Origin of the sequence: Clostridium sp. AM25-23AC, assembly GCF_003435125.1 — a bacterium.
Classification (GTDB): Bacteria; Bacillota; Clostridia; order Lachnospirales; family Lachnospiraceae; genus Pilosibacter; species Pilosibacter fragilis.
This window is the reverse complement of the sequence record NZ_QWGI01000007.1, coordinates 1-57,671: the sequence shown is the minus strand read 5'-3', so window position 1 is coordinate 57,671 and position 57,671 is coordinate 1. Positions and strand designations below refer to the sequence as shown.

46 protein-coding genes and 6 tRNA genes (1 of these 52 running past the window's edge) are annotated in these 57,671 nt (G+C 50.5%); 3 read left to right on the top strand and 49 right to left on the bottom strand.

What is annotated here, in order from left to right; translation table 11 throughout:
- The 25 genes from DW677_RS05985 to DW677_RS05865 all read right to left on the bottom strand — a co-directional run.
- Positions 1-9,306 carry the 5' portion of a SpaA isopeptide-forming pilin-related protein gene (locus tag DW677_RS05985; RefSeq protein ID WP_117566665.1) on the bottom strand. The gene continues 867 nt to the left of window position 1, outside the view, so the window shows 9,306 of its 10,173 coding nt (coding positions 1-9,306); the start codon lies at positions 9,304-9,306; the stop codon falls past the left edge of the window.
- Positions 9,307-9,321: 15 nt separating this feature from the next.
- Positions 9,322-13,017, bottom strand: a complete 3,696-nt coding sequence (locus DW677_RS05980) for a peptidase A26 (RefSeq protein ID WP_165859996.1) — start codon at positions 13,015-13,017, stop codon at positions 9,322-9,324.
- 14 nt (positions 13,018-13,031) lie between these two features.
- Positions 13,032-14,096: a hypothetical protein gene (locus DW677_RS05975; protein WP_117566663.1), complete on the bottom strand. Its 1,065-nt coding sequence runs from the start codon at positions 14,094-14,096 to the stop codon at positions 13,032-13,034.
- A gap of 355 nt (positions 14,097-14,451) precedes the next feature.
- Positions 14,452-15,681: a GspE/PulE family protein gene (locus tag DW677_RS05970; protein WP_117483887.1), complete on the bottom strand. Its 1,230-nt coding sequence runs from the start codon at positions 15,679-15,681 to the stop codon at positions 14,452-14,454.
- A 25-nt stretch (positions 15,682-15,706) separates the two neighbouring features.
- Positions 15,707-16,162: a prepilin-type N-terminal cleavage/methylation domain-containing protein gene (locus DW677_RS05965; RefSeq protein ID WP_117469952.1), complete on the bottom strand. Its 456-nt coding sequence runs from the start codon at positions 16,160-16,162 to the stop codon at positions 15,707-15,709.
- A gap of 2 nt (positions 16,163-16,164) precedes the next feature.
- Complete coding sequence (locus DW677_RS05960) at positions 16,165-16,512, bottom strand: type II secretion system protein (RefSeq protein WP_117503760.1); 348 nt, start codon at positions 16,510-16,512, stop codon at positions 16,165-16,167.
- Complete coding sequence (locus tag DW677_RS05955; protein WP_147324936.1) at positions 16,509-16,976, bottom strand: hypothetical protein; 468 nt, start codon at positions 16,974-16,976, stop codon at positions 16,509-16,511. Before DW677_RS05955 ends, DW677_RS05960 begins: the two co-directional genes overlap by 4 nt.
- A gap of 13 nt (positions 16,977-16,989) precedes the next feature.
- Positions 16,990-18,030 carry a type II secretion system F family protein gene (locus DW677_RS05950; protein ID WP_117566661.1) on the bottom strand — a complete coding sequence of 347 codons (1,041 nt, stop codon included), beginning with the start codon at positions 18,028-18,030 and terminating at the stop codon, positions 16,990-16,992.
- A 247-nt stretch (positions 18,031-18,277) separates the two neighbouring features.
- A complete protein-coding gene (locus tag DW677_RS05945) occupies positions 18,278-18,895 on the bottom strand; it encodes an ATP-binding cassette domain-containing protein (protein ID WP_117469948.1) in 618 nt (205 codons plus the stop codon).
- The gene (locus DW677_RS05940; RefSeq protein WP_117566660.1) at positions 18,892-19,731 is read right to left on the bottom strand and encodes an ABC transporter ATP-binding protein; all 840 of its coding nucleotides are present in this window, start codon (positions 19,729-19,731) and stop codon (positions 18,892-18,894) included. The genes DW677_RS05945 and DW677_RS05940 overlap by 4 nt, the downstream gene beginning before the upstream one ends.
- Before the next feature lie 13 nt (positions 19,732-19,744).
- Positions 19,745-20,566, bottom strand: a complete 822-nt coding sequence (locus DW677_RS05935; protein WP_117483882.1) for an ABC transporter permease — start codon at positions 20,564-20,566, stop codon at positions 19,745-19,747.
- Entirely contained in the window at positions 20,566-21,561 is a 996-nt protein-coding gene (locus DW677_RS05930) for an ABC transporter permease (RefSeq protein WP_117483947.1), read from the bottom strand. The genes DW677_RS05935 and DW677_RS05930 overlap by 1 nt, the downstream gene beginning before the upstream one ends.
- A complete protein-coding gene (locus tag DW677_RS05925) occupies positions 21,552-23,225 on the bottom strand; it encodes an ABC transporter substrate-binding protein (protein ID WP_117566659.1) in 1,674 nt (557 codons plus the stop codon). The genes DW677_RS05930 and DW677_RS05925 overlap by 10 nt, the downstream gene beginning before the upstream one ends.
- 256 nt (positions 23,226-23,481) lie before the next feature.
- The gene (locus DW677_RS05920; RefSeq protein ID WP_117566693.1) at positions 23,482-24,132 is read right to left on the bottom strand and encodes a nucleoside recognition protein; all 651 of its coding nucleotides are present in this window, start codon (positions 24,130-24,132) and stop codon (positions 23,482-23,484) included.
- A 196-nt stretch (positions 24,133-24,328) separates the two neighbouring features.
- Complete coding sequence (locus tag DW677_RS05915; RefSeq protein ID WP_117483880.1) at positions 24,329-25,468, bottom strand: nitronate monooxygenase family protein; 1,140 nt, start codon at positions 25,466-25,468, stop codon at positions 24,329-24,331.
- Positions 25,469-25,551: 83 nt separating this feature from the next.
- Positions 25,552-27,336 (bottom strand): acetyl-CoA carboxylase carboxyltransferase subunit alpha, encoded by a 1,785-nt coding sequence (locus DW677_RS05910; protein ID WP_117472180.1) that lies wholly within the window; start codon positions 27,334-27,336, stop codon positions 25,552-25,554.
- A gap of 190 nt (positions 27,337-27,526) precedes the next feature.
- Positions 27,527-28,882 (bottom strand): acetyl-CoA carboxylase biotin carboxylase subunit, encoded by a 1,356-nt coding sequence (locus DW677_RS05905; protein WP_117503752.1) that lies wholly within the window; start codon positions 28,880-28,882, stop codon positions 27,527-27,529.
- A gap of 13 nt (positions 28,883-28,895) precedes the next feature.
- Positions 28,896-29,318 carry a 3-hydroxyacyl-ACP dehydratase FabZ gene (gene fabZ / locus DW677_RS05900; protein WP_015553938.1) on the bottom strand — a complete coding sequence of 141 codons (423 nt, stop codon included), beginning with the start codon at positions 29,316-29,318 and terminating at the stop codon, positions 28,896-28,898.
- Between the two features lie 73 nt (positions 29,319-29,391).
- Complete coding sequence (gene accB, locus DW677_RS05895; protein ID WP_015553937.1) at positions 29,392-29,868, bottom strand: acetyl-CoA carboxylase biotin carboxyl carrier protein; 477 nt, start codon at positions 29,866-29,868, stop codon at positions 29,392-29,394.
- Between the two features lie 11 nt (positions 29,869-29,879).
- Positions 29,880-31,115, bottom strand: a complete 1,236-nt coding sequence (gene fabF, locus DW677_RS05890; RefSeq protein WP_117472176.1) for a beta-ketoacyl-ACP synthase II — start codon at positions 31,113-31,115, stop codon at positions 29,880-29,882.
- A 113-nt stretch (positions 31,116-31,228) separates the two neighbouring features.
- Positions 31,229-31,972, bottom strand: a complete 744-nt coding sequence (fabG, locus tag DW677_RS05885) for a 3-oxoacyl-[acyl-carrier-protein] reductase (protein ID WP_117483945.1) — start codon at positions 31,970-31,972, stop codon at positions 31,229-31,231.
- A gap of 80 nt (positions 31,973-32,052) precedes the next feature.
- Entirely contained in the window at positions 32,053-32,961 is a 909-nt protein-coding gene (gene fabD / locus DW677_RS05880) for an ACP S-malonyltransferase (RefSeq protein ID WP_117503751.1), read from the bottom strand.
- Positions 32,962-32,969: 8 nt separating this feature from the next.
- Positions 32,970-33,908 (bottom strand): enoyl-[acyl-carrier-protein] reductase FabK, encoded by a 939-nt coding sequence (gene fabK / locus DW677_RS05875; protein WP_278286476.1) that lies wholly within the window; start codon positions 33,906-33,908, stop codon positions 32,970-32,972.
- A 104-nt stretch (positions 33,909-34,012) separates the two neighbouring features.
- Complete coding sequence (gene acpP / locus DW677_RS05870) at positions 34,013-34,246, bottom strand: acyl carrier protein (protein ID WP_117469940.1); 234 nt, start codon at positions 34,244-34,246, stop codon at positions 34,013-34,015.
- Between the two features lie 122 nt (positions 34,247-34,368).
- Positions 34,369-35,331: a beta-ketoacyl-ACP synthase III gene (locus tag DW677_RS05865; protein WP_117566692.1), complete on the bottom strand. Its 963-nt coding sequence runs from the start codon at positions 35,329-35,331 to the stop codon at positions 34,369-34,371.
- A gap of 423 nt (positions 35,332-35,754) precedes the next feature.
- On the opposite strand from DW677_RS05865, the gene DW677_RS05860 reads away from it, so the two are divergent.
- Together DW677_RS05860 and DW677_RS05855 are read left to right on the top strand one after the other, a co-directional pair.
- Complete coding sequence (locus DW677_RS05860) at positions 35,755-36,513, top strand: amidohydrolase family protein (protein WP_117483877.1); 759 nt, start codon at positions 35,755-35,757, stop codon at positions 36,511-36,513.
- Positions 36,514-36,725: 212 nt separating this feature from the next.
- On the top strand, positions 36,726-37,253 hold the full coding sequence (locus tag DW677_RS05855; protein WP_117469939.1) for an ECF transporter S component: 528 nt from the start codon (positions 36,726-36,728) through the stop codon (positions 37,251-37,253).
- A gap of 67 nt (positions 37,254-37,320) precedes the next feature.
- Here DW677_RS05855 and DW677_RS05850 read toward each other — a convergent pair whose 3' ends face one another.
- From DW677_RS05850 to DW677_RS05770, 18 genes are all read right to left on the bottom strand, one after another.
- Entirely contained in the window at positions 37,321-38,448 is a 1,128-nt protein-coding gene (locus tag DW677_RS05850; RefSeq protein ID WP_181968309.1) for a succinylglutamate desuccinylase, read from the bottom strand.
- A 15-nt stretch (positions 38,449-38,463) separates the two neighbouring features.
- Complete coding sequence (locus DW677_RS18260; RefSeq protein WP_015553926.1) at positions 38,464-38,619, bottom strand: hypothetical protein; 156 nt, start codon at positions 38,617-38,619, stop codon at positions 38,464-38,466.
- A 15-nt stretch (positions 38,620-38,634) separates the two neighbouring features.
- On the bottom strand, positions 38,635-39,921 hold the full coding sequence (locus tag DW677_RS05845; protein WP_015553925.1) for a TRAP transporter large permease subunit: 1,287 nt from the start codon (positions 39,919-39,921) through the stop codon (positions 38,635-38,637).
- An 83-nt stretch (positions 39,922-40,004) separates the two neighbouring features.
- Positions 40,005-40,664, bottom strand: a complete 660-nt coding sequence (locus DW677_RS05840) for a DUF6305 family protein (protein WP_015553924.1) — start codon at positions 40,662-40,664, stop codon at positions 40,005-40,007.
- Positions 40,665-40,757: 93 nt separating this feature from the next.
- On the bottom strand, positions 40,758-42,620 hold the full coding sequence (ggt, locus tag DW677_RS05835; RefSeq protein WP_181968308.1) for a gamma-glutamyltransferase: 1,863 nt from the start codon (positions 42,618-42,620) through the stop codon (positions 40,758-40,760).
- 340 nt (positions 42,621-42,960) lie between these two features.
- The gene (locus DW677_RS05830; protein WP_015553922.1) at positions 42,961-43,584 is read right to left on the bottom strand and encodes a response regulator; all 624 of its coding nucleotides are present in this window, start codon (positions 43,582-43,584) and stop codon (positions 42,961-42,963) included.
- On the bottom strand, positions 43,553-44,992 hold the full coding sequence (locus DW677_RS05825; protein ID WP_117566657.1) for a HAMP domain-containing sensor histidine kinase: 1,440 nt from the start codon (positions 44,990-44,992) through the stop codon (positions 43,553-43,555). The genes DW677_RS05830 and DW677_RS05825 overlap by 32 nt, the downstream gene beginning before the upstream one ends.
- Positions 44,982-46,055, bottom strand: a complete 1,074-nt coding sequence (gene pgsW / locus DW677_RS05820; protein ID WP_117566656.1) for a poly-gamma-glutamate system protein — start codon at positions 46,053-46,055, stop codon at positions 44,982-44,984. Before pgsW ends, DW677_RS05825 begins: the two co-directional genes overlap by 11 nt.
- 16 nt (positions 46,056-46,071) lie before the next feature.
- Positions 46,072-46,497, bottom strand: coding sequence for a poly-gamma-glutamate biosynthesis protein PgsC (pgsC, locus tag DW677_RS05815; RefSeq protein ID WP_117472162.1), 426 nt, complete (start codon positions 46,495-46,497; stop codon positions 46,072-46,074).
- Complete coding sequence (pgsB, locus tag DW677_RS05810) at positions 46,490-47,617, bottom strand: poly-gamma-glutamate synthase PgsB (protein ID WP_117566655.1); 1,128 nt, start codon at positions 47,615-47,617, stop codon at positions 46,490-46,492. Before pgsB ends, pgsC begins: the two co-directional genes overlap by 8 nt.
- Positions 47,618-47,792: 175 nt before the next feature.
- Positions 47,793-48,059 carry a hypothetical protein gene (locus DW677_RS05805; protein ID WP_117503745.1) on the bottom strand — a complete coding sequence of 89 codons (267 nt, stop codon included), beginning with the start codon at positions 48,057-48,059 and terminating at the stop codon, positions 47,793-47,795.
- Positions 48,060-48,272: 213 nt separating this feature from the next.
- On the bottom strand, positions 48,273-49,121 hold the full coding sequence (gene rsmI, locus DW677_RS05800; RefSeq protein ID WP_117503744.1) for a 16S rRNA (cytidine(1402)-2'-O)-methyltransferase: 849 nt from the start codon (positions 49,119-49,121) through the stop codon (positions 48,273-48,275).
- Positions 49,122-49,317: 196 nt separating this feature from the next.
- Complete coding sequence (locus DW677_RS05795) at positions 49,318-50,055, bottom strand: tRNA1(Val) (adenine(37)-N6)-methyltransferase (RefSeq protein WP_117552811.1); 738 nt, start codon at positions 50,053-50,055, stop codon at positions 49,318-49,320.
- Positions 50,045-50,956, bottom strand: a complete 912-nt coding sequence (locus tag DW677_RS05790; protein WP_015553914.1) for a stage 0 sporulation family protein — start codon at positions 50,954-50,956, stop codon at positions 50,045-50,047. Before DW677_RS05790 ends, DW677_RS05795 begins: the two co-directional genes overlap by 11 nt.
- Before the next feature lie 10 nt (positions 50,957-50,966).
- Positions 50,967-51,959 carry a DNA polymerase III subunit delta' gene (gene holB, locus DW677_RS05785; protein WP_117470019.1) on the bottom strand — a complete coding sequence of 331 codons (993 nt, stop codon included), beginning with the start codon at positions 51,957-51,959 and terminating at the stop codon, positions 50,967-50,969.
- A 151-nt stretch (positions 51,960-52,110) separates the two neighbouring features.
- Positions 52,111-52,692 carry a guanylate kinase gene (locus DW677_RS05780; RefSeq protein WP_117566654.1) on the bottom strand — a complete coding sequence of 194 codons (582 nt, stop codon included), beginning with the start codon at positions 52,690-52,692 and terminating at the stop codon, positions 52,111-52,113.
- Between the two features lie 94 nt (positions 52,693-52,786).
- Positions 52,787-54,400: an aminotransferase class I/II-fold pyridoxal phosphate-dependent enzyme gene (locus tag DW677_RS05775; RefSeq protein WP_278286991.1), complete on the bottom strand. Its 1,614-nt coding sequence runs from the start codon at positions 54,398-54,400 to the stop codon at positions 52,787-52,789.
- A 222-nt stretch (positions 54,401-54,622) separates the two neighbouring features.
- Positions 54,623-55,894, bottom strand: a complete 1,272-nt coding sequence (locus DW677_RS05770; RefSeq protein WP_133304049.1) for a hypothetical protein — start codon at positions 55,892-55,894, stop codon at positions 54,623-54,625.
- 307 nt (positions 55,895-56,201) lie between these two features.
- On the opposite strand from DW677_RS05770, the gene DW677_RS05765 reads away from it, so the two are divergent.
- The gene (locus DW677_RS05765; protein ID WP_015553911.1) at positions 56,202-56,888 is read left to right on the top strand and encodes a TIGR00266 family protein; all 687 of its coding nucleotides are present in this window, start codon (positions 56,202-56,204) and stop codon (positions 56,886-56,888) included.
- A 125-nt stretch (positions 56,889-57,013) separates the two neighbouring features.
- Here the strand turns inward: DW677_RS05765 and DW677_RS05760 are convergent.
- The 6 genes from DW677_RS05760 to DW677_RS05735 form a co-directional block, all read right to left on the bottom strand.
- Positions 57,014-57,086 (bottom strand) — tRNA-Lys (locus DW677_RS05760).
- A 20-nt stretch (positions 57,087-57,106) separates the two neighbouring features.
- Positions 57,107-57,179 (bottom strand) — tRNA-Phe (locus tag DW677_RS05755).
- 4 nt (positions 57,180-57,183) lie between these two features.
- Positions 57,184-57,257, bottom strand: a tRNA-Met gene (locus DW677_RS05750).
- A 53-nt stretch (positions 57,258-57,310) separates the two neighbouring features.
- Positions 57,311-57,392, bottom strand: a tRNA-Tyr gene (locus tag DW677_RS05745).
- 28 nt (positions 57,393-57,420) lie between these two features.
- A tRNA-Thr gene (locus DW677_RS05740) sits at positions 57,421-57,493 on the bottom strand.
- Positions 57,494-57,509: 16 nt separating this feature from the next.
- A tRNA-Val gene (locus tag DW677_RS05735) sits at positions 57,510-57,582 on the bottom strand.
- Between the last annotated feature and the right edge of the window lie 89 nt (positions 57,583-57,671).

Below are 57,671 nucleotides of genomic sequence, written 5' to 3'. Positions count from 1 at the left end.
GTACATGACCCAGGCACCATTTTTCAGATAACCGATCGGTAGCTCCGGTGACAGCGCAATTCCGTCCGCACCTGTCATAAATACCGTCTTTTCTCCCGTCTGTACGCAGACCGCCTCAAACCATGCCCCGGAAAGTTTCAATTCTTTATCTTCCGCATCTGTCTTTCGGATTCTGATCCTGCCACATGCTATCTTTTCTTCCGGTTCCCGTCTGTTTTCCACCTCATAACGGACGATATTCTCCGTCTGGTCTACCGTGATAAGGATCGGTTCCGCTCCCTGATAACCGTCCGGAACTCTCGTCTCAAGAAGTACATATTTTCCTTCCGGAATCCGGTCAATTCGGTGCAGACCGGCTCTCATATCATAACTGGTCATTCCCGGATACCTCTCGGATGATCTGTCATGATAGCGGAACTGGTATTCAAACCGCGGTGACAGCTGACCGTCGGATGTTAATCTTTTCGGATCTCCATCAACTGTGACTGAGACCCGCATTCTGCTTCCATCCGATAATTCCCAGATCTGTGTGATGATTTTTCTGTTTTCCGTCGCCATATCCTCCAGAAGTCTGGCATCTCCTGAAGTGACTCTTCCCTGAGATTCCTTTTTCCACGAGAACTGCCGGAATTCATTTCCATACTGTCCAAACATCTTTTCATACGCCTCTGGAATCGCCGGAACATATTCCGACAGATCATCCGCCTTCCAACTGTCCACGATTCGGTCTTTCCGGTACAGATAAGCGCCGTTTTCCGTCTTTGCTCCCCCATTCTCATCCAGAACTGCCTCACAGAGGACAAACTCTGCTGCGGCAGGCCAGGATAACGGCTCTTTCTCCCCGGATGCATTTCTCTCAAGCTTAAAGACCTCCAGCTTCGTATGATCGTCTTTCAACACAAAGCTCTGCAGATTTCCTGTTTCCTCCACTGTAATCTCCATGGATGCAGGAAGGTAACCATCCGGCGTTTCCAGTTCCTCCAGAATATAATCACCCACAGGAATTCCTTCGAAATATTTCGGTTTTCCATCCGTTATCCACATTGCAGTGACTGAAACTTTATGATTATCCACAGGATCTTCCGAGTTCCACACAGCCGGTGTCTCCTCTGTCTTCACGAAATAATATCCTTTAGGATATTTATCCTGATCGGCAGTATTTACCCGCTTTACCTTAAACAGCGCAAGCTTCGCCCCTGTTACAAAGGTCTGGCTGTATGTGCCCCGGATCTCTGTGCTTGTTTCACTTGTCTCCATATCTGTGCGGTTTTCTACCTTCTGACGGTAATCTTCTGTTCCGTCGATTTTTGCGATCTCCACCTTTGTTTTTTCATCCGACAGGAGTACTCTCTGGACCTCATTCGTCTCCTTCACTTCCACTGCTGACGGAAATGTGCGGACATAGCCATCCGGCGCTTCCAGTTCTTCCAGGATATAGCTGCCCGGGATCACCCGCCTTAAAAGGTCCGGCTGTCCGTCCGTACTTTCATCCATCCGTCCATCCTGAATCGTTTTTTCGCCGCTGATCCACACATTTGGAATCAGATAGGACTCTCCTTTCCTGTGCTTTAGCGGCACGTCATCCGCCTCATTCTCCGGATCTCCCACATCAAGCAGCTTTTCTCTCTCATTTAAATGATACGCAGCCCGGTTTTCCATCTCCAGAAGCTCCTCATACCGGTATGTCACATAGTCCCCATCCCGGTCATAGACCGGCTCACCCTTTTTATACAGAGCTCCGCTCTCCGGATAATATTTCACCAGGCCAAACTCATCGAGAACCGGTTCCATCCATTTTTCAAAAACCCCTGTTTCCGTGTTCCATGTTCCCGTAATATAGGCATTCTCACTTCCTTCCATGATCTCCGCCGGTCTTCCCGTCAGTATTTTTCTTCTTCCAGTCAGATTTCCCGCGGTGTCTGTTTCCTTTACCACGGGCCATACATAGAATACCTGCTGTTCTCTTCCATTCGATCCGATTTCTGTCTTCTTCACATATGCCAGGCCTGTGTAGGCATCAACCTCCGCATCCCTGCACAAAGATCCATCGAGATGAAACAGTGTGGTCTCCGGATCCGTTGCAGTAAATACCTTCGATTTCCGGTCATACACAAGTTTTGTAAAATCGCCTCCCGATATTTCAAATACCGGCTGTCCGTTTTTCAACGCATAGATCGATTCTGTATCAAAGGTGATCTTCTGTTGCCGTCCTTCCCGGTCATAGCCGTAGAAAGTCCCGTCTTTTCCCTTTTTTATCACATCAAGATTTCCAAGATCATAGAATAAGACCGGTGTATCCCTTCGCTTCACTGTCTTGATTTCCCAGGTATCTTCTCCCCGCATCTCATCTACTGACGCTCTGTCCCAGGAAAATTCCAGCTTTTCTCCGGCATATCCCTCTTTTACAACAATATCTGTCACATTTCCATTTCTGTCCCTTGTGACCTCAACACCTTCAAATGCATGATCCTGTGAATCCCCGGTCTGATTGACCCGGATCGCATCGTAAAGTGCAAGCTTGGCTCCTGTTACATACGGATTCTGATGATCTGCCGCCTCCAGTTTTCTCGTCACATAACCATAACCCTGAAAGATTCCATTCTCATAGACAATCTCCACCCGTTCTCCGCCGCGTTTCCTCTGCTCCAGCATCTCCAGAGTCCCCTTTTTCCAGCCAAATCCCTGGTATGTACCTGCATGATTGTAGGCAAGATCTAGATTCTCAAGCCCGTACTGTGCACGAAGTTCCGATATCGTTCCTTCCACTCGCCCTGATACTTTCATTCCACGAATTGAGTCTATTGCCTTTGTTTTTGAAATTTCCAGAATTGTTGCGGTATTTTCCGCATATATTCTGGCAGTATCCGTGACATTTTCCGGGTGGATTCCATCTGGATCCTGCTCGTACCCGTAAACTGCTGCCGCCGTTTTTCCTTCTGTCCAGCCGCCGGAATACAGGATCCGGTCACTGTAAATCTCTATTGCCACAGGCCCTGAACGCACATATCCGGACGGCGGCTTCACCTCCGCCAGCACATAAACCCCCGCAGGAAGCGGATTCGGTGTTTTTGCGTATCCCACTGCCTGGAGAATCCCCTTTTCCTCGATATCCCGGATCGTCGGGATCGCCATGAGTGTTCCTGTCTGTAGCCCATTTTTATCCGTAAAACTTACCAGGTCACTCTCCTGACAGATCGGTGTTCCGGCAGGAACCGTTCCATAGAAAAGCTCTCCGGCCCCGGCTGCCTTTCTCGCAAATGGCCGGATTCCCTTTGCCCCCATTGCCTCAAGAAAATACCGGCTTCCGAGGATCATCGTATCCGCCGTATAGCATCGCACGGCACCATCCCCGTCGTCCGCCTCATTTCTTTCCGCCCGATAGACTCCAAATACCGCGTCATCATGAAGGATCGGCTCTCCAGTTTCTGCGTCAAGCTTCTCAATTCTCAGATTTGAGAAATACTTTCGGTTCAAAAATGTCTTTTCCCCATAACCGGTCCAGAGCGTACCCTCTTTTTCCTGATTCGGATCCACAATACTCCATGGAATAAGCATCGGCGCATATTCCCCGTCATAGGCAGTCTTTACACCTGTCATCGTCTCCTTTCCCTCTCTCTTCGCTCCATTTTCACTGTCCGACCGATAATGATAGTACTGCTTTACCGTCTCATTCCCGTAAGGTTCGTAATGACCTGCTCTCTTTTTCTCAGAAAGTCCATACGGATAGACTTCAAAATCCCCATCATTGCTGTGGGCACATATCACATACTCCCGAAGTTCCTGTTTCTGATTTTCCGCCCACTCCTCGTTAAAACGTATCAGATATTTTTTTGCAAGATCCCACGCAGAATCTGCAGCCCTGTATACATACTTCTCCTTCCAGTCATCTCCAGCCTCAATCTGTCCGCCTGCCACCGGAAGAAATATCTCCTTCGGCGCATCGATCTCATAATGCCTATTCTTAAAGTCAAACAGCTCCGGTGCATGGGGCTGCTCCTCCACGATTACATATTCGCCGTAAGGAAGATACTTCGACACCGCTGACGCTGCCTCTTCCTGTGCCTGTCCGTTTTCCTTCCGGACCGCCAGAGTTGTCCTATCCCCGTCAAGCCCGCCCTTTTCCTCGCTGTCCCAGGCGATCGCATAGATTTTTCCCAGATCATACTTGAAAAACGGCTGCAGATAGTCCTCCGCTTTCTGGATCGCAAGATAGAGCGCATGATCATACTGTTCATCCGAATATGAGTTTTCTCCCTGTTTCATCTGTTCCTGCTCCGCTTTCAGATACCAGTCAATGGCAAACTGCCGGACTGCGTCCGAGCGCTTTGCATTCTCCTTCGCGTATTCCGAGGTATTGATCTCATTTTGCTTTCCGGTAATGAGGCTGGCCACAAACGGTTTAAATGATGTATTCCACAGGAATCCCCTTCTCTTCCAGCAATCCGTGTCTGCCGTCCGGATAGCTGCAAAGAATTTCTCATAGTTATACCCTTTAACTGTCCCGGCTTCCCCATGATCCGGATCTATTTTCTGCTCCACTGTCTCCAGTACGTGGCGATCCGCCTTTTTCGTATAGATCTTCTGGACCAGCTCCGGGAAATTTTTCTGGTATTCTTCGATCTGTACCGTTTTCCCGTTTTTATCCACCCAGGAAATCTCTCCGTCTTTTGTGCAGAAGATCCGTTCCAGATTAGACTTCAGATAGATTTTAAACCGGAAATTCCCGATGTTTTTCCCGTCATCCGTCTTTTTCTCTACCTGCACCTTCTGCTTTACAGGCCTCTCCAGTACAAGAGCGGGCGAGAGCCCCGTATCTCCATCCTCGCTGATCTTATCCTGACCGCGGTATACCAACCGCTTCGCAATGATGTAAGTGTCTGAAACGTCTTGATTTTTTGAGACTGACACAGCAAGCGCTGCCCCCGAGAATTTCACAAGATATTCCGCATACCCGATCCGGTCTCCTGCCTGGTATCCCCAGACATTCGCGTTTCCGATCCTCTGGATCTCCTTTTCCGTCAGAGCATGACTTTTTTCCGGAAGTTTTACGATAAAGTTTAAGGTGAGGCTCGTCTTTCCATCGGTAAATTCCTTTCCGAACGAATCTTTTCCGGAAGTCCGAACCTGAATTCTGTATACACCATTCTTCTCCCTCACCACACTTTGAATCTCCACATCTTTTTCCACGAGTTCTTTTTCTGTTGTGATTTCGATCTTATCTTCCGTTCTCGTCAGCGGAACACGGTATCCATGTGCCGGATCTCCCGACAGGTAATCAAGCACCTCCTCTCCCTCTTTATGATAAACCATGACTTGATGCATGATCTCTGTCAGCTTTCCATCTGTTCCCGGCATCAGAACCGGTGTCAGCGTCGCATCGAGATAATATCTTCTGTTTCCAGCGGGCCCAATCACATACTGTCTGTCGGTCTGGAACCGGAATTTTCCGCTATTTTTATATTCCTGATACACCCAGCGAAGATTTACCGGATCCTCGTACACAGCATAGACACTGTCCGGCGTCCTTTTCCCATTTTCCACCTTTGATGTAAAAAATCTGCGGTTTCCAATAGAAGATGCCCCTGCGTACAGCGTTACCTGGTAACCGGCATCCTCTTTTCTGATCCCATCGATTCCGCAAAAGTTCCACTGGGGATGTTCTTGATACCAGGTGAAAATGCTTCTCATAAGATCCAGAACACAGGAATTCTTTTCGACAGGCACTGTAATTTCCTGCACCGCCGCACCATACACGGTCTTTTTTGCCGGCTCTCCCGGATCTGTTGTCATTCCCCAGAGATCTTTCTGGCCCTTTTTTACTCCCCGGCTATAGACCGGCACATCCTCCAGCGAGCGGATACCTCCGGCCGTAACCGGAACTTCATACCCGTTTCTTCCAAGGATCTCCTCTGTCTGAGCCTTCAAGAAGAGAAAGCTCTCCGACGTTTCGTCTGAAAGGTCACAGTCCTCCAGTTTCACCTGAAACCGCTCATCTTCCTCATTGACAGACAGATTTGAAAGGCTCATCGGTATCTTTTCCGGAATCTGTTCTGCCTTTAAGATCTGCGGTTCTATCCGGCTCACCGGTTCCTGTCCGGTAATATTTCCCGCCGCATCCCGCTCCGGCTGATAGAGAAGATCACTGGTATCGCTCTCCGCCCGTTTCCATACGGTTCTCCCGGCCCCATCTTTTACAATCACCTCTTCTGTTCCCGTCACATGAGGTCCTGTCACCAGCTCCTCCCCTGTATCAACGCGGTAGAATTTCGTTCCTTCCGAAAAACCATAGGCAAAGATCTCATAACCTCCATCTCCATTTTCCCCTGCCGCCCCCGCTGATGTGACCGAAAATGGAAGTTCATCATATCCTTTTCCTCTTCCGTCATCGCCTTCCATTGCCGCTGCGAGTTCCGGCATCGTGACCACAGCCGTTCCATTTGCATCCGTCACAGATCCTGGAGTTTCAAAGCCTGCTCCCCGGTTGGTGATCTCCTGATCCATTCCATTTACTGAAAGCTCGTATCCCTCACTTCTGGAAAGTTCTTTTATATAATATTTTCCCAGAATCAGCGGTCTCCCGATCCACCAGTTTCCGTTCTTCTCCATGTTCTCCTGATACAGGTTTCCTGGCCCGTTCCAGGAGATATCCGTCCTTTTTCTGATCTTTCCGGCCGTATAATCGTACTCCACTCCCGGTGCTTCCGTATAACACAGGAAATCCGCATTTCCATCCCGATCTGTTGCTGCCGCTGCCACAAGATCATTTTTCTTATAGACAACGCCAGTATTGGTCAGAATTCCGTTTCCTGTCACCTCCGCATCCGGATGAACGATATCTTCCGCCGCAAAAAGGCCATACACGGCCCCTTCAAGTGTTCCATCTCCTTCCGCATCCCCGTAGGACGAATAATCATCCGATTCTCCCCGAAAGAGATCTCTGTCTTTTTTCGTGATATGGATCCGCCCCTCAGTTCGATGGTCATACACATGCCAGGCATCCCCACAGTCCTCAGCGCCATTACAGTGCGAATACCTCTCGGAATCCCCGAGATCCAGATGCCGGATTCCGTCCTCCTCTGCATCCGCCAGAATATCCTCAAAGTCCCCGACGCCTTCAAACTCTCCCCAGTCATCAGATTCTTCACCATCATCAGCTTCATCCCGGCTTCTTCCCATAAACCAGCCATAAAACCGATCAAAAATACTTTTCTTTTCTGCATTGGACGCCGTTGCTTTAACCGCAGCTTCTTTCGTATCCGCTTCCGCGTTAGACGCCGTTCTCTTCATAATTGTTCCCGCGCGGCTTTTTACCACCGGTATTTTTCTCTCCGAAACAGTACTCCCGCCTGTCATTCCATTTCCCGAATACCAGATGTTTTCCGTGATCTCACGGCTGCTTCCGGATCGCTTTTCCGCGTCTGCTCCCGCCTGGGAAGAATCCGTCGTGATCATCTCCACAGGGATATCATCCAGGTGCAGATCATGGAGGATATACCCGTTTCTTGCCTGGATCTCCCTCCATGTATAGGTAAACCGCAGTCCGATAAACTTCCGGTATGTCTCCTCACAGTCCGCCTTGCAGCCGGATTCCTCAAATGCGGCTTCGGATGCAGCCCGGAGCTTTCGCTCATTTCCAGCATTTTTTCGGCTTCTCCCATCCGGTTCTCCGCTTTCCAATACTTCCTGTACCTCATCGTAGACACTCTCATCCGCCAGCCAGTGAAAATGGCAGCCTCCTTCCGCCTCTGCCTCACAGGCCTCTACCAGTTCCATCCACTGCTTTGCCGCAGCCCTGTTATTATCCCTGGTCTGTTCTGCGGCCTCCTCATAGGCATCGCTCTTTTTCCCGTCCTCATTGCCGGAATCCCCATCTTCCTGGTCCTCCGGCATATTTGCCCATGACGGCGCGGCATGTCCGTCACAGTATGTCTTTTCATACGCATACTTTCTGGTATCTTTGTAGATTATCTCCCCTTTTCCGTTCGTGGTTCCTTCCGAAAACACCTGAAAGCCGCTCCATGGACGAAAGCTCAGGTTCTTTTCCGCAAGTTTTCCCTCGCCGTCCGTCTTTGAGATCTTTCCTCCGTCCTCAAACCTTTCATACAGATAGAACTGGCTTCCCTTGAGCGGCATTCCGGTCTCACCGTCATGTTTTACAAGCCTGACATTGTAATCCGCTGAAAATGTCTCCTTATGGCGATAGATCTGAAATTCAAGCGTCGGCGTCTCCACACCATATTCCGGTATTTCCCCGTCACCCGAAGTGCCTGATCCGCCGCCTTCCCCATCCTGGCTGATCACCAGATAGAACACCATATCAGACGGAATGATCCTCATATCCGCTTTGTAGAGTCTCTGATGTTCCGGCGCGTTGATGCAGACCTTAAAGTCCATCCACTCCCTGAGATATTCCGGATTCCAGCTGCCTTCCGTATACCAGCCTGAATTGCCTCTCATGGTGATCTTATACCGCACTGTCGTCTTATTGTACTTCTCTTCATCTGTCATATTGCTTCCGACAGCATTCTCATTTGCGGTCACCGAACCATTATTGTGGATCCGGATCGCATCCCCGCTCCAGGTCACCTCATACAGATTTTGTCCCATCACCGATTTCGCGATATTTTTATCCTGGGATGCGTCAAGCCATCCCACGTTTCCCCCTGTGGATCCATTGTCCCACACACTCTGGGGCTCGATCTTCGCGATATCCCGGATAAACTCTTTTCCGAGAACAAACTCCGTATCCAGGGCGCCAGGTCCGTCAGAAAAAGGCAGTACCTGAAATGGCACTGCCGTATCTTCCGAAGTTGCTCCCCTGATCGCATCCGGAGCTTCTTTTCCCGCCGCCAGCCCGACGGAGGACGCCTGCTCCATAACAGCGATCGCGCGGTCTTCAATTTCCGGATTGTCAGCCACCCAGGCAAATTTTGTCCCTGCATCGTCTTTCACATACTTTACGATATTGGCACTGGACGTCGTAGACGCGATCTCCGCATAAAGACCCGGATCAAACTTTTTTGCCGCGTCCTTCAGTGCCGACCAGTTGTCCGGATATGCCCAGAATAACCGTTTCGCCTGCGTTTCCGTAAGCGGAGACGGCATCGTATCAAACTTATACATATCATACCGGTCGACCTTCTTCCAGCCTTTTCCCCCATCGAGGCAGTAATACGGGGCCGTCGATTTCTGCGGCCACACATCCGATGCCTCGGACGGGAACGGGAGTGGAATCCCCACTCCCGTGATCGTCATAATGACTGCCAGAAATCCAGCCAACCATCGCCTTCTTTTTTTCTCTTCCATACTGATCCCCCGCCATCATTTCTTTCCAATCGTCTGTACCGCACCTCTGACACACCATGCGCCTGTCTCATCCACAGTGTAGCCGTCCGGCGTCACACAGTCCGCCAGCATATGTCCGTTTTTCTGGTCCATATAGTAGCATTTTCCATTGATCCAGTTCCAGCCTTTCGTCATCCGCCCGGTCGGTCCCAGGTAATACCACGCTTCTCCTTCTTTTATCCAACCAGTCTGCATTTTCCCCTGGCTTCCGTCATTTGTCTTCTGGAGATAATACCAGCTTCCATCTTTTTCATCGAGAAACCACCCTGTCTGCATCCTGCCGTCAGCCGCAAAATGGAACCAGGAAGTCTTTTCCTGTCCTTCTTTCGCATATGGGTTGTAGATCCAGGCCCACTCATTGGCATACGTTCTTCCGCCGGAAACAAATTTCCAGCTTCCATCCTCCTGCTTTCTCCACTCACCGGTGACACTGCCCTTTGGCTGTTCCCCTGTGTTCTGGTCCTTTTTCAGCACACTTCCCGTTCTTCCGCCGCCGGAAGAACGTCCTCCTGAGCTGCCGGACCAGGTCTTATCCACAAGCTTAAACTTTAATTTCACAGGAATCTTTTTCTCCAAAGCCCCAGCTCTGACCGTGATCTCGTCCTCATATTCCGCCGTATACGGATATTTCTTCATCCCCTCCGCAATCCAGAATGCCTCCGTATTTACTGATACCGCACCGTTTTCTACCTTTACAGCACCATTTTTTACGTTCCAGTTAAATTCGAAGCTACCGTCCCCATTTCCTTTTAACGCTTCCTGCGGTATCAGCTTTGCCGTAATCTTCTGTGCATCCGCGCCCTGCCATATGACCGCCGGGTTATATCTCGATCCCGTTTTCGTGAGTATCAGGTCAAACACCAGCTCTCCCTGATCCACCTTGATCTCCTCCGGCATCACCACAGTCCTGTCATCTGTCACAAAATCCACTTTCACGCTGCAGACTGCCGACTGGATATTTCCAAGGGCATCCTTTGCCGCCATCACTACCTCCGTGCTTCTTGTTCCACACCCAGTACGTTTCTCATAGATATGTTCCTTATGAGCCGCTTCATCCGCCTCTATGAGATCCAGGATCCATCTCGTATCCTTTTTCGCCATCACCTTTGCGTTCCGGTAATCTCCGTCCGCGATTCCCTCTTCCACAAAACCGGCGTCCACCTGGATAATGGCATTATCGCCGACGGTCCAGCTGATATCTTTTTTATCGAAATAGTCCGGTGCAAAGGATCCTGACAGGATCTGCGGCGCGGATACCGTGATCGTTTCCTGCGGCTTTTTCCTGTCACCGGTCAATGTTCTTGTCACCATAAAATTCAATGCCGCTTTGTCGAGAGTCGCGCCTTCCGCTGCGATCTTCGTCCGGTCCTTGATCTGGAATGTCACCGGGATCCTGCAGTTTGCGGTCACAGACTTCTCCTCAAAGCTGGATGCCGGTCTCGTCTTTGCTGTCAGAACCGCAAGTCCGCCCTGGGTACCGTTTCCGTAGACCGTATCCTCAATGGGGTACCGGTACTGTTTCTTCGCCTGTTCTGTCTCCGCTTTCTCCACAATATCCTTAAAGAATCCTGCATTCAGGTTCAACTCGATGGATGCGCTCTTTTTCGTATATCCGGACTCGTCCTCATCATCATTTTTCTTTAAGATGATCAACTCATCGTCATCCACACTCCATCTCACCGCCTCATCGGCGACATCGTTGTTCTTATCGACCACAGCATGGATCTTCACGTCCTGGACCTTCGTTCCCGACTCCAGCTTTCCGTTTAAATATCTCGCCAGCAATTTCCCCGCGGTATCCCTCACTTCCGTGGTGATCGACGGGTTCATCCGGTCCCCGGTGCGCTCCTCAATCACCCGGAAACCAAGTTCCTGGGGCTCTACCCGCACACCTGCTGCCACTTTCTTATAGAACGCAGAGACCTCCGTATCATGTTCCGGCATCACAAACTGGTAGGAACCGCCTGTCTGATAGGTCATCTTCCTTCTACGTCCCAGGGAATCTGTATAGGTCGGCACACCATCCATCTGGAACTTTTCTGTCTCCGTGTTCTTCGGAGCCGTGAGGACTGCAACGGTATCTCCGGCAGCCACCGCGCCCCGGTATGCTTTGTGGAATTCCTTGCTGTAGGCAGACGGACCTCTCGCCGTCAACACCGCCACATCATAGAAATTCCCTGAATTTGCCGCTGTATCCACCTGAAGGACCGACAGCAGATATCCCCTCACCGGTCGTCCCACGGAATTCGGTGCGAAATGATCTGGAGTATAGAGATCCTGTCTCGCCACAGACTCGGTATCCACTACATGGAGAACGCCATTCTCGAGTTCCTCATAGAAATAGAGTTCGTCCTCCTTCTTCGTGTTCTGTCCCTGCACCAATGTGTAGAAATTATCTCCTTTGTTCCAGAAGCCAATATGAGCATCATAGGTGAACCTATTGTCATCCGAGACACCTGAGCCGCAGACACCGGCTGCGATCTTCTCCTCCGTATCCGCGAACAGGTACGCCACATCTGCTCCGTCCTCAACCCCATAACGGAAGTGGAAGCCAGTGTCATGAGTTCCAATAAAAGTTCCCTCACGCGCCGCACTTCCAAGCCCTGAAGATGCGATGGTCCCCTCAAACCGTGCCACCTTCATCTTTCCGGAAGCGTATTTTCCCGTGATACCGCCGATGGACTGGGAGCCGCTTCCGCCGATGGTTCCCATCACATGCGTATTGAAAATATCCGCGGAATTCTGGAATCCCACGATTCCGCCCACATAGCCTCCTCCCTGGATCCTGGCACTCAGACTGTCCCCTGTGTTGACCTCACAATCCGCAATCAAAGACTCTGCCGCCCGTCCGGCAATTCCCCCGGCAAAAATCTCCTTTCCGCTTCCCGTATCGATAGCCACATGGTCGGAAACACAGTTTTCCACCACAGAGTCTTCCAGGACATCCGCAATAACTCCACCGGCTGTACCGGTAGTCCTTAATGTGCCGTTTACCGTCACATTCCGGATCACCGAATGTTTCGCACGTCCTGCAAGAATTCCTCCGTTTTCCTTCACCGTGATCACATGACCCGGTTTTACCTTGAGATCTGTGATCTCCGCGTTCTCCACTGCGCCGAACAGTCCGCCAAGGTCCCAGGATGGCTGGTACATGCGGAAATTGGACACAGTTTTCCCGTTTCCGCTAAAATGCCCCTCAAACGGTGACACTCTTCCGGCCCGCATATCCGCCCCGGTGTGATAGAATCCGATAGGGATCCAGTTCATTCCACCAAGGTCAATATTTTTCCCCAGCTCAAACCAGGCACCTTTATAATTTCCCGGATAAGTGCCCTCTCCACTTCCAACCTCCATTCCCATGGACGCAAGGGCAGCGAGCCCAATGAGGTGCTCCTTCGTTGTGATCTGGTACGGCTTTTCCTTTGTTCCATCCCCAGTTCTTCCGCTTAAAAAGCTCATATCACCCACATCAGCGCCCCAGATCTCCTCATCCGCAGCGAGCACAGCAATATTTTCCACGGCATCCGATGCCGTCGCCGTTCTCTCCGCCGCTGTTTCCACACTTCTCAAAACTGCCATTCCTCTTACCGGCGTTCCAAGCGCCATGCAGAGTCCTAACCCTGCTAACATCATCTGGCTCTTTCTGCTTCTGTTTTTTCTGCTCTTCTTCATTTCTTTTCTCCCCTCTATGCCTGCGGCAGACAGAATGCCGGGCAGATCCCGATCCCAACATCTGACACATCCGCCTGTCTGAAGCATCCATTTTCAATATCTACAACATACTCCCTGTTTCCATATACAAAACTGCCTCTTTCATCCACCTCATAAGCCGGTGTCCGAAGCCAGAACCCCCGGCTGTAAGGACTTCCCTTTCCTTCCGGATTCCAGATCTCATCCCGATACCGGTATGCTTCCTCCAAAGACAGCAGAAAGAATCTGTCCCTGCAGTCCTGGTATGGCAGCAAATGGCTCTCAAGACCATCCAGACGGCTGTCAGCAAAATCACCATCCCCTGTTTTCCCTGTAAATGCCGTCAATGCTCCCGTGTATACAAAAGATGCATCTGGAACCGCAGTCTCTGCCTGTTCCCCCAGCCATTCTCTCACCCGGGATTTCTTATAGTTATTGTTTTCTCCAAACGGAAGTAAGATCCGCTCCTCATAAGTACTGTCCACATCGGACCGAATCACATTTTCCGCCAGAAACAGCGCACGTTTCCCATAACTGCCTCTGCCGTCCTGGTAATCATCATCGATACATCGAAACCGGCATATTTTTCCCGCAATCTCCCGCGAGACCACATCCCCGGTCCTCCATGCGGCCCGGTCTTCCTTCTCCCCGAACTTGTCTCCCGTTCCTGGAACGGTATTTTCCCCGGAATCCGGCGCCCGCCCCCGCCATTCAAAGCCGATCCGGCAGTCCGTAACCGTCTCACCGTTCACATTCCTGGTCCCCAGATCCAGCTTTGAAATATTTACCACTCCGGGAAACATCTGCGCGATCACCAGCGTATCGAACGAGCTGTCTTTTCCCGTTACCACAATTTCCTGCCGCCCTTCCCGTTCTGCGGCAGATACCGTCTCCATCAGAAACCGCCTGCCCGCTTCCCGATCCCTCAGGATCACAGGTTCTGCTGTCAGAAATTCTGCCGTTCTCTCCGCCGCGTAGGGAACGAGTTCTCCCCGGCAGCTTGTGAGTACAGCAAGAGAACCGGCCGCAGCAAGCCACTTCGCCACTTTCTTTCGATTCATTTTTCCTCCTGGATATTCCGGCTAAAGCCGCCGGCGGCTTTTCGATAAAGCAGATAATATCTGCCTCCAAAGATTTTTAAGACTCCCAAAAGATCTATTATGATTTGACTGGAACTCCCCAACCGGTTCGTTCCTCCGTTTGTCCATAACTATATCACAGGCCATACCCGGAATCCATATCGGATCCGTAAAACCAAAGCCCCATTATTTAGCCAGTTTCACGAAAATATTTTTGCATTTTCGTCACTTTTACCATACCATTTTTTCACCGATGCCAGTAAAAGCATTATTTATAAGCATTTTTCGATGTCAAAAAAGACAGGACATGCCGCGCACGTCCTGCCTTTCACCTGTCTTACCACGTCTCCACCGTCCGCAAAAATTCCTCCATCGAAATCACTCCGGCGCACACAAGATCCGCCAGCTCTTCCCGCATGGTCCGCATCCCCTGTGTCTTCACCACATAATCCTCGATCTCCCACTCCGGCCGGTTTTCCGCAGTCATCTTCTTCAGTTCCCGGTCCATCACAAATATCTCATGAACCGCAGTTCTTCCTTTGTATCCTGTATTCCGACAGAATTCACATCCGCGTCCGCGCCTTGCGCTCCGGATCTTTCTTCCAAACAACTTCTGCTCCTCATTCGTAAGTTCCACCGTCTCCGCACAATGCGGACATACCTTTCTCACCAGTCTCTGTGCCGCCATGCCGCATAAACTGTCCGCCGTGAGATACGGCTCGACACCCATATCTGCCATTCTCGTGATTCCGCCCGCCGCGCTTTTCGTGTGCAGAGTCGAGAGCACCAGATGACCGGTGATTGCCGCGCGGACACTGATTTTCGCTGTCTCCGGATCCCTCGTCTCGCCGACCATGATAATATCAGGATCCTGTCTCAAAACGGCACGGAGTCCTGCTTCAAAAGTAATCCCCGCCTGTTCATTCACCTGCATCTGGCTGATCCCCGGAAGATATCGCTCCACAGGATCCTCGATGGTCACGATATTCACCGGCTGTTTCGCGAGATATTCCAGGATCATATATAATGTGGTAGTCTTCCCGCATCCTGTCGGTCCTGTAAGATACAGGATCCCGCCCGGACTTCTGAGGATCCTCTTCATCTTCTCATAATTTTTCTCACGCATTCCAAAGGTTTTGCCATGATCGATCTCCGTTTTCATATTCAGGAGTCTCAGCACCATCTTCTCGCCAAAGATCGTCGGGACCACGCTGGTCCTCACATCCAGGCAGATCCCGTCGATCATCTCCTTAAAATGCCCGTCCTGCGGCACTCTCTTTTTCGCAATGTCCATTCCGCTGAGGACCTTCGCCCTCGTCACCAACGGCTGATGCATTTCCTTGTCATATTCCCGCACATGGAGCAGCATGCCGTCCAGCCTCATCCGGACAACCATCCGGTCTTCCTGCGGTTCCAGATGAATGTCACTGGCATTTTTCCGGTATCCCAGATTTAAAAGTTCCTCAAGGAGCTTCACCGCAGATCCGGCCTCTGCCCCATAGTTCTCCATCTCCTGGACCTCATTCTTATTTTCCTGTTTTCCTTCTCCGCCTAATATGCCCAACATCCCATTTTCCTCTTTCTATCATAACTCATTCCCCCTCGCTGACGCAGACGGTTCGTGAGTTGCTGTCTGTACTTCGGATCCGCGGCTGCCGGGGATTGTATCCAGCACCATCTCCGGTCTGCACACTGCCATTCCTCTCATACAGGTCCTTTTTTCCATCCATCACCCGTACCGTGACAAGGACGCGGCCAGACCGGCTCTCTTCCACCTCAATTTCCGGTTTCAGCGTATCGATATGAAACGCGTCCATGGACAGTCCGTCCAGTTCTTCCACTTCCACAGCACCTGTCTCCAGCCGGTCCGCCACATATCTCCATGCCGCGTCCCCAAGCATTTCTGCCTGCTCCTGTGTCCTTGCGTGATCCAGTACCCACACCGCCATCCGCCGCATCGGAAAGATCATAAGGAGCAGCATACTGAAAAGCAGCATGACGATCATAACCTCAACCAGTGTAAACCCCCGTCTATGACCCTTCTCCATCTTTAATCTTTCCTTTCACCTGTCTCTTCTTCCGAAGTCATGGACACCCAGAATCCCGAGACCTGGACGGTTCCGGTATCCGACGTTTCTTCCGCGAAATATCCCGATTCCAGAAATTCTTCTCCATCAACCGCCAGATGGATCTCTGCCGGTTCCCCGTATTCTGCATCTCCCATATGGCGTTCCAGTCTGTTTCCTGCCTCATAAATCTCCCGATACCGTTTCACAGTCTTTGAATAGCCGGAGACACTGAGAAGCATCGCCTCAGCTACCAGAAGAAGGATCAGAAACGCCGTCATCAGCTCCACCAGTGTTGAGCCATTCTCATTCCGTTTCCATCTCTTTTTCATGGCTTTTCCTCCCCACTCCGTTCCGCCGAAGACGGCGTACTCACGAAAACAGGTGCCATGGGGATCAGTCTCGACGCACCTTCCTTCCGGTCATTTACAGTACAGACCGCCTGTAACACAAGTCCTGAACCGTCCTCTTTCCAATAGGAGGAGATGACTGTCTCGATCCTCTTTTTCTCCCCATTTCCAGTCTCTGCCCACACTGCCGCCTCCGTCTCCGGAAGTCCCTCCGGTCCCTGTAATTTTTCAAGGATTCCTGTCGGCTCCTCCTGGCACATATTCTCCACAAGGATCTGCACCACCGCCTCGGCGGCCAGCCTCGCTTCCGTTCCTGCGGCAAAGTTCAATGCTGAACGATAGCGCCTTGCCCCAGACGAAAAGAGAAGTGAGGTAAATACCGTGACAAACAGCACGGTCACCAGAACCTCCGCCATCACAAATCCTTCGCTCCGGTTCTTTTTCACCGCCACTCCCTCCTTATCGAATACTTCCATACATGTTCCACATCGGCTCCATGATTCCAAGGATCAGGATTCCGGTAAAGATCCCGATCATCAGGATCATTACCGGTTCCAGCAGGTTCACCAGCTTATTCAGCGCCAGATCCGACTCATGTTCATAGCTTCCCGCGATCCGCTCCAGCATTTTATCCAGGTGACCCGCCTCTTCTCCCGTAACGATCACCGCCGCCAGTTTCTTTTCAAATCCACCACTCTCCCGGATTGCCTCACTCAAAAGCATTCCGCTGCTCACACGCGCCATGATCGTCCTGATCTCCCGGTCCAGATACCTGTTTCCGATCGTTCCTTCCGTATATTTCAGGCAGGATGTGATCGGAAGTCCACTGGAATAAAGGCTGGACATGTTCTCACAGAATCTTGCCGTACAGATGATCCTTATCTGCCGTCCGACCACCGGAAATTTGCAGATTACCCGGTCATAGCTGTAACGAAACCATACTCTTTCCGTCAGGATCTTCCATCCTACCAGGATCATAACGGCCGCCACTGGCAGGAAATAGCGGTACGCATACAGAAAATGGCTGATCCCCATGAGGATTCTTGTAAGAAGCGGCAGCGTCACATCCACCAGGATCGGCTCTAACGTCGGCAGGATCTCCAGAAATACGAACAGCATTAGAAAGATCATCATCAGAACCAGGATCTTCGGATACAAAACCGCGCTGCGGATTTTTCCCTCTGTCCTGTGTTCTTTCTCATAATGGACCGCCAGCCGTGCCGTCGTCCTGACAAGCTGGCCGCTCATCTCCGCTGCCCGGATCATCTGGATCGCCGGTTCCGGAAACCGCCCGGTTTCTTCCATGGCATCCCCGACGGTCTTCCCCTCGGTCATGAACGCTCCCAGTTTTCGACACGCCAGGCAGAACTCCCGGTCGGTATCATCCTGCTGCATGATCTCCAATGTTTCCGGAATTGATAATCCCGACTCCACCAGGACAGAAAACTGCCTGAAAAACTCCGACAGCCTTTCTGCTCCAAGCTTTTTACACTTTTTCATACAAAGCTTTCCCCCCTATTTCCGTGCTGGACGTAGCCGCCTGCGGTAAAACAAAACGGCGCAGTTATCCACTGCACCGTGTAAAATCAATATTTTTATGATGTTATTCAATATTTTTATGATGTTATTTTACGGAATCTTACAAAACTTGTCAATGTATTGTCCGCAGACGGTCTACTTTCAATATCTTCGCCGTTGCTTCGCATTCCAAATCGGCAAATCCACTACCACCACTGTATTGTACGACTCATAGCCGCACCACCCGGTCACACACCTTCTCCAGAAGCTCCGGCGAATGGCTCACCGCAATCATCCCCATCTCCCGGCGCTTCAGTTCCTTCAAGACAAAATCCCAGATCTGTCCCTGTGTAATAAGGTCCAGCATCGTCGTCATCTCGTCCGCGATCAGAAGTTCCGTCCGTCGCCCCAACGCTCTCGCAATACAGAATCTCTGAAGCTCGCCGCCGGAGACCTCCACTGGGAACCGGTCTTTCCACTCGTCCCGGATCCCAAGTCCCGCCTCGATCCGTGCCCACTCGCTGGGGTTCTCAAAAGTCCAGTCGCCTTCCTCCAGAACCGTACTCAACCGTCTCTTCGGATTCACCGAGAGTTCCGGATGCTGCCATACCATCTGCACCGGGCAGTAGCCACGAAGCTCAAGAACCGGCATCCCGTCCACAAGAACCTCCCCCGAATCCGGCCTCTCGTACCCCGCCAGAATCTTGCAGAGCGTCGTCTTCCCGTATCCGCTGGGCGCCATGATCCCCACACTCTCTCCGGGTTCCACCGTAAGGTTCACATGATCCAGGATCTGTCTCGTCCCTTTTCCATATTTAAAAGAAATATCTCTCGCTTCCAGCCTCATCTGCCGTATTCCCTTCGCATGTCCTCTAAGATCTCCCCCATATCGCAGAGCTGTTCCCCATCCTTCTTCCAGTTCTTCGGCATGGACCGAAACAGCGCCTTCGTGTACGGATGTTTGAGATTCCTCTCATCCTGAAATGCCGCCGCATCTGTCTCCTCGACGACTCTGCCGCCGTAGAGCACGATGACCCGGTCAGCTGTCAGGAGCGCCAGCTCCAGGTCGTGGGTGATCAGCAGCACGCCTGCCCCATCGTCCGCCATCTCCCGGAAATGTCCCATGACGCGGGTTGCCGCCTCCAGGTGAAGTCCCGGTGTCGGCTCATCCGCGATGACGAGCTTTGGCTTCTCCATCACCGCCGTGGAGATCAGGACACGCCGCGTCATGCCGCCGGAGAGCTGAAATGGGTATTTTCCCCGGATATCCGGGGCTAAGCCATAGCGCTTCAGCACCGCCAGGCATTTTTCCTTCACAGAAACATCCTTTTTCCCGTTCTGGATCTGATCCCCGATCTTCATAAGCGGATCCAGGTAAGAAACGCTCTGGGGCACCAGAACGATCTCATGTCCCCGGAGTCTTTTGACCTTTTTTTCCGTAAGCGGCTCCCCAAGAAACCATATCTCTCCGTCCATTTCACTGTTGTATGGAAGAATTCCCATGATCGCATGGGCCAGCAGACTTTTTCCCGAACCGCTGGATCCCACCACCGCGACGATCTCGCCGCTTTTTATTTCCAGGTCCATCTTCTCTACCGCGTGGAGCGTCCGCCTGGAAAATCCCCGGTCATACTGGGTGAAGGTGACGGAGAGATCCTTAACTTCCAAAATCGTATCATTCATCTTCCCCGCCTCCTTACTCATGAACACTGCCCGGATCCAAAAGTCGGCAGAGTTCCTGTCCGATATAATGAAACAGAAGCACGGTCCCAACGAGGAAAAGTCCCGGGAACAGCGCCAGCCACCATTTTCCCATGGCCAGATATTTCATGCTTTCCGAAAGGATCACTCCGACGGCCGGACTCTCGGAAGACAGACCGAAGCCCAGGAACGTGATGCTGGCTTCATGCAGGATCGCATGGGGAAACATGAGCACCAGGCCCGTGATAAACTGCGGAACAAGATTCGGTGCCATATGGGAAAACGCGATGTAAAATTTCCCTTTTCCAAGCTTTTCCGCGATCTTCACATACTGACTCTGCTTCAGCTGTAAGACCTCCCCGCGGATCAGTCGCGCCAGGGATGCCCAGTGGGTAAACGCGATTCCGCAGACAACGCCCCAGAATCCACGCCCGCAGGCAAAGGAGATCAGGATCAGAAGCAGCATATGGGGAATTCCCATGACGATATCGATAAGCAGCCGCACCGCACTGTCCACGAACTTTCCGAAGACCGCCGCGCTGAGTCCCAGTACAAAGGCCATCACCGCGCTGACTGCCGCCGTCAGAAGTCCGATCCGGATACTCAAAGAAAGTCCCGCAACTGTCCGCACGAACATGTCACGTCCCATCCAGTCTGTTCCAAAAGGATATTGTATACACGGTGCCAGATTTTTTCTCGTAAAATCCGTCCCGAGGGCAGCTTCCTGCCAGAAACTTCCGAGCACCGCAATGACCGCTAACAGCACAGCCGCCAGGATCAGAAGCGCGAAGCTCTGTATTCTGCGATTTTTCTTCATCAGCGCTTCGCCCCCTCTCTGATCCGCGGGTCGATCACGCCGTAGAGAACATTCGCCGCAAGGTTTCCCGCCGCGACGATCACCGCTGTAACCACCGTGATCCCCAGAAGAAGCGGCACATCGCTTCCAAGTCCTGCCGTCACAGCCGCCTGGCCCAATCCCGGATAGGAAAATACCTGTTCTACAAGGACGGAGCCGCCGATGATCTCACTCACCGACGCGAACTGCAGCGTCATGGCCGGCAGAAGAATGTTCCGAAGTCCATGACGACGTAAGATCGACCAGTCCGACTCGCCTCTGGCTCTCGCGAACAGCACATAGTCGCTCTCCATGACCTCGATGAGCTTTTCCCTCGTGTGCAGGGCGATGGAGGAAATTCCCGTGATGCTGAGAGCCACCACCGGGAGAAGCGCATGGCGAATCCTGTCCGCAATGGAGATCTGCCCGGCATCCATGCCGATGGGCACACTGAATCCGATGGGAAACCAGTGAAGCTTCACCGCAAATACCATAAGCAGCACCATTGCCACCCAGAATGCCGGGGTGCTGGCCACAAACAGGGAATATCCCGTCACGATCCGGTCCATGATCCCACCGCGCTTTTTTCCTGCGAGAACGCCGAGGAAAAAGCCAAGAATACCAGAAAACAACCATGCCGTGAATAAAAGCCAGATGGAATTCATGACCTTATCCCCGATGATCTCTGCCACCGGACGGCGATATAAAAGGGATGTTCCCATATTTCCGTGGAGAAAGTCTTTCAGCCAGTTCAGATACCGCTCCACCGGAGGCAGATCTGTTCCCCAGTAGCTTTTCAGCTTTGCGATCTGCTCCGGGCTCATAGAGCCCAGAGCTGTCTGTCCGACATTTGTCTGAAGCGGATCTATGGGTGAGACCGCCAGGAGCCCAAACGCCAGAATGCTCACCAGAAGCACCATCAGACACATCCGCACTGCCTGTCTGCCAAACCACAGACCCGTTTTCTTTATTTCCATGTCCACTGGTCGACATTGTTTACGATCGACCAGCCATGTCCATGTGGGTGAAGCTTCTGCTCTGCCACCTGCAGACCATCCTTCACCCAGTATAAATGATCAATATTTACAAGCCAGATCCACGGAAGGTCACCATCCTGGGTAATTCCAGATGTTCCGTCCCACTGGGCGTTTTTCCAGAGTTCATAGGACTTTTCCAGGTCGCTCTCCGCCAGGGCCTCGTCCATATATTCGTCCACCTTTTCGTTTGCATAAGGGGAATACTCCGCGTATTCCTTTCCCAGTGCCGTGTGGTAAATATTGTAAAGTTCCATCGGTGTGTGGGCGCCCCATCCCCACATAAGCGGCGTGGACTGTGCCCGGTCATAGGCGGTATCCCAGCCGACGCCCTCTGTCGTCACCTTGATTCCAATCTCTTTCAACTGGTTTGCGGTGTCCTCCGCAAGTGCCTGGCGGACGGAATCGCCCGTCGGATAGAGCATGGTGAACTCAGCCCGGACACCGTCTTTCTCCAGGATTCCATCGCTTCCCGCGCTCCATCCGGCTTCCTTTAGGATCGCGGCCGCCATACCCGGATCATACTCCACCTCCGCTGCCGCGTTGTACCACGGCATCTGATCACAGACACTGTAGGCCGCTGTTCCGTATCCGTTCAACACATGCTCGATCATCTCATCCCGGTCGATCGCCAGGTTGATGGCCCGGCGCACATTGATATCGCTGGTGAAATCATTTCCCAGCGGCACTCCGTTCTCATCCGTCTCCCCCGCCGGGATCGCCGGCAGGTTGAAGCCGCGGTTGTCCACGGTCTTGCAGGCCAACAGGGAAAATCCGTCTACGGTCTGATCCGAGTACGCCGCGGAAGTGTAGGCGAGATCCACCTGCCCGGAGAGCGCTGCCGCGTAGGCGGCGTCCTCATCCATAAATAAAACTGTCACCGTCTTCATCTCCGGCTCATCCCCGTAGTAGTCCGGGTTTGCCGTGAGGATCACCTGCTGCCCCTTATCCCACTGTTTCATGATGTAGCGGCCGGAGCCGATAGGATTGGAACCATAGTCCGGTCCATAAGCATGTTCCGGGACGATTCCGGTAATTGCCATCGTATATGGCCATATGGAATACGGGCGGGTCATATCAAATTCCACAGTGGTATTGTCGAGGGCTTTTGCCTCTTCTAACATCGTAAAGTCATTGACAGAACTGGTATCCCGCAGTGTATTGTAGGTAAATGCTACATCCTCCGCTGTCAGCGGTTCCCCGTCCGTAAATTTTACATCGTCCCTGATCGTCACGTTCCATGTCATCCCATCATCGCTGACGTTCATATCTGTCGCCAGATCATAACCGATCGTCATATCTGCCTTTGTTACCGTCAGCGTACTCTGGATCAGCGGCTCATGGACATGTTCCCCCGCGCCCCATCCGTATGCCGGGTCAAATCCAGCCTCAGGCTCAGATGATGGTCCCATTACAACGATAACAAAATCTTTTTCATTATCCTGCTCTATCCCGGCAGCTGCTTCTGTTTTCTCCGCCTCAGACGACTTTTCCGCGTTTAAGGTTTCTGTTGTTCCCGAACTATTTCCGGCGCAGCCCGCCAGGGAACATACCATAGCAGCAGCGGTCAAAGCCGTCACTATTGTCTTTATTGTTTGTTTTTTCATGAATTTATCCCCGTTTCTATGTTTTTTAGTACCTAAAAATATCCAAAGCCTCACACAACTAAAAATACCAGAAAGAGGCATACTTTCTGTATGCATCAACCTTCCTGGTATTGTATTATTTGTCTCTATAGACTGTGCATCTGGCTCCGATGCCTGCGTCAGTAAATATTTCTCGGTTTAAACCGCCTTGGGCGGGGAACTCTTTTATGAGTATGGGCTTCAGCCACATAATAGTAATATTATAGTAGACTTTTTTTCAAAAATCAACGTTTTTCCGGTCCATGACCTTGCAGAACGTGATTCCTGCCGCCGTGCTGGCGATGGTCGCGAGGAGCGCCGGTCCTGCGATAGCCGCCGGGCTGACACTGCCGTACTGGCTGCGGTAGGCGATCATGTTGATGGGAATGAACTGGAGTGAGGAAATATTTACGATCAGGAACGTGCACATCTCATTGCTGGCAGTGCCCGACTGTCTCGCCAGACTGCTCTGCCCTGCCGTATTTTTCCTCTTATCCGGCGCTTTTTCCTCCCGTCTCTCATCCTCCAGTTTCCCCAACTCTTCCATCGCCTTTAACCCTGCCGGTGTCGCCGCCCAGCCGAGCCCCAGCATGTTCGCAATCATATTTGTCGCGATATATTTCCCCGCCGGATGTCCGTCCGGGAGATTCGGAAAGAGAAACCGGATCACCGGACGCATCTTCTCCGTCAACGCCTCGATGAGCCCAGCCCGCTCCCCGATCTTTAAGATCCCGCACCAGAACGACATGATCCCAAGCATCGTAACACCCAGAGTCACCGCCTCTTTCGCCGAATCCAGCAACCCATTCGTCACTGCCCCCATATTTCCATGAAACGCCGCCCAGAAGATCCCGGCTGCCATCATTCCTGCCCAGAGCATATTTAACATAAAAAATCCCGCATTTCTGTCAAAGTCGGCGACGCTTCGGCTGCCTGCACTCGAAGCGCAGATACGCCAAACCACCACCTGAATTTCTTTATCTTATGACAGAAATACGGGATCTATGAACTTTATAAAACTGCTTTCCTGAAAATTTATATTCTGGCTGATTCACATGATCTGCACAACAGCCTCTCTGAGTTTTTTACTCTCCGCACAGCGCCGCCATAACCTCCGGCACCGTCTCGATCTTCTCACAACGGTATGCATTGCTTCCGCAGAACAGCAGCGCCTCATCAATCTTTCCTTCTGCGGCGTTGATCAGCGCTTTCGTGATGCAATACGGTGTTTCCGCCGGATTACAGTGTTCCAGACACCGGAAGCACCGCTCCACCTTCACCGGTCCCTGAGCAACACGCTCTAAAAACTTATTTTTGATCGCTCTGCCCGGCATTCCAACCGGACTCTTAACGATCACAATGTCTTCCTCTTTCGCGTTGATATATGCCTCTTTGTATGCAATATCCGCGTCACATTCTTCAGTCGTCACAAATCTCGTCGCCGCCTGAACGCCCTCCGCGCCAAGCTCAAACTGGTGCAGAACGTCCTTATGATCAAAAATTCCCCCCGCCGTGATGACCGGGATATGTTTTTTGTACTTCTCCGCAAAGCTTTTCACCGTCTCGATGATTCCGCGGATCTCCTTATCATAAGCCGCTTCATTAAATGTCTCGGCTACATGGTCTGTGTCGGCTCCAAGCTCAGTGAGCTGTTCCCTGGAAAATCCGAGATGACCGCCCGCGCACGGTCCTTCCACTACGACGAAATCCGGTGCTGTGTGGTACTTTCTATCCCACATCCTGCAGATCACAAGAGCAGATTTCACAGAGGAAACGATGGGCGCGATCATGGTACGCCGCTCTTTCTTTTCAGAACCTCCGTTCTCAATCTCCGCCTCCGCGACAAATTTCGGCATGTCGATCGGGAGACCGGCGCCGGAGATGATCACGTCCGCTCCGGCTTTCACCGCCTCTTTCACATAGGACGCGTACTCCTTCGTTGCGACCATGATATTAAAGCCCAGAATTCCCTGGGGCGCTTTGTCCCTGGCTTTCTTAAGCTCGGAATGGATCGCTCTCAGATTCGCCGCCATCGGATTTTTTCCGAAATCCTGATCCTTAAATCCAATCTGGGCTGTGGAAATGATTCCGATTCCTCCCGCCTTCGCGACTGCTCCGGCTAAGGACGAAAGGCTCACGCCGACCCCCATTCCTCCCTGGATCACCGGGTGCTTCGCCACGAGGTTCCCTATTTTTAATGGTTTCAGACCGATTGCTGCCTCCATATTTCCTCCTAAATTATAACTCCCCGTATTTGTTCCATCTCTAACATGACCATATGCTGGTCCGCACGCTGCTGGAGCGCTGCCTAAAATTTCCGGAATCTCTCATACCGGCGCTCTGCTAACGTCTTCCCGTCAAGCTGTGTCCACGCTTCAATGAACTCCTCCATGGCATTCTCCATAGTCTTCGCGATCTCCGGAAGCGTCTCAGGGTCTGCCGGTTCCGGCTCCGGGATCACACGCTCGATAATTCCGAGTTCCTTTAATTCCGCCGCGGTCATCTTCATGACCCGCGCCGCCTCGTCCGCACGCTTGCTGTCCTTCCAGAGGATCGATGCGAAACCTTCCGGGGAGAGAACAGAGTACACCGCATTCTCCATCATCCAGACCTCGTTCGCCACAGCCATGGCAAGTGCTCCGCCGCTTCCGCCCTCTCCGATCACGATGGAGAGCACCGGAACGGTGAGATCTGACATCTCAAAGAGATTTCTCGCGATGGCCTCTCCCTGTCCGCGCTCCTCGGCTTCCAGTCCGCAGAAGGCTCCTGGGGTATCTACAAAGCACACTACCGGGCGTCCAAAGGTCTCTGCCTGCTTCATGAGACGCAGCGCCTTCCGGTATCCGTCCGGGGACGGCATTCCGAAGTTGCGCTTGATGTTGTCCTTTGTATTCTTACCCTTTTCCTGCCCGATCACTGTCACAGGCATTCCGTGGAAGGAAGCGATTCCGCCGACGATGGCACCATCATCTTTGCAGTAACGGTCTCCGTGAAATTCCATGAAATCATCAAAGATCGCACGGATATAATCCGTAGCCACCGGACGGTCCGCCTTTCTGGAAAGCAGGACAGAATCCCATGCGCTGCGGATTGCTCCTGCTGCCTTTCCGGAACCATGATGCGCTCTCTTCGCAGAAGAATTCTGCTCTTTTTCCTCAAAAGCCGCCCTGTCAACTGTGTTTTCCGTTTTCCAGTCCGCAAGACATCCGCTCTCCGGCTTCTTATGAAGCTTTAAGATCATCGCCAGCGTCTCTTTTAATTCCTCACGTTTCACGATCTTATCGACAAAGCCGTGCTCCACAAGGAACTCCGCTCTCTGGAAACCTTCCGGCAGCTTCTGCCCGATGGTCTGCTCGATGACACGAGGTCCCGCAAAACCGATGAGTGCCCCCGGCTCCGCGAGGATAATATCTCCTAACATCGCGAAGCTTGCCGTAACGCCGCCCGTTGTCGGGTCCGTCAGGACGCTCACATAGAGCTGTCCCGCCTCGTGATGTCTCTTTAAAGCCGCGGAAGTCTTTGCCATCTGCATCAGGGATATCATTCCCTCCTGCATTCTTGCGCCTCCGGAGCAGGCGAAAAGGATCACCGGAAGCTTTTCCTCCGTGGCCCGCTCCACGGCTCTCGTAATCTTTTCACCCACGTTGTGGCCCATGCTGCTCATCAAAAATCTCGCGTCGCAGACACCGACAACGGTCTTCTGTCCGTGGATCGTGCAGGATCCGGTGACGATGGCCTCATTGAGCTGTGATTTTTCACGGGCTGCTGCAAGCTTCTTCTCGTATCCTGGGAAGCTTAACGGATTGGAGACCTGCATGAACTTGTCCCACTCCTCAAAGCTTCCCTCATCCGCGATCATCTCGATCCGGCGGTACGCATGGACACGGAAGTATCCGCCGCACTTCGGGCAGATATAAAAGTTCGCCCTTACATCGTCCGTGTAGATCGGCTTTCCGCATTTATTGCACTTTTTCCACAGCCCGGCAGGAATCACCGGCGCGTCCTCCTCTGCCGTTCTGGCAGATTCCTTTTCTCCCGCACGGTATTTCATATCGATCTTCGTATATGTTTTTTTAAACATATCCCTTAGCATATATAAAAGCTCCTTTCAAGACTGTGAAAATTGCACGTTCAGCCATGCAGTCTTCTTGTTTTCATGTTCCATGAAAACAAGAAGCTCGTGGCGTTCCGCATATACATAGTTAGTCATAAACGTGCTTATGCAAGCAAGCTTGCAACACACGTCTATGCCTAACTATGTGCATGGCTGAACTGGTATAATCCTATTCTTTGGTATACTCCGGAAAATGCGACGGAATGAAGTTTGTATCCACATTTCCCGACTGAAAATCCGGATCGCTTAAAATATCATACTGGAAATCCAGATTCGTATTGATTCCCTCAATGACAAGCTCCCCGAGGGCGCTGCGCATCTTCGCGATGGCGGACTCCCGGTCCTTGTCCCGCACGATCAGCTTTAAGATCATGGAATCATAGTTCGGCGGGATCCGGTAATTGTTGTAGACCGCCGTGTCCACACGGACTCCCCTGCCACCTGGGAGATGGATATCTGTGATCATGCCCGGACATGGCATAAAGTTCTTCTCCGGATTCTCCGCGTTGATCCTGCATTCGATAGCATGGCCAGAGATCTTGATGTCCTCCTGGCTCACGGAGAGCGGTTCCCCCGCAGCGATCCGGATCTGCTCTTTGATGAGGTCCATGTCCGTGACAGCCTCCGTCACCGGATGCTCCACCTGGATCCTCGTATTCATTTCCATAAAATAGAAATTTTTATCTTTATCTAAAAGGAACTCGATGGTTCCCGCATTCTCATATCCGACCGCCTTTGCCGCGCGGACTGCCGTCTCACCCATCTTTTTCCGAAGCTCCCCGGAGATCGCCGCTGACGGGGATTCCTCAAGAACCTTCTGGTGTCTCCTCTGGATCGAGCAGTCGCGCTCACCGAGATGGACCACATTTCCGTAACGGTCGCCTAAGATCTGGAACTCGATGTGGCGCGGATTCTCCACAAACCGCTCGATATACATGGTATTATCGGAAAATCCCTTGACGGATTCCATCTGGGCATTTAAGAAGTTCGCCTCGAAATCTTCCTCCGACCTCGAAACGCGCATTCCCTTTCCGCCGCCGCCGCTGGACGCCTTGATCATCACCGGAAAGCCGACCTCTTTCGCGGTCTTAAGGCCTTCCTCCACAGTGTAGACCGGCTCTTTGCTTCCCGGAACCACAGGAACGCCCGCCGCCATCATAGTTTTTCTCGCCTCGGACTTATTTCCCATCTTGTTAATGATCTCAGCTGACGGTCCGATAAAGCGGATATTGCACTTTTCACAGAGCTCCGCGAAGCGGGCATTCTCGGACAAAAATCCGAAGCCCGGGTGGATAGCATCTGCCTTCATGACAACGCATGCGGTTAAGATCCGCTCCATATCGAGATAGCTCTCCGTGGACGGCGCCGGTCCGATACAGATCGCCTCGTCCGCAAGAAGTGTGTGCAGTGCGTCCCGGTCCGCCTCGGAGTAGACGGCAACCGTCTTGATCCCCATCTCCCGGCATGCCCGGATGATCCGAACGGCGATCTCGCCGCGGTTTGCGATTAAAATCTTCTGAAACATCTCTTCACCAGTCCTAACCGATCATAAATGTGAGTTCCGCAGATACCGCGACTTTGCCGTCCACGGTAGCGACCGCCTTTCCAACACCGACCGGTCCTTTCTGCTTGATGATCTCGCATTCCAGACGGAGCTTGTCGCCCGGAACTACTTTCTTCTTAAACTTTACATTATTCATTGCGCCGAAATACGCAGTCTTTCCTTTGTTTTCCTCAACGCTTAAGATCGCGACAGCACCTGTCTGTGCCAGCGCCTCAACGATCAGGACGCCCGGCATGACCGGCTCCTGCGGAAAATGGCCCGCGAAATACGGCTCATTGTATGTCACAGATTTATATCCGACGGCTCTCACGCCCGGCTCCAGTTCCTCCACACAATCCACGAGAAGAAACGGATGTCTGTGGGGAATGATTTCCTGAATTTCTTTGATTCCTAACATAATTTTTATCCTCTATCCAATCTTTCACAGCCCGCGCGGCAATGCGCGGGCCGCCAAACGGTTATCTTTATAATTAACGAATCCGGAATAACGGCTGACCATACTCAACCGTCTCCTCGTTCTTCACAAGGATCTCCTCTACGATTCCGTCATACTCGCTCTCGATCTCATTCATCAGCTTCATGGCTTCCACGATTCCGATGACCTGACCTTTTTTCACGGTATCTCCGACTTTTACATAGTCCTCTGCGTCCGGTGCCGGGGAGGAATAGAACGTACCCACAAGTGGACAGGTGATCACTTTCTCGGAGATTCCGGAAATTTTCTTTTCCGCATTTTCACCGGAGACCTGCTCCATAGCGGTCACATCCGCGGTCTGGATCATGGAACCCTGTCCCGGGACCTGCATAACGACCGGTGTCTGCGCCGCCGCAACGATTTTCTTTTCCCGCTTCATGCTCAGTTTCCAGTCGCCTTCCTCAAGCTCGAAGCCGGTCATGCCGTTCTCTGACATTGCCTTCATTAATTCAATGATCTCTTTTACTTCCATCGCCGTTCTCCTTACTCCTCAAACTTTCTGACAAGCAGGCACGCATTGTGTCCGCCGAATCCCAGAGAGTTCGTCAAAACTGTCTTTACTTCCATGGAAACGCCGTCGCCCTTTGTGTAGTCAAGATCGCATTCCGGATCGTCTACTTTTAAGCCTGCTGTGGCATGAACGAAGCCGTCCTCGATGGATTTTACACAGTCGATGAACTCAACGCCGCCGGCAGCGCCTAAGAGGTGTCCGATCATGGATTTTGTGGAGTTGATCTTTACTTTATATGCATGGTCGCCAAGCGCAAGCTTGATGGCCTTTGTCTCGAATAAATCGTTGTGGTGGGTCGCTGTTCCGTGGGCATTGATGTAATCGATGTCCTCCGGCTTCATTCCCGCGTCAGCAATTGCGTATTCCATTGCCTTTGCGGCACCGCTTCCGTCCTCCGCCGGAGAAGTAATGTGATAAGCATCGCCTGTCGCGCCGTATCCGGCTAACTCCGCGTAGATCTTCGCTCCGCGGGCTTTTGCATGTTCTAATTCCTCTAATACAACGACACCTGCGCCCTCGCCCATGACGAAACCGTTTCTCTCAAGATCGAACGGAATGGAGGCGCGCTCCGGATCCTCAGAGGTGGAAAGAGCGGTAAGTCCGGAGAATCCCGCAACGCCTAACGGTGTGATGCAGCTCTCAGTTCCGCCTGCGACCATGACCTCCGCCTCGCCGTGCTGGATCGCACGCATCGCCTCACCGATGGAGTTCGTACCGGACGCGCATGCTGTCACGACGTTGATGTTCTTTCCCTTTAAGCCAAACTGGATGGACACGTTTCCTGCTGCCATGTTGCTGATCATGAGCGGCACCAGAAGCGGGTTTACGCGGTTCGGTCCTTTTTCCAGAAGCTTCTTATATTCCTTCTCGATGATCTGTAAGCTTCCGATACCGGAGCTCACACAGACACCGACACGGAACGGATCTTCCTTTGTCATGTCGAGGGAAGAATCCTCCAGCGCCTGACGGGCTGCCGCTACCGCAAACTGTGCGAAACGCTCCATTCTTCTTGCCGCCTTCGGATCCATATAGTCCTTCGGCTCGAAGTCCTTGACCTCTGCCGCGAGCTTTGCTTTATAATCGGTCGTGTCAAAATAGGTGATCGGTCCAAATCCGAGTTTCTTCTCTTTTAATCCGTTCCAAAATGTCTCAACATCGTTTCCGATCGGGGTGATCGCGCCCATTCCTGTTACTACAACTCTTCTCATGCTTTTCGTTCTCCTGTTCTAATTATGCTATCATCCACGCCCCGCGCAGATGATAACCGAAACATCCGCTGTCCGGCTGTGTGGCCGGAACAGGCGCTTTTTCCAACTGTCTTTTACATCGCCATGCCGCCGTCCACATGAAGAACCTGGCCGGTAATATAAGCTGCCTCATCGGAAGCAAGAAATGCGACTGCCTCCGCAATGTCTTTTGTCTCACCGAAATGCTTTAACGGAATCTGCTCGCCCATGGCTTTCTTTACGTCCTCCGGCAGCACATCCGTCATCTCTGTACGGATAAATCCCGGTGCGACTGCGTTTGCTGTGATCCCACGGCTTCCAAGCTCTCTTGCAACGGATTTCGTGAGTCCGATGATGCCCGCCTTGGAGGCACAGTAGTTTGCCTGACCTGCATTTCCCATCACTCCGGAAACGGAAGAGATATTGATGATCCGTCCGCCTCTCTGCTTTAACATCTGGCGGGAGACATGTTTGATGCAGTTGAATGCGCCCTTTAAGTTTGTGGCAATAACTGCGTCAAAATCGTCCTCGGACATCTTCATGATCAGGTTGTCTTTTGTGATTCCGGCGTTGTTCACAAGAATGTCGAGACGGCCGTATTTCTTTACGATCCCATCGATCATTTCTTTGGATTTTTCGAAATCACTGACGCTGCACTGCATGCTCTCCGCCATTCCGCCGTTTGCTGTGATCTCGTTTACGACTTCCTCTGCTTTTGCTGCGGAACCGTTATAGTTGACGATGACGGTCGCGCCGTATCCAGCCAGTGTCAGAGCAATCTGACGGCCGATTCCGCGGCTTGCGCCTGTCACAAGAGTAACCTTCCCTGTTAAATTCATGTTTCCCTCCGTGTTTCTATCAGTCAGCCGCCAGATTTTTGTCTCTGACGACATTATTTACTAATTTCTCTTTCGATCACTTAGCTCAGCTTCTCCAGATCCTCAAATTTCTCAATATTGATGACCGTCGCTTCCCTGTTGATCTTTCTGATAAATCCAGCTAACGTCTTTCCCGGTCCGATCTCGATAAACCGGTCAACACCGTCCGCCAGCATGGTCTCCACGCTCTGCTGCCATCTGACAGAAGAAGATACCTGACGTGTCAAAAGCGGCTTTACGTCCTCTGCCTTTGTCACATAAGCAGCTGTCACGTTCGCCACATACGGGATCACCGGCTCAGATACCGGAATATTCTCCAGAAACCTTCCAAGCTTCTCCCCGGCTTCCTCTAAAAGATAGGAGTGGAACGGTCCACTGACATTAAGCGGGATCACACGTCTTGCACCTGCCTCTTTTAACTTCACCGCCGCGGTCTCCACCGCCTCCTTGAGACCGGAGATCACGATCTGACCCGGGCAGTTGTAGTTTGCGACCTGCACATTCGGAATCTCGTCCACAACGGCATTGATCTCATCTGCCGTCATGCCGAGAACAGCGCTCATTCCGCCGACTCCAGCCGGAACTGCCTCCTGCATGAGAATTCCTCTCTCCCGGACTGTGCGGATCGCGTCGTCCGCCGTCATAACGCCTGCTGCCACCAGTGCGCAGTACTCGCCAAGGCTTAAGCCAGCCGCCACATCCGCATGGATGCCCCGCTCCTCCATCACCTTCATCATGGCAATGCTAGTGGTCACCATTGCCGCCTGCGTATACTCCGTGATGTCCAGACGGTCATTTTTCTCAAAGCATAACTCCGGAACGGAAAAGCCTAAAAGCTCCGTCGCACGGTCAAATACTGCCTTTGCAGTCTCCGAATTTTCATAAAAATCCTGGCCCATGCCGCATACCTGCGCGCCCTGTCCCGGAAAAATAAATGCTGTCTTTCCCATGATTCTCCTTACTTCTGACATCCGCCAAGCAGCTTATCTGCCTGCTCCATCATCTCATCGATCATTTCCTTGCATGTCTGCTCTTTCGTTACAAGACCTGCGATCTGACCTGCCATGACGGTTCCATTTGTGGTATCGCCTTCCTGAACGGCTTTTCTGAGGGTTCCAAGTGTCAGATACTCAAGCTCCTCAAAGGATTTTCCTTCTGCCTCAAGTCGGTTATACTCTCTTGTCATCTGGTTTCTCAGGCAGCGGACCGGATGTCCGTGGGTTCTTCCTGTTACCGCAGAATCGATGTCCTTTGCTTTAATGATTCTCTGCTTATAATTTTCATGAACGATGGATTCCTTTGCGACAACAAATCTTGTTCCCATCTGGACTGCCTCAGCGCCCAGCATGAAAGCCGCCGCAATTCCTCTTCCATCACCGATGCCGCCTGCTGCAATGACCGGGATGGATACCGCATCAACGACCTGCGGAACGAGAGTCATGGTGGTCGCCTCACCGATATGTCCGCCGGATTCGGTTCCCTCTGCAACGACAGCATCAGCGCCGCCGCGCTCCATAAGCTTCGCAAGAGCCACAGAAGCAACGACCGGTATCACGATGATCCCTGCTTCCTTCCACATCTTCATGTACTTTGCAGGATTTCCGGCTCCTGTCGTAACGACCTTCACGCCCTCTTCAACAACCACCTTCGCCACATCATCCGCATACGGGCTCATTAACATGACATTAACGCCAAACGGCTTCTTTGTCAGTGCTTTCGCCTTACGGATCTCTTCACGGACAACCTCTCCCGGCGCGTTTGCGCCGCCGATGAGGCCAAGACCTCCTGCCTCAGAAACAGCGGCAGCAAGATGATGCTCAGCGACCCAGGCCATACCGCCCTGAATGATCGGATATTCGATTCCCAGCATTTCTGTAATTCTTGTCTTCATTTTTATTGCTCTCACTTCCTGAAATCTATCTGTCGGGTATTGCCCGGAATTATCTTTATATCAGCAAAACGCGTCATAGACGCGTTTTGACTCTGGTTTATTCGGTTTGACTATTCCTCAACACCCTTATCTTTTAAGTACTTCATAACATCGCCGACCGTTGCGAGATTCTGAAGGTCCTCAGCCGGGATCTCTACGGAATACTCATCCTCAAGAGCCATAACAAGCTCAAATAAGTCAAGGGAATCTGCACCAAGGTCATCCTTGAAGGAAGTTGCCTCTGTGATGCCGTCTGCGTCTGTGCTTAACTGCTCTGCGATGATTTCTTTCATTTTTTCTAACATGATTTAATCTCCTTTAAATGTTCTTATTATTTGTATTTTATGAGTTTTTGCATTTTTTTGGTTTTTAAAATTATTTCTTATTATGTAGATAACTTCTCCTGCTTTCCGGATGAATCAGATATCTACCACTCCATGAGCACTGCACCCCAGGTCATTCCGGCTCCGAAGCCTGACATGATGATCTTGTCGCCCCGCTTCAGCATGTCCTTCTGGATCATATCGTCTAACAGTAACGGAATCGATGCCGTTGATGTATTTCCAAACTGACCGATCGTCATCGGGAATTTCTCCATCGGCTCCTTCAGACGTCTGGCCGCTGCCTCAATGATCCGCTCATTCGCCTGATGAAGAACATAATATTTAATGTCTTCCATTTTTGTCCCGGTCCGCTGTAAAAGCTCCATAACACTCTCCGGCACCTTCCGCACTGCGAATTTGAAAACTTCCTGTCCATCCATGGTCATAAATCCGAGCTCCGGCTTTGTACCTGTGAGAAAGTTTCCGACGGTTCTCGAGGTGCAGGCGAGAACATCACCCTTTGTTCCGTCCGCTCCCATCATCATGTCGATGATTCCGGTCTCTTCCGCTTTTAAAACGGCTGCCCCTGCTCCGTCTCCAAAGAGGACACAGGTGCCGCGGTCACTCCAGTCTGTCACTTTGCTGAGGGTTTCCGCCCCGATGATCAGCGCCGTCTTGTAAATTCCGGCTTTAAAAAATCCTTCCACGATATTCATGGCGAAAATAAATCCCGCGCATGCCGCCGAGATATCGAAGGCAACTGCATTCACTGCCCCGATGGCCGCCTGAACACTGCAGGCATCGCTGGGATAATTCCGGTCCGGGGACGAAGTCCCAAGAATGATGATATCCAGCTCTTCCGGGGCAACTCCCGCTGCCGCAAGCGCCCGCTCAGCCGCCTTCGCCGCCAGATGGCGCGTTCCCTCTCCGGAGGAGATCCGGCGTTCCCGGATTCCGGTCCGTGTCCGGATCCACTCGTCATTCGTGTCCACGATCTTCGCCAGATCGTCGTTCGTAATCAAATTCTCCGGCACATACGCGCCGATTCCAGCAATTCTGGCTGTCATCATCTTCTAAATCCTGCCATTTCGTTTATGCAGAAGGAATTTTATTCCCCGCAGTAGTTTTTAATTTCAAATAGTTTGATATTCAAAATGTTTGATTCTAATGGTAATAGATGTCTGCTGTTTTGTCAAGTGAATTTTTGTTTTTCCTTCTCACCGCCGGCTGCTTAAGTAAACCTGCAACCATTCAGTACCCTTGTGGTTCCACGCAAAAAAAGATGGAATGACACCTTTTCACCTGTTTAAGCTCAGTATTTGCCGCATCTGGACTGGTCAAATTATTTAAAATTGGATATTTTAACAATGCCATATCTCAGATATGATAATCACATATTTACCGCATGCGAGATTTTCCCGACAATTTGCTATGGCTCACCACCAGAAAAAGTGGGAGTCTTATCTGACTGAGATAAAAGGAGCGATATTATGAGTATTACAAGCGATTTCAGCAAATTTAAAAAAATCGATGCCCACAGCCATATCGGCACCTTCGGCAGTCCGTTCAATATCCACTTTAATGCAGACCTTCTCTTAAAACAGATGGAAGAATTCAATATTGAAAAGACGATCCTCTGTTCCGACGGCCCGCACACAAATGAAGAGACCGTTGCTGCCTTCAAGGCTCACCCGGATAAGATCATCCCGCTCATGTGGATCAACTGTGCCGAAGGAAAACCGGCTTACGATGCCTTAGAGCATTATATCCGTGACGAACACTTTGCCGGTGCAAAGCTTCAGTCCCTCTTTGACGGCTACTGTGCCGATGATCCGTGTGTGGATCCGGTAGCTGAGATCTGTGAGAAATACGGAAAACCGTTGTTCATCCATTCCGGTCATCCGCCATTCTCCCTTCCGTGGCAGATCGGACTTCTGGCTGAACGCCACCCGCATCTCCCGATCGTCATGATCCATATGGGACATGCCCATGGTGTTTATGTCGATGCGGCGATCACCATGGCAAAAAAATACGACAATATCTGGCTTGAGACCTCCGGAACCTCCATGAGTGTCCAGATCGCCAACGCCTACCATACCGTCGGCCACGAGAAAGTCATGTTCGGCATCGACTCTCCGTTCCATGCCCCGACCGTTGAGATCCAGAAGATCATGGCATGCGGCGTGGATGATGAAGGACTGGAGAACATTTTCTATCATAACGCAGCTAAATTTATGGGATTAAAATAGAAGTTTTTGTATCCACTGCAGAAACAGGGGGTAAATGTTACAGCAATTTTTTAAATTGTGTCACTGAAATTTCGACTTCGAAAAGCCAAATCGTTTTCATTCAAGCCTGCCAAAAGTTTTTCATCTGCATATCACAGAGTTTTGTTGCATGTGTTTGAATCATTTAAATTTATTAAAAATTTGAAATTATTGTATTCAAGGAGGACACCCCTATGAAAAATCACTCACACCAGGACACCACCCTCGATATCTCCATCATCGGCTTAATGAGCGCTCTGGTATTTGTCGGAACCTATTTCTTTAAAATTCCTTCCGCCTTTGGCTACACCCACCTCGGCGACTGCATGATCATCCTGACCGTCTGCTTATTTGGCACAAGACGCGGCGTCCTCGCCGGTGCCATCGGCGCAGGTCTCTCCGATTTTCTCGGCGGCTACGCGGTATGGGTTCTCCCGACCATGGTATTAAAAGGTCTCTGGGCGTTCATCGCCGGAACGATTGCCTACAAGCTTCTGCCGAACTTTAAATATTCCTGGCTCGTCGGTGCTATCGTCGGCGGCATCGCCCATATTATCGGCTACACGCTCGTAAAGATCCCGCTCTACGGCACCGTTGTTGCCTTCGGTGAAATGTTCACCCTGTCCATGCAGACCATCGCAGGGATCGTCCTCGGCGGCGTAGCCTACACGATCCTCGTACAGTCCCCGGCGATCCGAACATTAAAGGCAAAATTTGCGTAACAAAAACCCCGGTCCGCAATGTTCATGCACTGCAGACCGGGGTTTTCATTGGGTCTGTATAAAATTTTTACAGAAGGAAATCACCTAAATCGCTGTTGATCATCTCGTCATAGGTCGGAATACCTTTCACAATGATCTGCTTATCTTCGCTGCTGTTATTGTTGAACGCATCGATGTAAGCGCTGATACCAGCAAGATGACGGCCAGTACGCAACTCAATTGGGAAGTTGCCGGAGCTGTAGTCAACATACAGAAGACCCAGATCATAGGCTATCACATAGCAAGGATCCTCACCTGTCTTTACCAGATCCTCATCTGTATAGCCACGAAGACGGCCCTGACTAGGGTTACCAGTCTCCATCAACAGTGCGTAAGTATTGGTATAGTCACCCAACTCACGGTGAGTCAGACCATGTAAGGAAACCGGAGACGGCTCCAGGCTCATGGAAATTCCCTCTAATTCCAGATTCAGAACGCCCTCAGATGCAATAGCAGAAGCGCGCTCGTGAGCTACGGTAGCATTGTTTACAGCATACTCCGGGCTGGACTCATGCAGGTCGATCTCCATGTCAATATCTAAGGTCTTGATCATGTTGGTTACCGCATAAGCAACCTGCTCAGATAAAGTACCATCCTCAACTCCCGGATAGCAGCGGTTCAGGTTACGAGTCTCTGAACCGGAAAGTGTCTGACCGGAAGACTTATGTGTGTAAATATCCGGATCCGGCCACTGATCGATCGGGTTGGTTGCACGGGAGCCATACTGGAATGTTCTGGTCTCACCATTTTTTGTGGTGAAGTGCATGTACTGTGGAGAACCATCCAGCGGGTCATTGTGGGTCAAAGCGGAATTGTTGATGTTCGGGATCACATAAATGGTTCCCGCTTCAACCTTTGCATTCTCTTCCAGAATAATGCCGGCCATATGACCAGAAGGTTCGTTGGCATGAGTGCTGCCCAGAACAACAAGGGAACCTCCCTCTTTTTCACCTTTCAGTACATATACATCGGAATCGCCGATGGTGCCTTCCAGGTTTGGATTATAACGGCTCAGCTTAAATACCTCGGTCACATTCGGACCAGTCACGATGTCTTCCTTGAAATGGCGCTTGGTATAAAAGCTCGTACCGGCAATACCGCCAACGAGAGCCGCGCAAACCAGAACGGCAACGGCGGACAGATACGTTTTCTTCATTTTCATTCACCCTCCTTACTTGATCAGGAAGATCCGCAGCAGCAGAGGAATTAAAATCATAGCTGCGTTGATCTGATCAACAAGGCGTTCTTCCTTAAAAATCATGTTGTACAGTGTGCTTACAAAAACCAGAAGGGCGATGGCTAAATAAATGATCGTGATAATACTCATAATTCAGTCCCTCCTTTAAAACAGTCCGGCAATCAGTTTTGAATTTGCCAGGAAGAAACAAGCGTAAACCAGCAGAATGATGATAGGCACAATACAACGCTTCAGGATCTTAGTGTATTTTTCTACACCTGTAACCTGTGCAGCGAACAGACCCGCTAAAGCGGTAGGAGGCATCATATCACCCACAGCAGCGATCAGGCTGATAGCAGCTAAGACCACAACGGAATTTCCGCCTAAAAGTGAAGCATAAATGTAAGCGAACGGAACGCCTAAAACCGAGCATGCGCCGTAAGAGGAAACTGCACCAAACAGCGGAATACTGATCGCGCAGGCTAAGAGCCACAATGTGCTCGGAAGACGCAGACAGCTGATAACTACCAGACCGCGAACGCCGGTCGCTGTCATTACTTCGATGAACATACCAACACCCATCAGAATACCCATAACAGGTGCTGCGGTACGGATGGCTTCCGGTACAGCAGTCAGTACATTGATCTTCTTTCCGGTGAACAGACCAACGGCAGCACTGATAAGGAACATGAGTGGCATACCGATGTCTTCGCCTAACTTCAGAACCTTAAAGATAACCATTAAAGCAACCAGAACCAGTAACGGAATGTAGATGCGCACACCGTACTGCTTGCGGATCGCATCCTGCTTTTCAAGAGCAGGTTTCAGTTTTTCATAGTCCATGTGGCGTGCCTGCTTGTAGCCGAGTAAAAGCACGAACAGAATCGCTAACGGGAAAGTGATTAAGGCCAGCGGACCCTCAAAACCAACATAAGGAACATCGATACCTGCGCAGATAATTAATGCAGCGGTATTTACAGGAGGTGCGATCATACCAAGCAGAGCACCCATAGCGATAATGGAGCCTGAGGTAACGGCATCAATTCCCATTAATGCAAGAACCGGAGCCATAATGGAACCTGCTGAAAGAACTGCTGCAGTGGAAGAACCGGTGATCATGCCGGGGAACATGATGATGAGCATGATTAAAACCAGTAAAACAGCAGGGAAACGATGGAATTTCTCAATAATCAGGCTGCTTAAAGCATCCAGAGCACCGGATCCCTCAATGACCTTCATGAAAATCATGGCACAGCCAATAGTCAGAATGGTATCTACATAACCGAACTCGCCCTCTACCATCATACGGATAGTCTCGGTGCCGAGGCCGCCCTCAAGAGCACCGCAGAGCGCTGCTATCAGCATTGATACGCCAACAGGCAGTTTGAATGCAAAGCAGCCGATCATGAAAACACCGACCATCACAATAAAAGTGATCACGTAAGGTGTCATAATGATGTTCTCCTCTTCAAAATCACTGCGGCCCGTTCAGCCAGGCCGCAGGTTAGTTTGTTTGTTTGTTTAGTAACTCAGATTTACAGACCAAATGCAGTTTTTAAAGCGTCAAGAGTACCTGCAGTGTTATCTACATAGATTGCAGGAGTTCCGTTGCCGGATAAGATACCAGACATCAGACCATCGGAATCCCCCTCAGAAACTACGATAGCAGCATCGCAGCCCTGGAAAGCCGGAGTGATAAAGCTGTCAGATAAGGTACCGCGACGAGCGGATCCGCCAGTGTGCAGAGCAAGAACAATGATACCTTTTTCCTTTGCAGCGGAAATCAGAGCGTCAGTACGTGCAAGCTCCTGGTCAGCATCGATACCGGCAGCACCAAGTCCCTTGGAAGATCCACCGACTGCAAGGATCAGAGTTTTGCAGTCATCCGGAAGATCTGCGCCTGTGATGTTCTTATTCATTGTTACTTCAATGCCAGCCTTTGTGCAAAGTGTATTTGCAATGTCTACATCAGCACTCTGTCCAATACTGGTCAGGATAGCCGGAGTAGAGCACATACCTGCGCTGATCTCAGTCAGTTCAGTTGCAGCACCTGCTGCCGCTGTAGTTTCTGCGGAAGCTGCTGCTGTGGTTTCTGCAGCCGCTGCGGTAGTTGTTGTGCTGGAAGCGCCGGAGCCGCAAGCAGCCAAAGATAATGTCAAAGCACTAGCCGCAATAAAAATACCAAGTTTCTTCATAATCGTATATCTCCTTTTCTTATTTTACGGCTGCCCGCCCCGTTATCGGGAAGCGGGCAGCACTGATAATTCATGTATTACTGGAAATGAAAATTAATATGCCAGAGCCTTACCATCACGGCGAGGATCCGCACCACCGCGCAGTGTTCCGTCCTTACCGATCGAGATTCCCTGTACACCGCCGAAGAACAGCTGCCATTCTCCCTTATCGGTAACTTCATGTCCGCGATCCTGCAGTTCTTTAGCAACCTCAGGAGTGATCGGGTTCACACCGCCGGACTCATAGCAGATATTTTCAGATGCGTTGTCGTAGATACGTGCACAATCGATCGCGTCCTGAATATCCATATTGTAGTCAATCATGCGCTCGATAACCTGAGCGATCGTCGGGAAAATACGGGTAGCTCCCGGGCTTCCGATTGTCATGTACGGAGATCCATCCGGATATAAAACGATAGACGGGCTCATGCTGGATAACGGACGTTTTCCGCCTTCTGCGCAGTTTACGCTCTCAGGATCAGCTGAGAAATCATCCATCTCGTCGTTCATAATAAATCCATAGCCAGGAACACCAACCTTGGAACCAAAGCCGTAGTTGATAGTCTTTGTGCAGGCTACCATGTTGCCCCACTGGTCAACAACGGAAAAGCTTGTAGTTGCATAATGCTCTAACTCTTCCGGCTCTACAGCCACATAGCTGCCGCTCTTGTCAGTGATCTCACTATAACGCTCTGCAGCATAGTCTTTGCTTGTCAGCTGAGCTAGCGGAACATCAGCAAAGTCAGTATCTGCCATATACTGCGCGCGGTCTGCGAAGGCGATCTTAAAAGCCTCAGAGAAACGATGTACATACTCGGTGCTGTTTACACCAATCTTGTCCATATCGTCGTAGTTCTCGAGAATGTTCAGGATCTCAACCAGGTGTGTACCGCCGGAAGATGCCGGTGGTAAAGAGTAGATAGTGTAATCTTTATAGTGACCAGCGACAGGCTCACGAACCTTTACTTCGTAATTTGCAAGGTCTTCCATGGTCATATTGCCACCCCAAGCCGCAACAGCATCCACCATAGCCTGTGCCATATCGCCGGTATAGAAAGCATCTTTACCGCCATCAGCGATCAACTGCAGGGTCTTTGCCAGATCCGGGTTTTTGATCACATCACCAACCTCATACGGCAGTCCGCTCTCATCCAGGTAGATATTGCTCAAAGTCTCGTTTGCGGCAATACCGGTATACTCGCTGTCCAGCTCTTCCTTAAAGGTAACTCCCACTACATAGCCGTTGTTGGCTGTGTCGATAGCAGGCTGGAAGATCTGCTGACGGCTTACGGCATCAGAACCGTAGTTATCAAGAAGATACTCAAAACCAGCAACTTCTCCAGGTACAGCTACCGACAGACCGCCGATCACGCTCTTGTCACCCAGATTATTCACGCCGTCCAGACTGAACTGCTCCATCTTTCCGTTTTCATCCAACCACATCTGTGCATTAGCAGCTGCAGGAGCAGTCTCACGGAAATCAAGGACACTCACCTTGTCATCTTTGGCACTGTAAATAGTCATAAATCCGCCGCCGCCCAGACCGGAGAAGTACGGCTCAGCCACGCCCAGAGTGTAGGCTACAGCAGCCGCTGCGTCAAAGGCGTTTCCGCCTTCCTTCAGAATTTCCAGACCTGCCTTGCTGGCGTACCAGTTACAGGAAGCAACCGCGCCGTTTTTACCGGTAGCGTCACGGTCATCACGCTTCTTCTCGAGGTTTTCGTTGTAAGGCAGCCAGACATCCTCACCAACGGTTTCGGTCGTAGAAGCAGCTTCTGCTTCGGAAGCTGTCTCGGTAGCAGCCTCACTGCTCGCCGCTGTCGTTGTCGTTGAGGAAGCAGTTCCGCAGGCAGTCAACGAAGCTGCCAGACTGAGTGCAACTGCCGATCTTGCAACCAGACGATTTGATCTTTTCATTGTCATCCTCCTTTTGTTTGAGAGGTTCGCCGCCCATCGGCAACTCCTCTCTGTTTTATGGTGTCTTTTATTAGTAAGCGAAAGCTTTACCATCACATCTCAAGTCGGGGTGAAAGCTGATCCCCAGGATAATAGTAACATTTATGTAGAAACTGTGTCGAAGTTCTGTAGGAACTGTGTAAATTATACAAAATCACTCTATTCAAGTCTATTTTTTCTCATATTTTTCTCAAAAATGTAATAATGTCCTTTGATCAATTAAATTGGGTTTCATATTAAACGAAAAAAGTTTTACCTCGTTTTCTCAAGGTAAAACTTTTTTCGTTTTATTGTAGATCGCTTACATATTTTCAACCCAGCGGAATAACTGGCGCGGGCGGCCGACTTTGCCGTAAATGCTCACCATTTCCACTTTCTTATTCTGAATCAGATACTGCAGGTAACGGTATACCGTCTGATATGCAAGACCGCTGCTGCGAGCCACCTCATTTACTGTCATGTAATCCCCACCTTCTTTTAACGAATCCAGCACCAGCTGCATTGTGGCCTCACTTAAGCCTTTGTCCAAAGGTGCCTGTTTTTGATGCTCTCGTTCTAAAAGGCGTAAATGCAGCTTGATGCGGCTGATAATATCTGGAGCCTTGATGGGCTTCAAGGCAAAATCACTGGCACCCGCCTGAAGAAACTGGTCAGCCACCTCCTGACTTTCATCAATTGTAAACACGATAATTGGCACAGTATGTGAAAGTGCACGCAACATCTGCACTCCTTCCACGCCGTTAATGCCGGGCATGTGATAATCGATTAATACAATATCAGGTTTGTGTAAACGAAACTGCTCCAGGCCTTTTTTTACATTTGGGGCACTGCAGGCCTCCCAGCCCTGAAAATGAAACAGCTCGCCTAAGGCAAAGCGAATATTTTCTTCATCGTCAATGGAAAGTATCGTAATCTTTCGTTCCATGGTTTACTACCTCCGGTAAAAATATGATGAACCGTGTGCCCTTGCCCGGCTGGCTTTCCGATATCACCGAGCCGTCCATGGCTTCCACGGTCTGTTTCACAAAGGCAAGTCCCAGACCGCTGGAGCCAAAGCCGGAAATTCCCTGCTCCCACATGGTGGCTTGCTGCTGCTCGGTCATACCGCAGCCGTTATCTGAAACAGAAAAAGTGATAAACGGCAGGTCATCCACCCGGCGGGCCCGTACATGGATCCAGATGGCAAGCTCCCGCTCCTTCTCAACCGCCAGTGCGGCATTGTGGATCAGATTTACTAACACGCGCGTAAACAAAATACTGTTTACGCTTACCTGAAGCTCCGGTACCTCATTGTCAATATGCACGTTAGATGCGTAATCCTCTACCGATATCTGCGCAAGTGCCATATCTAAAATGTGCTTGGTGTCGCTGGGACTGCATCTGTTTTCATATAAGATTTCCGAGATCATGCTGCTCATCCGATCCATCTGGCTTTCAATGCGGCTCAGATATTCGATTTCCCTGTTTCTTCCGTCAACCTCGCATTGCATTTTTAAAATTCCCACCAAAGTCTGAGTACTGGTCAGAGGCGATTTTAAATCGTGCACCAGATACTTCATTTCCCGGTAGGTACGGTTTTTCATTTCCAGCAGTGCTGCACGACTCTGCACGGTCTGCATTTTTTCTTTTTCCTCCGACAGACGCAGAAGATTATTTTCATCCCGCAGCTGCAGGAGAATAATCGTTGCAAACAGGGTCACAACTAAAATTCCCACCGCACCGATGGCATTTAAGAGAGAATTGGCCTCCAGCACATCAGCAAATAGCTTGATATCAGAACTCATCTCACCGCGTCCCACGGGCAGACCGCTCATCAGCGGCATGATGTCCAGGAACTGAAAAGCTATAGTAAAAATCAGCAGCATCAGGTTCTTTTTGGTTAATGATATATATTGATAATCCAGACGCCGAAACAGCACCACGGATGAACCCAGAAGCAGAGCCGGCAAACCAAAGTCGTAACGAATACCGTGCACCAGACCAATGCCCTCATATACAAGCGGCAGGATCAGTAAAATCATGCATGCATTGGGTATCCAACTTTTTTTCCCTCTCCGGTAGAGTTCCACCGACTCGGCAATATAATATGCTCCGATATAATGCGGAGCAGCGCGCAGGGCATTTAACATCACCAGGCGTAAAGCAGCCACCATCAGATCGGTCTTCTCCTGCTTTTCCAACGCAAGATGCATATACTCCCGCACCTGAAAGTTCTGTACCGTAAATAAAACCGGCATTAAAAAACTCAGCGCGATCAACGCCAGACCGATCATCATTTCTTTGCGGTCTATTTTGCGGATCTCGAAACCCGCCAGTTTGATATTACCTGTCATCACTCATGGATCTCCTTTTAAAGGCAAAAACTAATATGCACACAGCCCCAAGGACCCCGACCAGAGCCGGAAGATGTGGATATACCGTGTGGTAATACAGGGCACTCTGTCCTGGCGGGACGATCATCTCTGGATCAAACGGCAGACCGTACTGGGCAGCCAGCTGCTTGATGTTTAAAAGATGCAGAACCGGCAGACCATGTGCATTATAATATTGCAAGAGTCCGTCATCACTGCGCACACTGGTAACCGTATAGGGAACCATCACACCGGCCTTCATCTTGTCCTCTTCCAGGCCGATGGTCGTAATGTTTCCGCCCACACCGACAAAACAGCTTATGGGACCTAACGTCTCATACAGGTCCTCACGCGCCTTCAGGTTTGCCGCGAAATCGCGCTCCTGCATGATATCTGCCACGCCATAGGACGCAATGCGGGCAAGTGCCTCCTCTTTTTCCTCCTCAAACATTTCACCTCCGCAGTCATAATCACCGCCCGGTGTGATCAGAGCCGGAGGTGTCTGGAGCCTGCCGTCAAGATAAAGGCGGCAGACCATGTCCGGGAAGGTAAACTGCGGCTGGTTTGCACCAAAAGTGCTCGCTCCCATGGAAGCGATATAGATCACCTTCACATTCATCGCCTCACCGGCGGCCAACACAGCCAGATTCAACGTTGGAAAGGAACCCGAAAAGCCCGCGCCGATGGTATCGCCGGACTTTACCCCGGCCTCGGTGAGCATCTGCACCAGCAGTGCGTCCATGTCCGGGTTTGCTGTGGTCCGCTTCGCCTCCTCCGAGCCAAGGCTGGTGGTAATTGGCGTATATTCATCGCCGATCATTCCGGTCTTGTGCGTATCATAAGGAGTGAGGGAAAGTCCTGCTTCCAGCTTATAATCCCGGATATCATCCATCCAGCCCTGCAGCTTCTGGGCAGCCAAAAGTTTGATCTCATAGTCTTCCGTGGCTTTCGTCTGTCCCATCGCCAATGTAAGGACAAGGCAGACGGCCAGCCAGGCCACAGCCAGGATAAGTGCCGTGCTTCGGCGTTTTTGCAAACTTTTCATGCGAAAACGCCTCCTTTCACACGCCGGGCAGCTTTTGCCCGATAAGCAGTAAGATCAGCGCCGTAAAAAGCGTAGTGGCGGCAATTGCCAGAAAGGCATCGAAGAATCCCTGTCTATCGATTTCCCGCGCCAGAATACCTGGCATTAAAATGCCAATCACACTGAAGGGAAGCAGTCTCCATGCGGAAAGTACACAATTCAGCACAAAGGTCAGCAGGATCAGAAAGGCAAACCGGCGTCGACCAAATAAAATCAGCCATTGCGATGCCAGACGGCATAAAAGCACACTCACGGATGCCATAATCAGCGTAGTAACAATACGACCGGGGCTATGTAACGCCAGAACCAGATAACCGGGTACGATAAGTCCAGCCGAAAGCCCGGTAATCTCGGTAAAGATCATACTCACCACTACACCTAACAGAATGATTTGATTATACATAAGGCTCTCCCTCCTCGCGGACACGGGCGATCAGTTTGCGCCCCGCTCCATACAAATTGCCGACTGCAAACAGCACTGTACCTGGTTCTGTATCGTTTAGAGGCATATCGTCAGCCTGTGAAAAACTGCGCACGGCGCAATCAGGCAAGAACCGGTGCAGTTTGGTAGTCATATAGTCTTTATGCGAACCTGCCAGCCAGACCTCGGCCGGAGCCAGTCTCTCACATACAGTCAGCATATCCCGGGTGCGGCTTCCCCGATCAGCCCGGTTGCATACGATCAAAATAAGCTTTCCGGCCTTCTCTCCAAGTTTTTTCTGCAGATCTTCCCATACGATGCAGGTGGAATCAGAATCATTTACCGAAACGGCATTCACAAAAATCCCCTGCCCCATCTTATATAGTGCCAGCGCATAAGGGTCGCGCTTATAATGTGCCATGCCCGCAAGAGCTGTTTCCCGCGAAACGCCCAGATCTTCACATACAGCTAGCGCCAGGGAAATATTTTCGGCAAAATCAAAATCCGGCTCATCCCCAGTGGGACGTGCCAGAACGAAGCGGCTGCCCAGCACCTCCGCATGGCTCCTGAGACGGGCTGCCATGGTCTCATCGGCCGTAAATAAAACGCCTCCCTTGGGAATCGTGTTGCTCAACGTATCCGCAATTTCCGGAAGACTATCCCCCATCACATCGGCATGATCGTGCCGCACGTTCGTAATCACGCCCACATCGGCCTGCAAAATGCGATGCTGCGCACATCTTTGATATTCGGGCTGCAATGCCATGCACTCGATCACCAGAACTTCCGCATTCTGGGCGGCAGCACGGCACAGAATGCCGACCTGTTCTTTAATATTGGCTTTGCCTCTGCGGTGCAGAGGCTCTTCATTGCCGGAAACATCTATCGTCATCGGATCCGTACCTGTAGTTTTGCAGAATACCCGCAAACCGCCTGCCCGCAAGCCGGCCTCGATCAGCCGACAAACCGTAGATTTCCCTCGTGTGCCGTTTACATGCACCACGTGACGCAGGGTCGCGCGGCTTTTCGCCGCATCCCGCCCCTCTATCCAAAGTCTCAGGCACCAGAAAAGCCCTAAGAGAAGAATCGTTATCTTAAGCATAAAACACCTCAGATTTTATCGTTCAGAAGAACCATTTTCTTAAATCATACTCCGAAACGACACAAAACTCCACAGATAAATATGAGAAAATGCTTCTTCTTCCCAACTGCATTATTGCTTTGGGAAAAAGAAGCATTTTATATTAAAACTATTATTTTAATCACTGTCATTTAAACTAACTGCGCCACACTGCTATTGCCAAAATAATAGCGCAGGCATATCTTAATATTTCAGATACATGATAAATCTTATTTCCATTTACCTCAGCGCCCTCCTGCGCAAATTTCTGCTCAATAAGCCCTCTGATACCTATTTCTATAAGAAGTGCCATTGCTAATCCCAGCGAAAACATTCTCATACCCTTTGTATAGCTATATAACGATAATAAAAATACTACTGAAACGCCTAAGTTACATAATGTTAACCACATTTTTTTCTTCATATAAATCGCCCCCCGCTATGCTGATTGTTTCCGTTTCATCTACTTGAATTATATCATTCCCCCCCATTTTTTCAATCACTATTTATTTTCTCGCTTCATTATTAAGATATTTGTTATTTTTTCGTTATTTGTCTATATTTTTTTCGTAAAAAAGAAGACGTACCACCCGTCATCACACTCAATAACCAGCGACACATCTTCTTCTCGAAATCCCTATTCCTGCTCTTCCAACAACATCTGGTACACATCCCGTTTCCCGATTCCGCGGTCCTTTGCCACAAGCTTCATCGCTTCTTTCTTCTCGATTCCCTGTGACAGGTAGACGTCCATGTGTTCCGTGAGCGACATGGCTTCCCATGTCTGTTCCTTCTCTTTTTTGATCTCCTCCGGGCTCTTTCCCTCGATCACGATGACACATTCGCCCCGCGGTTCCTCCGTCTCAAAATGATCTAACGCCCCCTGAAACGTGGTCCGGAATGCCGTCTCGTACTTCTTTGTGAGTTCCCGGCAGATCGTGATCCTCCGGTCCCCTAACGCCTCAAGAAGCTCTTCCAAGGTCCGTACCAGACGGTGCGGCGCCTCATAGAGGATGATCGTCCGGGTCTCTGACTTTAATTCTTCCAGAATTCTCTGCTTTTCCTTCTTATCGGACGGCAGAAACGCCTCAAACGCAAACCGTCTTGTTGCCATCCCGGAGATCGTGAGCGCCGTGATGCACGCTGCCGGTCCCGGAAGAGAAGTCAGCTCGATTCCCGCCTCATAGCACTGCTTTACAAGCTCCTCGCCCGGATCCGAGATCCCCGGTGTCCCGGCATCCGTGATCAGTGCGATATTCGTGCCTTCCTTCATCTTCTCAACGAGAACTCTCGCCTTTTCCACCTTATTAAACTCATGGTAACTGGTCATCGGTGTCTTGATGTCAAAATGGTTTAAAAGCTTGATGCTGTGCCGCGTATCCTCCGCAGCGATCAGATCCACCTCTTTCAACGTATTTAGCACCCGCAGCGTGATATCATCCAAGTTCCCGATAGGCGTTGCACATAAATATAATTTTCCCTGCATGACCAATTCCTCCTGCTGCCCGATGCTGCTTTTTCACCGACAGCTTTTTATCTCAACATTTCCGTAACGCGAGTTTACGGATGGTTCCATTCCGGCTTGCAAGATCCGCGACTATTCCTACATTATCCGGAGCTTTTCGTTTAGAAAATTCCTGTCATTTTTCCGTCTCATCCGCCTAAAGAACCCTCTCAACAATTTAATACCCGTAAATCGAATAGATCTCATCCGTATACACGCCCGGCTCCTTATAAACGATCACCGGCGCCTCGACCTTCATCCAGGCTCCGCCGCCGCGGACCGCCTCGATGAGGACCATGTTCGCGTCCTTATCCTTGAACGGATGTACCATTTTCATCCGCTTCGGCTCCAGCTTATACTGCTTCATCGTCCCGAAGATCTCGATCAGACGGTGCGGCCGGTGGACCATATACATCCTTCCGCCCGGTTTCAGGACCTTCGCGCCTTCCCGCACAACATCCTCCAGCGTGCAGAGGACCTCATGTCTCGAGATCGCCTTCACTTCCGTCGGATTCTTAAGCCCGTGGGAGTCATTCATATACGGTGGATTTGTCGTAACGACATCAAAGGAAGCCGCTCCGAAAATCCGGCTGGCTTCCTTGATATCTCCATGTACGATCTCAATTTTATTTTCCAGATGGTTTAATTTTACGCTCCGCTCCGCCATCCTGGCAATCTCATCCTGGATCTCAAGTGCCGAAAAATGTTCTCCCTCCGTCTTTGCGGAAAGAAGAAGCGGAATGATCCCCGTCCCGGTTCCAAGATCCAGTACCCGCTCCCCGGGCTTTACAGCAGCAAAACCAGAAAGCAGAACCGCGTCCATACCAAAGCAGAACCCATCTGTCTTCTGGATGATCTGCAGTCCATTTCTCTGAAGATCATCCAGACGCTCATTTTCCTTTAACTCAATCGTCATCGAGTTTTGATTTCCCTTCTTTTTTCTCAAGAGCCTCTAACTGCTTAAGTTCCGCATCGTTCGTGGACTGCTTTTCCCGTCTCTTTTTCGGGCGGAATTTTAACTGATCCACTTTATATTCACGGATCTCCTTCTCATCGTTGTTCACAGTCACAATGACCTTCACAAGCTGGCGCAGAATGCTCACACTGTGGACCTCGCCCTTTAAACCGTCGTCTGTTGTCACATAGTCGCCGATATTCGGAAGTCTTCCGTTTAATTCCTCATAAGTATCTTCCTCGTACTTTAAGCAGCACATCAGTCTTCCGCAGACACCGGAGATCTTCGTCGGGTTCAGGGAAAGATTCTGTTCCTTCGCCATTTTGATGGATACCGGAATAAACTCAGAAAGATAGGACGCACAGCAAAGCGGTCTTCCGCAGATACCGATTCCGCCCACGATCTTTGTCTCATCGCGGACACCGATCTGGCGAAGCTCGATCCTCGTCTTAAACACGGACGCCAGATCCTTTACCAGCTCACGGAAATCGATTCTTCCGTCTGCCGTAAAATAGAACAGCACCTTATTATTATCGAAGGTATACTCCGTGTCAATGAGCTTCATACTGAGATTGTGCTTCTTGATCTTCTCAACGCATACCTTGAAGGCCTCTTTTTCTTTCTCCTTGTTGCGGCGCTCCGTCTCCTCATCCGCCGGTGTCGCCATACGGATCACGCACTTTAACGGCTGGATCACCTTCTTGTCATCCACCTCGTGGGTTCCAAGCACCACATATCCATATTCCACGCCTCTGGCTGTCTCGACGATCACATGGTCGCCGGTCTTGATCTCATTCTCACCAGGACTGAAATAATACACTTTTCCCGCTTTTCGGAAGCGGATTCCAATTACTTTCGTCATTCTTCGCTCCTTATGACGGATGCTTCATGGTCAGCAGAAGTAATTCCATCGCTAATTCCATATTTACGTTCGCATTTAAACGTGTTCTTGCCGTGTCGATCGCCGCCAGAATTGCTTCCAGCCCGGCATAATCGACTTTCTCACCCGTCTCGTTGATCATTTTATATTCATCCTTGAAAATCAGCAGGTTCATGTCCTTCGTGACCTTGAACATGAGCACATCCCGGTACCAGAGTTGCATTAAGTCCAGCACCTCGCCGATATCAAAGTTCTGCTCTTTCATCTCCCGGATACAATCCAGAAGCATCGAAATATCCATAGTTCCCACGTTTTTCACGAGAACCATGACCTTCTGGAAAAGTTCCTTGAATTCATCCGACGAAGCCAGATGGATCGCCTTTCCGAGATTTCCCCTCGCAAATGCAGCGCAGATATCCGCATCCTTCTCCGCGATATGGAGATTCTGGGTCAGGTAACTCTTGATCGTGAAATCCTTAAGCGGCTTTAACTTCATCTGGACACATCTGGAGAGGATCGTCGGAAGAAACGCCTCCTGGTTCGTCGTGATCAGAATGATGACCGCGTAGGACGGCGGCTCTTCGATCGTTTTTAACAGGGCATTCTGCGCCTGGACCGTCATTTTTTCCGCCTCATCCACGATATAGATCTTATAATAACTGCTGTACGGACGGATCATGATCGTATCATTGATCTGTTCCCGCACATCATCCACGCCGATACTTCCCGGCTTTTCATGCGTCACATAGATGAGATCCGGATGATTTCCGCTCATCACCTGCTTGCAGGAATGGCACATCATACACGGCTCACTTCCGCCTTTCTCGCACAGGAGTGTCATCGCAAACGCATTCGCGATCGATTTTCTTCCCATGCCGGCTTCTCCCGTCAGGATATAAGCATGTGAGATCTTATGGTTCTGGATCGCCTTTTTAAAGTGATCTTTCACCATCTCATTCCCGAGGATCTCTTCAAATCCCATGATCTTTTCTTCTGACATAGCCGCATCCCTCCTCATCCTGTTGGTTCCGGCAGTGCTTTTTACGCCGGAGCTTCCCGGTTCGAACAGAACATTTAACTGTTCCCGCTACCGGTGTTTCCATTTTATCTTACCACAAAATAACGCCTATAAAAAGTTATTTATCCAAATCCCTTAGGATTTCTTCCACGCACATTTCCATATCCGTGTTCTGATATCTCTTTGTAATTCCCAGGCGTTCCAGATTTTCCTCTGAAAAATCTTTTTCGTCTGCAAGGTATCTCCGGCAGACTTCCCGATAATTCGGCTTTTTCTGGTTTTCCTCGCGTTTGACGGCCCTGAGAAGCCGGATCCCGTCCGGGACCTCGATATAGACCGGGACCATCTTTCCCGCTTCAAAATAGGTACACATCTTCTCGTAAGATTCCAGTGTCCCGATCATAAGACAGGACTCGTCGTCGGCAACATCAAACTGCCCGTCATCCACCGTATAGTAAGTCCACGGACCAGCGATCGTCTGATAAGTTCTCGACTCGATCACCTTTCCGGAAGCCAGCTGCCGCTCCAGCTCCTCGCGGTCGGTAAAGAAATATTCCACTCCGTCCGTCTCGCCTTCCCGGATCGGTCTTGTTGTATACATCGTCACCGTCCGCAGCTTTGGTCTCCGTTTCAGGATTTCCTTATACAGTGTATCTTTTCCTGTCGCGCTCTTTCCAAGAAGATAATATATCCTGCCCATTTGTTTCTCTCAGCCTTCTGTATTATAATTTTTATCCCTGTCAGATAAGACTTTTCGATCGAACTTTTACAACCACTTTTCAGGTTCTATCTTTTCATTGTATCAAAATCAGAGGTCCCGTGCAACCGTTGTTTCCATCCTCGCTCGATAATGTTAAGATCACGTCCGCATCCGGATCAGCCGGTCCCTGGACAAGAAGTCCTGCTGCCTTGTACGCCATGATCTTCTCCACGATCGCATCCGTGAAGACCTCTCCCGGCGCGATGATCGGGATTCCCGGCGGATACAGATACACAAACTCCGCAGATACCTTTCCGACCGTATCCTGAAACGCTGTGCGCTCCGTATCAGCATCCATTGCCTCGCAGATGAGCATTCTCCTGACCGGGTGCAAAACTTTGGATTCCGTGACTTCTGGAGTCTCACATCTTTCTTTTTCCTTTGACTCACCTTTTTCTTTTTGCTGTTCAGGCTCCACGCAGTGTCTCAATGCCCCGTCAATCTCCAGCAGCGCCGTTCCAAGCCGCTCAAATCCTTCTTCCGTGTCCATCAGCGACGTCATCGCGATCACATACTCCGGCGCTGTCATCTCCATCTCAAGATGGTATTTTCTCCGCAGTGTCTCCGCCAGCTCTTCCCCGTGAAAATCCTCTGCGCGCATCGTGGAAACCACGATCTTCGACGGATCCCATCCGGCCACAGTCCGATATTTCCCACAGATTTCCCGGTCCAGAACCTCAAGTACCTGAAGTCCTTCCATCCGCTCCATAAAGTGCTCCAGTCTTTCCTCATACCGGACCATCCCATTTCTTCCGTCCCCATCCATATACCGGATGCACCGCTCCATCCCAGCCATAAAAAGGTATGACGGGCTGGACGTCTGAAACATGGACAAATACCTCGAAACTCTGTCCTGATCCACAAACTTTCCCTTCACATGCAGGATTGCCGTCTGTGTAAAGCATGGCAACGTCTTATGAAGGCTCTGGATCACGATATCAGCCCCGTATTCCAACGCCGATTTCGGAAAGCTGTGACACTGATCTGCATACTCCAGATGTGCCCCATGCGCCTCATCGACGATCAATGGGATCCCGTATTCATGAGCCGCATCCGCGATCGCCCGGATATCCGACACCACGCCTTCATAGGTTGGGGATGTGATGAGCACTGCCTGGATTTTCGTGTTTTTTCCTCTCACATCCCCCGAATTTCCCGCACAGCGCATCGCATCCTTTTCAAGCGCTTTTCTCACGTCCTCCGCACGGATTCCTCCATTGATCCCGAATTCCGTGATCTCCTCCGGATACAGATACTCCGCCTCCAGCCGGTTCAGGTAGATCGCATGGTACACCGCCTTATGACAGTTTCTCGCTGTCAGGATCTTTCCGCCGTTTTCCGTAGTCGCAAAAACTGCACTTAAAATCCCGCATGTACTCCCATTCACAAGATACCAGGACCGGTCCGCCCCGTAGATCGCAGCCGCCTCATCCATGGCGTCCTTCAAAATTCCTTCCGCATGATGCAGGTTGTCAAACCCATCGATCTCCGTGATATCGATCCCATACGGGTCCGGAAATCCCCCCGGGATCCCATCCGGAATCTCCCGTCTTTTATGTCCCGGCATATGAAATGGATACGCATCCGATCCCGCATATTCTGTCAGCCGTTCTAAAAGTCCCGGCTGTTTTTCTTTTCTGTAATTCAAAATTTTTATTCTCCTGTTTCCCATCTGCCTGCAAATGAACTGGGAGTTGTCCGTCAAATTCGCATCCGCATTCGTTATAAAATATTTTTTTCTTTTTGCTCCGAGAGAAGTTTCTCAATCTGCGACTGTCCTACATCCAATAATGCACTCCAGTCTTCTTTGTTCACCCAGTCTAATATCTGTCTGTATTCCATAAGAAATGTCAATGCTACAAATGCCGGCTTACTTTACAATCTCCGCTTTTACCTCCGGAAACATATCCCAAATTTCCGCAACTTCACCCCCAGCTGCCTGATAAAAGCTATAGCTGCCATAAACCATCGAATCGCATCCGTCCGATGCCAGTCTCACCGCTACCTGTGTCCCATCCGCCTTTGTCAGCGTCAGGATCCCGTTATACGGACATTCTTTCGCTTCATCAAAAGATGCCCCCGCCAGGATCTCCTCCAGCCTTTTTAACAATTCCGGATCCTGCAGCATCTCGGAAATCCCTACGACCTCCGAGTCAGCAGAATCTTTGCGCGCCAAATCGGTGTTTTTCTCTGGCTCTTTGGAAATCGGGACCACCTCAAGTTCCGCACTTGTAATTTCTTTCATGTCTTCCGTTCCGACCGTCTGAAATTCACATTTTTCCTCTGCAATTTTTAATGCCGGAACCGTGATCTCATCCGGATCCGGGTTTTCTGACTCATAAATTTCCTGGCTTGCCGCATATGTGATCCCATCTATTCCATACATGACCGGATCAATGATCTCATCCGAGCCGGTGATCTCTTTCTCTTGATCCTCAGTCAAAGGAATATATTCCTCCAGTACCTCTGCATCTTCAAATCTTCGGACGGTAAGATATCCGCCGTCCTCCGGTGGTGACATCCGCACGCCGCGCTTCTTTACAGTCTCCAGATACCGGACCCCCTCGTCACCGTCACAGAGGCTATATGTAAACGCTTTTCTGAGTTCTTCCGGTTCTTCTATTCCGCTCGGAACAAAAAACAGAACATCCTTTGCTTCCGTGTAATACATTTCATAAACATTTTCGAAAGTATATACTTTTTCAAAAATACTTTCGTCCTCGTTCCACTTTTCAGCCTCGATCACATCATCAATGCTGTAAATGCTGAGATCTTTCAGCGGATCCTCCTTGCCTTTTCGAAATCCCAGGACATACCCGTAACCATTTTCCGTCTCCCGTCCAACAAAATCATACGCATCCCGGATCTCTCCGCCGCAGGATGCTGCCTTTTCCGGATCCATATCCGAAAATTTATGATCTCCATCAAAGGATTCCAATTCTGTTACGATCCACCGACGTTCTTCCTTCGAAAGTGGCTGAAAGGCCAGATTTTCCCTCTGATCTTCTTTTTCCGTTTCAGGACTATTTCGTTCCTCTGTCTGTGGCTCACTCGGATCTTCTACCGGAACAAAAGCCGGCGAACACCCTGTCAGCCAGATTCCTAGTCCTAAAGCTGCCGTCATCATCCAAATCTTTTTCACCTTGCCACCTTCTTTTTCCAAAACTGAACTCGCCTGTCACTGAACTTGTTACCGATATTCTATCATCCATAATTTTTTCACACAAGCGAGCACCCCCATATTTAAGGAAACTGTAAACATGTTATCATTTTGTTATTTTCATAAACAGGATTTTTCACTGTAAATTTCATGTAAATTTCATTCCAGTATTTCTTCTGTAACTATCGGCAGAGTATGATATAATATATTTGTTCACCCTTGTGTATCTTTTGGATACAGCAATACAAGCGTATTTTCATCGTTCAATACGCCAGAAAGAGAGGATCCTATGAAATACAGAATTATTGGCACAACTATCCCTGCAGTTGAGATCAAATTTGATGCTCCAGGCGAAACCATGTATACACAGTCCGGCGGAATGTCCTGGATGTCTGAAGGGATTTCCATGTCCACAAACACACGCGGCGGATTTATGAAAGGTCTTGGCCGCATGTTTGCCGGTGAATCCATGTTTATGGCTACCTACCGTGCGGATGCTCCGGGTGCCACGATCGCATTTGCGTCAACTGTACCTGGTCAGGTTCTTCCGATCGACGCGGCAGAAAACGGCGGCATGATCTGCCAGAAAGGTGCATTCCTCTGCGCACAGGATTCTGTAAATCTTGATGTCACCTTCACAAAGAAATTTACTTCCGGACTGTTTGGCGGCGAAGGCTTCATCCTTGAATCCATCTCCGGTTCCGGAATGGCCTTTCTCGAAATCGACGGCGATGTTGTCGAGAAACAGCTTGCACCGGGCGAAGTGATCAAAGTTGATACAGGAAATATCGTTGCGTTCGAGAAAACCGTAAAATATGAAGTTGAGACGATCAAAGGCCTTGGAAACATCTTTTTCGGCGGCGAAGGTCTCTTCCTCACAAAGCTTACCGGTCCTGGCCGTGTGATCCTTCAGACTCAGAATATCGCTGATTTCGCCGGACGCATTGCACAGTTCATTCCGACAAAATCAAACTGATCTTCGACTTTCAACAACATATACTTTAACCTAAAAAGAGGTTGCTGTGTGAATGTGCAGCAACCTCTTTTTTAGCAAACTTTAGAATACTAAAAAGCGGAAACCTCTCGGCTTCCGCAACTTAATGAGACATCGGGGATTCGAACCCCGGACAACTTGATTAAAAGTCAAGTGCTCTACCGACTGAGCTAATATCCCATACAACTATGAAGTTGTAATGCCCAAAGCTGGAATCGAACCAGCGACACGAGGATTTTCAGTCCTCTGCTCTACCAACTGAGCTATCTGGGCATAATTGCGGGGGCAGGATTTGAACCTACGACCTTCGGGTTATGAGCCCGACGAGCTTCCAGACTGCTCCACCCCGCGACGATGCTTTTTAATTATACAAAATAAATATCGAAAAATCAATACCTATTTAATGGGCGGAGGTGGATTCGAACCACCGAAGCAAGTTGCAGCAGATTTACAGTCTGTCCCCTTTGGCCACTCGGGAATCCGCCCATAAGAATTATTTAGTTTTTAAAACTAAAGCCGATGATCGGACTCGAACCGATAACCTGCTGATTACAAATCAGCTGCTCTGCCAATTGAGCCACATCGGCATGTACTGTCTAAAAATGGGGCCTATAGGGCTCGAACCTATGACCCTCTGCTTGTAAGGCAGATGCTCTCCCAGCTGAGCTAAGACCCCAAATTTTAAATAATACTTACATACATACTGGAAACCTAAATGTATGCGCGACCCGGATGGGATTCGAACCCACGACCTCCGCCGTGACA

What these genes read in the sequence shown, in the direction of transcription:
- DW677_RS05980 (WP_165859996.1), bottom strand. Translation starts at nt 13,017, where the DNA reads ATGAAGAAGAGCAGAAAAAACAGAAGCAGAAAGAGCCAGATGATGTTA.
- DW677_RS05975 (WP_117566663.1), bottom strand. Translation starts at nt 14,096, where the DNA reads ATGAATCGAAAGAAAGTGGCGAAGTGGCTTGCTGCGGCCGGTTCTCTT.
- DW677_RS05970 (WP_117483887.1), bottom strand. Translation starts at nt 15,681, where the DNA reads ATGTTGGGCATATTAGGCGGAGAAGGAAAACAGGAAAATAAGAATGAG.
- DW677_RS05965 (WP_117469952.1), bottom strand. Translation starts at nt 16,162, where the DNA reads ATGGAGAAGGGTCATAGACGGGGGTTTACACTGGTTGAGGTTATGATC.
- DW677_RS05960 (WP_117503760.1), bottom strand. Translation starts at nt 16,512, where the DNA reads ATGAAAAAGAGATGGAAACGGAATGAGAATGGCTCAACACTGGTGGAG.
- DW677_RS05950 (WP_117566661.1), bottom strand. Translation starts at nt 18,030, where the DNA reads ATGAAAAAGTGTAAAAAGCTTGGAGCAGAAAGGCTGTCGGAGTTTTTC.
- DW677_RS05945 (WP_117469948.1), bottom strand. Translation starts at nt 18,895, where the DNA reads ATGAGGCTGGAAGCGAGAGATATTTCTTTTAAATATGGAAAAGGGACG.
- DW677_RS05940 (WP_117566660.1), bottom strand. Translation starts at nt 19,731, where the DNA reads ATGAATGATACGATTTTGGAAGTTAAGGATCTCTCCGTCACCTTCACC.
- DW677_RS05935 (WP_117483882.1), bottom strand. Translation starts at nt 20,566, where the DNA reads ATGAAGAAAAATCGCAGAATACAGAGCTTCGCGCTTCTGATCCTGGCG.
- DW677_RS05930 (WP_117483947.1), bottom strand. Translation starts at nt 21,561, where the DNA reads ATGGAAATAAAGAAAACGGGTCTGTGGTTTGGCAGACAGGCAGTGCGG.
- DW677_RS05925 (WP_117566659.1), bottom strand. Translation starts at nt 23,225, where the DNA reads ATGAAAAAACAAACAATAAAGACAATAGTGACGGCTTTGACCGCTGCT.
- DW677_RS05920 (WP_117566693.1), bottom strand. Translation starts at nt 24,132, where the DNA reads ATGTTAAATATGCTCTGGGCAGGAATGATGGCAGCCGGGATCTTCTGG.
- DW677_RS05915 (WP_117483880.1), bottom strand. Translation starts at nt 25,468, where the DNA reads ATGGAGGCAGCAATCGGTCTGAAACCATTAAAAATAGGGAACCTCGTG.
- DW677_RS05910 (WP_117472180.1), bottom strand. Translation starts at nt 27,336, where the DNA reads ATGCTAAGGGATATGTTTAAAAAAACATATACGAAGATCGATATGAAA.
- DW677_RS05905 (WP_117503752.1), bottom strand. Translation starts at nt 28,882, where the DNA reads ATGTTTCAGAAGATTTTAATCGCAAACCGCGGCGAGATCGCCGTTCGG.
- fabZ (WP_015553938.1), bottom strand. Translation starts at nt 29,318, where the DNA reads ATGTTAGGAATCAAAGAAATTCAGGAAATCATTCCCCACAGACATCCG.
- accB (WP_015553937.1), bottom strand. Translation starts at nt 29,868, where the DNA reads ATGGAAGTAAAAGAGATCATTGAATTAATGAAGGCAATGTCAGAGAAC.
- fabF (WP_117472176.1), bottom strand. Translation starts at nt 31,115, where the DNA reads ATGAGAAGAGTTGTAGTAACAGGAATGGGCGCGATCACCCCGATCGGA.
- fabG (WP_117483945.1), bottom strand. Translation starts at nt 31,972, where the DNA reads ATGAATTTAACAGGGAAGGTTACTCTTGTGACAGGCGCAAGCCGCGGA.
- fabD (WP_117503751.1), bottom strand. Translation starts at nt 32,961, where the DNA reads ATGGGAAAGACAGCATTTATTTTTCCGGGACAGGGCGCGCAGGTATGC.
- acpP (WP_117469940.1), bottom strand. Translation starts at nt 34,246, where the DNA reads ATGTTAGAAAAAATGAAAGAAATCATCGCAGAGCAGTTAAGCACAGAC.
- DW677_RS05865 (WP_117566692.1), bottom strand. Translation starts at nt 35,331, where the DNA reads ATGACAGCCAGAATTGCTGGAATCGGCGCGTATGTGCCGGAGAATTTG.
- DW677_RS05860 (WP_117483877.1), top strand. Translation starts at nt 35,755, where the DNA reads ATGAGTATTACAAGCGATTTCAGCAAATTTAAAAAAATCGATGCCCAC.
- DW677_RS05855 (WP_117469939.1), top strand. Translation starts at nt 36,726, where the DNA reads ATGAAAAATCACTCACACCAGGACACCACCCTCGATATCTCCATCATC.
- DW677_RS05850 (WP_181968309.1), bottom strand. Translation starts at nt 38,448, where the DNA reads ATGAAGAAAACGTATCTGTCCGCCGTTGCCGTTCTGGTTTGCGCGGCT.
- DW677_RS18260 (WP_015553926.1), bottom strand. Translation starts at nt 38,619, where the DNA reads ATGAGTATTATCACGATCATTTATTTAGCCATCGCCCTTCTGGTTTTT.
- DW677_RS05845 (WP_015553925.1), bottom strand. Translation starts at nt 39,921, where the DNA reads ATGACACCTTACGTGATCACTTTTATTGTGATGGTCGGTGTTTTCATG.
- DW677_RS05840 (WP_015553924.1), bottom strand. Translation starts at nt 40,664, where the DNA reads ATGAAGAAACTTGGTATTTTTATTGCGGCTAGTGCTTTGACATTATCT.
- ggt (WP_181968308.1), bottom strand. Translation starts at nt 42,620, where the DNA reads ATGAAAAGATCAAATCGTCTGGTTGCAAGATCGGCAGTTGCACTCAGT.
- DW677_RS05830 (WP_015553922.1), bottom strand. Translation starts at nt 43,584, where the DNA reads ATGGAACGAAAGATTACGATACTTTCCATTGACGATGAAGAAAATATT.
- DW677_RS05825 (WP_117566657.1), bottom strand. Translation starts at nt 44,992, where the DNA reads ATGACAGGTAATATCAAACTGGCGGGTTTCGAGATCCGCAAAATAGAC.
- pgsW (WP_117566656.1), bottom strand. Translation starts at nt 46,055, where the DNA reads ATGAAAAGTTTGCAAAAACGCCGAAGCACGGCACTTATCCTGGCTGTG.
- pgsC (WP_117472162.1), bottom strand. Translation starts at nt 46,497, where the DNA reads ATGTATAATCAAATCATTCTGTTAGGTGTAGTGGTGAGTATGATCTTT.
- pgsB (WP_117566655.1), bottom strand. Translation starts at nt 47,617, where the DNA reads ATGCTTAAGATAACGATTCTTCTCTTAGGGCTTTTCTGGTGCCTGAGA.
- DW677_RS05805 (WP_117503745.1), bottom strand. Translation starts at nt 48,059, where the DNA reads ATGAAGAAAAAAATGTGGTTAACATTATGTAACTTAGGCGTTTCAGTA.
- rsmI (WP_117503744.1), bottom strand. Translation starts at nt 49,121, where the DNA reads ATGCAGGGAAAATTATATTTATGTGCAACGCCTATCGGGAACTTGGAT.
- DW677_RS05795 (WP_117552811.1), bottom strand. Translation starts at nt 50,055, where the DNA reads ATGACGATTGAGTTAAAGGAAAATGAGCGTCTGGATGATCTTCAGAGA.
- DW677_RS05790 (WP_015553914.1), bottom strand. Translation starts at nt 50,956, where the DNA reads ATGACGAAAGTAATTGGAATCCGCTTCCGAAAAGCGGGAAAAGTGTAT.
- DW677_RS05780 (WP_117566654.1), bottom strand. Translation starts at nt 52,692, where the DNA reads ATGGGCAGGATATATTATCTTCTTGGAAAGAGCGCGACAGGAAAAGAT.
- DW677_RS05765 (WP_015553911.1), top strand. Translation starts at nt 56,202, where the DNA reads ATGAAATACAGAATTATTGGCACAACTATCCCTGCAGTTGAGATCAAA.